This window comes from Nocardiopsis sp. NPDC055551 (assembly GCF_053619415.1).
In genome coordinates, this window is the sequence record NZ_JBSHJJ010000001.1 from 326,754 (window position 1) to 384,424 (window position 57,671).

At 68.9% G+C, this 57,671-nt stretch carries 23 protein-coding genes and 1 pseudogene (1 of these 24 only partly in view); 13 read left to right on the forward strand and 11 right to left on the reverse strand.

What is annotated here, in order from left to right; genetic code table 11:
* From ACWGSK_RS01395 to eccD, 6 genes and pseudogenes are all read right to left on the reverse strand, one after another.
* Nucleotides 1–1,898 (reverse strand): annotated as a pseudogene (locus tag ACWGSK_RS01395) (hypothetical protein); the annotation flags it as partial.
* A 30-nt stretch (nucleotides 1,899–1,928) separates the two neighbouring features.
* Complete coding sequence (locus tag ACWGSK_RS01400) at nucleotides 1,929–3,971, reverse strand: hypothetical protein (protein ID WP_452454930.1); 2,043 nt, start codon at nucleotides 3,969–3,971, stop codon at nucleotides 1,929–1,931.
* Between the two features lie 145 nt (nucleotides 3,972–4,116).
* Nucleotides 4,117–4,413, reverse strand: a complete 297-nt coding sequence (locus ACWGSK_RS01405) for a WXG100 family type VII secretion target (protein ID WP_358507993.1) — start codon at nucleotides 4,411–4,413, stop codon at nucleotides 4,117–4,119.
* 64 nt (nucleotides 4,414–4,477) lie between these two features.
* Nucleotides 4,478–4,801 carry a hypothetical protein gene (locus tag ACWGSK_RS01410; RefSeq protein ID WP_452454931.1) on the reverse strand — a complete coding sequence of 108 codons (324 nt, stop codon included), beginning with the start codon at nucleotides 4,799–4,801 and terminating at the stop codon, nucleotides 4,478–4,480.
* A gap of 27 nt (nucleotides 4,802–4,828) precedes the next feature.
* Nucleotides 4,829–6,277 (reverse strand): type VII secretion protein EccB, encoded by a 1,449-nt coding sequence (gene eccB / locus ACWGSK_RS01415; RefSeq protein ID WP_452454932.1) that lies wholly within the window; start codon nucleotides 6,275–6,277, stop codon nucleotides 4,829–4,831.
* A 1-nt stretch (nucleotide 6,278) separates the two neighbouring features.
* Nucleotides 6,279–7,679 (reverse strand): type VII secretion integral membrane protein EccD, encoded by a 1,401-nt coding sequence (gene eccD, locus ACWGSK_RS01420; RefSeq protein ID WP_452454933.1) that lies wholly within the window; start codon nucleotides 7,677–7,679, stop codon nucleotides 6,279–6,281.
* Nucleotides 7,680–7,903: 224 nt separating this feature from the next.
* Between eccD and eccCa the strand changes: the two genes are divergently transcribed.
* On the forward strand, nucleotides 7,904–11,878 hold the full coding sequence (gene eccCa / locus ACWGSK_RS01425; RefSeq protein ID WP_452454934.1) for a type VII secretion protein EccCa: 3,975 nt from the start codon (nucleotides 7,904–7,906) through the stop codon (nucleotides 11,876–11,878).
* Between the two features lie 78 nt (nucleotides 11,879–11,956).
* Here the strand turns inward: eccCa and ACWGSK_RS01430 are convergent, their stop codons facing one another.
* The 3 genes from ACWGSK_RS01430 to ACWGSK_RS01440 form a co-directional block, all read right to left on the reverse strand.
* The gene (locus ACWGSK_RS01430) at nucleotides 11,957–13,210 is read right to left on the reverse strand and encodes a S8 family serine peptidase (protein ID WP_358508001.1); all 1,254 of its coding nucleotides are present in this window, start codon (nucleotides 13,208–13,210) and stop codon (nucleotides 11,957–11,959) included.
* A gap of 63 nt (nucleotides 13,211–13,273) precedes the next feature.
* Nucleotides 13,274–14,062, reverse strand: coding sequence for a hypothetical protein (locus ACWGSK_RS01435; protein WP_452454935.1), 789 nt, complete (start codon nucleotides 14,060–14,062; stop codon nucleotides 13,274–13,276).
* Nucleotides 14,063–14,157: 95 nt separating this feature from the next.
* Entirely contained in the window at nucleotides 14,158–37,815 is a 23,658-nt protein-coding gene (locus tag ACWGSK_RS01440) for an ADP-ribosyltransferase (protein ID WP_452454936.1), read from the reverse strand.
* Nucleotides 37,816–38,381: 566 nt separating this feature from the next.
* On the opposite strand from ACWGSK_RS01440, the gene ACWGSK_RS01445 reads away from it, so the two are divergent.
* Genes ACWGSK_RS01445 through ACWGSK_RS01500 form a run of 12 tightly spaced genes read left to right on the forward strand, consistent with a single transcriptional unit; the run spans nucleotide 38,382 to nucleotide 48,418 of the window.
* Nucleotides 38,382–38,885: a hypothetical protein gene (locus ACWGSK_RS01445; RefSeq protein WP_452454937.1), complete on the forward strand. Its 504-nt coding sequence runs from the start codon at nucleotides 38,382–38,384 to the stop codon at nucleotides 38,883–38,885.
* A complete protein-coding gene (locus ACWGSK_RS01450; RefSeq protein WP_452454938.1) occupies nucleotides 38,879–39,751 on the forward strand; it encodes a hypothetical protein in 873 nt (290 codons plus the stop codon). Before ACWGSK_RS01445 ends, ACWGSK_RS01450 begins: the two co-directional genes overlap by 7 nt.
* Before the next feature lie 40 nt (nucleotides 39,752–39,791).
* Nucleotides 39,792–40,466: an SAF domain-containing protein gene (locus ACWGSK_RS01455; RefSeq protein ID WP_452454939.1), complete on the forward strand. Its 675-nt coding sequence runs from the start codon at nucleotides 39,792–39,794 to the stop codon at nucleotides 40,464–40,466.
* Nucleotides 40,466–41,212 (forward strand): hypothetical protein, encoded by a 747-nt coding sequence (locus ACWGSK_RS01460; protein ID WP_452454940.1) that lies wholly within the window; start codon nucleotides 40,466–40,468, stop codon nucleotides 41,210–41,212. The genes ACWGSK_RS01455 and ACWGSK_RS01460 overlap by 1 nt, the downstream gene beginning before the upstream one ends.
* Nucleotides 41,209–42,567, forward strand: a complete 1,359-nt coding sequence (locus ACWGSK_RS01465) for a CpaF family protein (protein ID WP_304073174.1) — start codon at nucleotides 41,209–41,211, stop codon at nucleotides 42,565–42,567. The genes ACWGSK_RS01460 and ACWGSK_RS01465 overlap by 4 nt, the downstream gene beginning before the upstream one ends.
* Nucleotides 42,555–43,412 (forward strand): type II secretion system F family protein, encoded by an 858-nt coding sequence (locus ACWGSK_RS01470; protein WP_452454941.1) that lies wholly within the window; start codon nucleotides 42,555–42,557, stop codon nucleotides 43,410–43,412. The genes ACWGSK_RS01465 and ACWGSK_RS01470 overlap by 13 nt, the downstream gene beginning before the upstream one ends.
* Complete coding sequence (locus tag ACWGSK_RS01475) at nucleotides 43,409–44,302, forward strand: type II secretion system F family protein (RefSeq protein WP_358508014.1); 894 nt, start codon at nucleotides 43,409–43,411, stop codon at nucleotides 44,300–44,302. The genes ACWGSK_RS01470 and ACWGSK_RS01475 overlap by 4 nt, the downstream gene beginning before the upstream one ends.
* Before the next feature lie 22 nt (nucleotides 44,303–44,324).
* Nucleotides 44,325–44,501, forward strand: a complete 177-nt coding sequence (locus ACWGSK_RS01480; protein ID WP_358508015.1) for a hypothetical protein — start codon at nucleotides 44,325–44,327, stop codon at nucleotides 44,499–44,501.
* Between the two features lie 9 nt (nucleotides 44,502–44,510).
* On the forward strand, nucleotides 44,511–44,870 hold the full coding sequence (locus ACWGSK_RS01485) for a TadE/TadG family type IV pilus assembly protein (protein ID WP_452454942.1): 360 nt from the start codon (nucleotides 44,511–44,513) through the stop codon (nucleotides 44,868–44,870).
* Nucleotides 44,867–45,277 (forward strand): TadE family protein, encoded by a 411-nt coding sequence (locus tag ACWGSK_RS01490; RefSeq protein ID WP_452454943.1) that lies wholly within the window; start codon nucleotides 44,867–44,869, stop codon nucleotides 45,275–45,277. The genes ACWGSK_RS01485 and ACWGSK_RS01490 overlap by 4 nt, the downstream gene beginning before the upstream one ends.
* Nucleotides 45,274–45,684: a TadE/TadG family type IV pilus assembly protein gene (locus tag ACWGSK_RS01495; protein ID WP_358508019.1), complete on the forward strand. Its 411-nt coding sequence runs from the start codon at nucleotides 45,274–45,276 to the stop codon at nucleotides 45,682–45,684. Before ACWGSK_RS01490 ends, ACWGSK_RS01495 begins: the two co-directional genes overlap by 4 nt.
* 16 nt (nucleotides 45,685–45,700) lie before the next feature.
* Nucleotides 45,701–48,418, forward strand: a complete 2,718-nt coding sequence (locus ACWGSK_RS01500) for an OmpA family protein (RefSeq protein ID WP_452454944.1) — start codon at nucleotides 45,701–45,703, stop codon at nucleotides 48,416–48,418.
* A gap of 83 nt (nucleotides 48,419–48,501) precedes the next feature.
* Here the strand turns inward: ACWGSK_RS01500 and ACWGSK_RS01505 are convergent, their stop codons facing one another.
* The gene (locus ACWGSK_RS01505) at nucleotides 48,502–48,852 is read right to left on the reverse strand and encodes a hypothetical protein (protein ID WP_452454945.1); all 351 of its coding nucleotides are present in this window, start codon (nucleotides 48,850–48,852) and stop codon (nucleotides 48,502–48,504) included.
* A gap of 132 nt (nucleotides 48,853–48,984) precedes the next feature.
* Nucleotides 48,985–57,671, reverse strand: the 3' portion of a protein-coding gene (locus ACWGSK_RS01510) for a WXG100-like domain-containing protein (protein ID WP_452454946.1). It continues 3,046 nt past the right edge of the window; only the last 8,687 of its 11,733 coding nucleotides appear in the window; its start codon lies beyond the right edge, outside the window; its stop codon occupies nucleotides 48,985–48,987.

Consider the following 57,671-nt stretch of genomic DNA (forward strand, 5'->3'; position numbering starts at 1 on the left):
GGGTCGAAGTTGAGTGGTAGGCCGGTGTCGGGGTTGAAGGGTTGGCCGGTGTCCGGGTCTACCGGGAAGGGTCGGCCGGTGTCGGGGTTGATCGGCAGCCCCGATTCCGGGTCCAGGTCCAATCGGGTCCCGCCGCCGTCGGGCGGGGTCGGTAGTCCGGTGAGGGGGTCGATGGGGGAGACCTGCCCGGTGACGGGGTCGAAGTTGAGTGGTAGGCCGGTGTCGGGGTTGAAGGGTTGGCCGGTGTCCGGGTCTACCGGGAAGGGTCGGCCGGTGTCGGGGTTGATCGGCAACCCGGATTCCGGATCCAGGTCCAGCGAGCTCGGTGCCGGGAAGTTGGTCGGTAGCCCCGGATCACCGTTCTGCTGCCTGCGGTCACTCGTGGAGCCACCCGGTCCGGAAACCCCGAGTGGGGGAACAATCCCGCCGCCGCCGGGGAAGTTGGTGTCGAGTGGTGGGTCGAAGCCGCCGCCCGGTGAGGTGAACCCGTTGACAGGCGAACCCGCCCCCATCCCCCCGCTGCCGGGGCCGTTGAGGTCGAGGGGACCGGTGCCTCCAGGCCCTCCCGCACCATCGGCCGACCAGTCGGCATCAGACAGTCCGTCAGCACCGGGGAACGTGTTGCCGAGGTCGGGGCCGCCACCTTCGTATCCCGGGGGAGGAGCGGACTCTCCGTTCCAACCGCCACCAGCGCCATTGTCAAGGCCCGGGTAATTGTTGGGCAGGGGAGGCGCGTTTCCCGAAGGAGGTGGTTCGTAATTTCCACCGCCGCCGCTACCACCGCCACCGGGGTTTCCCAGGATGTCATTCCAGTCCCAGTCTCCGCCGCCTATTCCGGGTGGCCCTTCCCCGTTCTCTCCATTCAGGCCATTCAGGTATTTCTTCCAAAAATCGTCATCGCCGTTGCCGGATTTGTTATCCTCATTTGTGGTGTCGTTGCTCAGGTTTCCGGAAATGGGATCGTCGATAGGGGTCAGGCTGGTGAACGTGGTACTGTACGCCGACTCCATGTACTTGAAAAGATCGTTCGCAGCATCGATGACTCCACTATAGCGGTCCTTCCACATGTTCTGGATTTCACTGTTGATGAATTGGTTCGTGGGGCCGTCTCCTGGTATTCCATATACTTCCTCTTGATCGTCTGTGCCGCGGCGCCATCGAATTTCGAACTGATCACGAGCTTCAAGCCAGCGCTCCGTCCCTGCTGAGGTATTAAAATACCAGTGGTTCATCACCGACTGGACCGAATTCTTCGAATCAGAGGTTACGTCGTTGATTTGCTTGTTAAGGGCAAGGGCTTTTGGGTAAAGGTCATTCAGGCCTTTTTGGAAATTATTCCAATAGTCGGAGGTCTGGTTTGCGAGGTCGTTCAGTCTTGTCGCGAAACCGTAGAGGATGTTCGCATATACGCCGGCGGCCGAACCCCTGAACGGCCCATCGGGGACATCGATTTCCTGGTATGCGTTGAAAAAACCGGTACCATCTGAGTTATGTGCGTGCTCCTCAAGAGCCTTGGCCAGGAGGTTTAGGTTTGAGAGTGCGAAGTACATCGTTTTAAACGAGAATCGGTCAGACCCGAGTCCTTCAGTTCTCAAGGACAGGACGCCGGCTGTTTTGACGAGTGCGTCATTGAACTTCTTCTCTTGTTCCTCCCAATTTTCTGTGGCCATCTGGTAGCCCGCGTAATCCCAATCCCCATAAATGCTATCTACTGGGTATCTCCACCAGCGATTCAAGTTTTTGAATCCCATTCCACCAGGTCCGGTGGTCCGGGAAAAATGATAACGCCCATGGGTCATCCATGGGTTTTCAGTGACCGAACTCATGGGTGGGACTTCGGGGAAATCTCCCCCTTCCTCCGAGTCAGCGAAAAGGTTCATGATCTCATGGAGTTCCATAGGTTTTCTCTCGGGTAGAAATCAGATTATTTAATCAGTTTTGTTTTCCCCATTCGGAGATCCGTAGTTGTCGTACCCGCCTGGGCTGGACGAGCCGGCGCCATTTCCGGTCAGGAGAGATGCGATGTCCTGGGCGGAGAACACCTGGTCCTCTTCGAGGTTGTCGAATTCGTGGATATTCGCCTTGATACGCCTGTCGATCCGATTTACTTCTTGGCGCATTCCAGTGAGGATTTCATGCATTTTCGTCATGGAGGTGTTGATCTCATTGGCCAGCCGTGTTGCTATCGGAAGGTCTGGTCCTTTTCCGAGTCTCACTGATTCGAGGTTGCTATTATCTCCATCGGAGCTGGAATAAACAGCAAACTTCGGTATCTGCTCTTGAAGTGTTGTGTAGAGCGGTTCGAGATATTTTGTTTGAAAGGCGTTCAGTTCTGCCGCATTGATGCCGGTGCCGTCTTCTGCGTTCCCAGATTTCCCTCCGGGTTCACTGTCGGAATCCCCGTCACCGCCGCTCGTGTCCTCACTGCCGTCCTCGTCCTCGTCCTCGTCCTTGTCTTCGTCTTCGTCTTCGTCTTCGTCCTCGTCCTCGTCCCCGTCTTGGTCTTCTGTCTCGTTCTGGTCGGGGGTTGGGATGTCGGCTTGGGGTTCTTCGGCACTGGCGCCGGCGCTGTCGCTGTTTTCGTTCTGGTTGTCGGTGCCGTTCTGGCCGGGGGCCAGGATTTCGGCTTGGGGCTCTTCGTCCTGGGCTTCGCCGTTGGTGGCGGTGTCGGGTTCGTCGGTGTCCCCGTCTTGGTCTTCTGTCTCGTTCTGGTCGCCGTATCCCCCTCCGGGGACCCCGGTGCCGCTCGGTACGCCTCCGGGTACGCCTCCCGTTCCGGCTCCGGATCCGTCGCCGGCGTGGTGACCGGGCTGCTCGCCCGAGTTCTCCTCGCCCTGCGGAAGCCCCTGCCCGGCCCCGTCGTCGTGGGCACCGTCACGGTCCTCGGGGTTTCCCTCATCACCGCCTCCCTCGTCCTCCGAGTGGTGCCGGCCCGGGTTATGCCCCGCTTCCTCCCCAGGGGAGTGCTCATCGGTGTCATCTTTGTCGACGGGAGGCTCGATGGTCACCAGGCCGGTCTCGGGGTCGACCGAGACGGAGCCCTCCGAGGGATCGACGCTGATCTCGCCGGTCTCACCGTCCATGACGATGCTCAAGTCGCCGATGTCCACGGTGATGTCCGTGGACTCGCCCTCGATCGGGGTCACCTCGAGGGTGCCGTTCTCGGGGTCGATCACCATGGTCATGCCGCCGGCGTCGACGGTGATCGGGGCGGTGTCCTCGGAGAGGGGGACGTTCTCGTCCGAGGGTTCGATCCGGACCTGGCCGTTCTCGGGGCCGACCGTGATCCGCAGATCCTCGGCGAGGATGACGGTCTCGCCCGTCTCGGAGTCGACGGTGACCACCGGGCCGGTGGCGTCACCGGTGGCATCGGCCTCCTCGCCCGGTACGGTCTCCACAGCCGGGACGCTCTCCGTCATCGGCGTGAACTCGGAGGTAAGGGCCTCCGCCAGGGGTGTGCCCTCCGTGGACGAGAAGTCCTCGGCGAGGTCCGACGGATCGGGTTCCTGGACGGAGACGACGTGCACCGGGTTCTCCTGCGGCTCGGTCACCTCCCCCTCCGGGATGGTCGCGCTGGAGGCGGACACACCCTCGGAGACCGGGGCGAGCTTGGAGATCACCATCGGCTGGAGCGCTTCGCCCTCCACGGCCTGACCCGTCCACAGGGGGGCGGCCTCGTCGGTGGCGCCCAGGACCACGTCCCCGTCGCGCCGGCCGACCTCGGATGGCGAATCCGGGTCGATGACCACCCGCTGGTCTGTGGTGTCGACCTCCAGGGAACCGGAGGGGTTGCCCATCACCAGCAGGCCGTTCGCCAGGTTCAGGCTCAGGGGTGCGCTCGCCCCGGGCAGGGCCGAGTTCTCCTGGGAAGTCAGTGTGGTGAGGAGTCCCGCCTGCTCCTCTTCACCACCGGCCGGGGCATCCCGCTGACCGGAGAGGGCGGAACGAAAGTCGTACTGCGATCCGGACACGTCTCTGTCTCCTTGCCGCCCGTGCGGTGGGCGTCATCCGAACGTGGGGAGGTGGGGGCCGGACCCGTGGTCGGACGGGTCCGGCCCCGTTAGGACGGGCTCGACGGGGGAGGGGTGCGCACGCGTCGGCCCGGCGCGGACCGGCTCAGAGGAGGGCGGACCAGTTCATGGCCTCGCGGCGGTCCGTGCCCGAGTAGTTGTTCCGGATCTCGTTCAGTGCGGTCTGCGCCTTGCCCAGCAGAGTCCGCATGTCCGCGACGTTGAGGCGCCAGGAGGAGACCTTGGTCTGGTAGTTCTCCTTCATCTCACCGGACATGTCGGCCAGGAGCGTCTGCATCTTCTGGTCGAGTTCCTCGATCTGTCGGGCCACCGCTTCGGTCTGCTGGGAGAGGCGGCTGGTCGCCTCGTCCACCTGGCCGTAGCTGACGTCGAATCCTTGCATGTGCTCTACCTCGTCTCGGAAGTGCTGCTCAGGGGTCTTCGTGCGGGGACATCGGGTGCGGTCGTCAGCCCGACTGGTTGGGGTTGAGGTCGTCCATCCACCGGGAACCGGTGACGATCGCGGTGTCCTCGGCCTGGTGCATGGCCTGCACGGTGCCGCCGTAGGTCCCGATCATCTGGTTCATGTCGTTGGTGATCAGCCGGAGTTCCTCCAGCCAGCCCACCAGTGCTTCGCTGTAGCGGTTCGAGGCGGCTCCGTGCCAGGAGGCCCGGAGTCCGTCGCGCAGGTCGTCGACGTTCGTGTAGATGTTGTTGCACTGTGTGTGGGCCTCAGTCATCGCCTCCTGGGCGAGTCGGTTGGCCTCATCGGTATTACGTGTTCTGGACATCTGCTTCATCTCCACTGTTGTCGTTGACTAGGGACAGGCTTGGCCCCCGGCCCGAGGAGAGGCCGCCAAAGGCAACGGGGCGGACTCCTGGCTCAACAGCGGTCCTGTGGGCAGGACTCGCAGTAGGGACATCGGTAGCGGGACGGCCTCGGCGGCCGTGTATCCGAGGGCGCCGAGCGCGGCGTCGTCCGCCACGGGGTACTTGGCGGCCGCGTCGGTCACGACGAAGAAGGTCGGGGAGGTCTCCGTGCCCCCCACGGGCACGGCCCTGACGGCCCCGCCCACACCGGAGGGGATTCCCACCAGGTCGGGGGTGGGGCAACCGGGGGCGACGAAGGGACGGTCCTGGACGGGCCAGGCCTGGATCCCCTTGGGGTCGTCGACGGTCAGGAGCGATGCCCCGTCCTCTTCCCAACGCATACAGGGCACCGCGGACCCCAGGTCCAATGCGGTCGGTGGAGCGGTGGGGAGTCCGTTCGCGTTCTCCGGTGAGGAGGCTCCGGATGCGAGGGCCCGATGTGCCTCGGAGGCGCTGAGAGGGACGGCCTCAGGCGACGTGTCGCCGTAAGCGGCACCGGAGACATCGGGATCCGCGAGGAGGAGCAACGCCTCCGTCAGGCTGAGGGGGACCAGGCCTTCACGTGTCAGGAGGTAGTGCTGATCCTCCTGGCCCGGGGTGGAGACCGCGAACACCTGGCCGACACGGTGGTCGGCGTCTATCGAACCCGGTCCGGGTTCCCCGGCCCCGGCCACGGGCGGCGCCTCAACGTCGGGGCCTTCTGGAATCGTGCCGAGAAACGCGTTGGAGACCGTCAGGACGGAGTTGGTGCCGTAGCCGAGCGCCTGGAATCCGCCGGACTCCTCCTCCACCCGCAGCCGTTGCCCGCCCCACAACAGGTACACCGCGCCGTCCGGATCGGACACCAGGATGCCCTGGTCGGCTTCGGGGGATCGGGGCGGTGACGCGTCTCCGGCGACCAGGGCGGTTCGACCGCGCGGAGTCTCCTGGCCCTCGACCGGTGGTAGGGCGCAGTACCGCCACACGGCGGGGGCGCCCTCCTCCGGCAGGGCGTCGGGGGCACCGGGGATGCCCACGGGTCCGTCCACCGGAGTGCCCTCCAAGGACGCCTGCTTCACCAGACTGGTCTTGGCTCCGTCGCCCACGATCAGACGCGCCGAGGCCAGGTTGTCGACCGGACGCAGCGTGCCCTCCGAGTACAGGTAGGTGGCGCCACCGTCCTTGTCGATGACGATTGCACCCTCCTGCCGCCACGCGGTGGCTCCGCCGGGCATGATGAGGCCGAAGACGAGGAATCCGATACAGAGTAGGGCCCCCAGGCCCAGGCCGACATAGGTGCCGCCGCGGGTACGGCGCATGGGGGCGTCCACCGCGTCGGGGTCGCCCTCCAACATCGCCGTCCCCAGGCGCCCGACGGTGAAGTTGTAGGCCATCACCCGGTCACGACGCGACTGCATGTCAGCCCCCGATTCCGCGCAGGAGTCCGTAGACCTCGTACAGGGCGAGGATCAGGGGAATGATCGCGACGCACAGGATCCCCTGGATGATCTCCGCGGCTCGACCCCAGTGGGGGACCGCCCGTCTTCCCGGTAGTGACCAGGAGACCACCGCCAACAGGGTCGTGGCCGTGAACAGGCCGACCACCGCGAGTAGTCGTGGCACCGGGTCCGCGCTCCAGGCCAGGTCCACCACGAAGACCATGAGACCGAGCCACGGTGGGACGGTCATGAGGATTCGTTGCCGGGCGCCGGCCAGGCCGCGGGTCTGGAGCAGCATGACCAGGCACATGATCACGGCGAGGGTTCTGGGCGCCCAGCCCGGTCCCATCGCCAGCACCGTCAGGCAGACGGCGAGTACGACGCCGGTGGACGCGTACAGCGACGTCTGGAAGCGGTCGGCGAGCGCGGTCCGGTCCAGAATCCTTCGAGCGGGGAAGGGGTCGATGTCCTCTTGTAGCTGTTCCGGGTTGGCGGGCAGGGCGGGCATGCGCAGGCCGGAGAGGCGGAACGCGAGTTGGGGGGCGTAGGTGCCGACGAAGAGGGCGATGGTGCCGACCAGCGCCGCGGCCTGGAGGGAGGAGGTGCCGGGAAGGAACATCAGGGTGAGTCCCGCGATGATCCCGAGCGCCTCCACGACGAAGAGACCGGTGAAGAAGGGGACCGCCCCCGCGACGGCCGCGACCCCCAGCACACTGGCACCCGCCGCCGTCAGGGAGGCGGTGAGGATGATCGCGCCGAGAAGCAGGGTTCCCGATTCGCCGGTGGGAACACAGGCACCCGCGAGTCCCATGGCGAGCGTCGCCATGCCGGCCAGCCCCTTGGCGGCGGTGAGGTCGCTCATGGCCCTGGAGGCCGCCCATGCGGAGGCCAGGATGAGGAGTGAGGAGCCCGCGGCGCTGATCGCGGTGAACAGGTCCCGCCCCGAGCCGGCCATGACGATCAGGCCGGTGAACAGCACCACCAGTCCCAGCACCTGGAGGAGGCCCCTGAGGTGGTTCGGCTCCCACCGGTCGGGACGCTCGGAGATGCCGTTGGCGACCCCGTCGACGATGTCGTCGAAGTGCACCGGGGGCAACTGGTCGCGCCGGGGACGCAGGTACAGCGTCTCACCGTGGCAGAGACCGAGGGACGACAGCGTCTCGTCTTCTTCCAGCGGCTCGTCGCCCAGTTGCTGGAGCACCCATCCATCGTGTTCCAGCCCTGCCTCGTCGAGGTCCTCCCCGTCGTCGCCCTCGGCGTAAAGGACCAGGGTGGGGATAATTTCGGACAGGGGAACCTCGACCGGTGCCGCTATCTCGAAGGAAAGTTCAGGGGCGCGGATCAGGAGGCGACAGGGGTCGCCGACAGACGAATCGTTCACCGAGAGCCGATCGACGGGGGCTTAGCGTTACGGAGATTAACACCTTTCGGGTGTCCTTTGACGTTGTGTTGGGTTAAATCTCCGTATTAGTGTTTTTGGTTGGTAACGGTAGCTTCTATGGGCGACTCACGCTCATGAGCGTGTGACCTCCCGGCTCCCTGCTCGTAACCCGAACTCCCTATCCTCTGGGCCGACATCCGGCCCTTCGAAGGAGATCCCCGGCTTTGAGTACCATCCGCGTGCGCAGACCGCTCCGACGGCCCGGTCCCGATCTCCCAACCGGGGAGATCTCCCTCCAGGAACCTCCGGAGCTGACGGCCCAGCAGTCGAGCATGTCCTCGGTGTTCATGTACCTGCCCATGGCGCTGACCTCGATGGCGATGCTCATGATGATCATGCGCCCCGGCGGAATGGGCGGCACGGTCATGCCCTTCATCGCCGGCGGGATGATGCTGGTCGGAGCCGTCGCGATGCTCGGCGGACAGTACCTGCGTGCCATGCTCGAACGCAGGACCAAGCTCAACGACGACCGCCGTGACTACCTGCGCTACCTGCGTCAGATGCGCGTTCGCCTACGCGGTGTGGTCACCGAACAACGGGACGCCATGCTCTGGCGGGCTCCCCACCCCGACGCGCTGTGGTCCATCGTGCGTACCTCGCGTCTGTGGGAGAGGCGCGCCGACGACGAGGATTTCGGCGAGGTCCGGGTCGCGGTCGGTGCGCAGGCACTGTCCATGAAGATCTCCCCGGTCTCGTCCAAACCGGTGGAGGACCTCGAACCCCTCAGCGCGCACGCACTGCGCCGTTTCATCCGCGCCTACGGAACGGTGGACGACCAACCGGTCCAGGTGTACCTGCGCGGATACGCGCGGGTGACAATGCGCGGGGACGTCTCCGCCTCGCGCGGGCTCACACGGGCCGTGGTGGGTCAGCTCACGGTCTTCCACTCTCCGGACGACCTCAGGGTCGTCGTCTGTGCCTCCGCCGGATCGATGCCTCACTGGTCGTGGACCAAGTGGTTGCCGCACGCCCAGCATCCGACGGCACGGGACGGTGCGGGGGCACTGCGCCTGCTCTTCACCGACGCCGTCGACCTGGAACAGGCCCTCAACGAGGACCTCATGAACCGTCCGCGCTTCGACCCCTCGGCCTCACCGGGCGGGGAAGAACCCTTCACCGTGATCATCGTGGACGGGGGCGCCATCCCGCCCGGGTCGCGCCTTCTCGGGGGTGGATACCGCAACACGGTCGTCATCGACGTCGACGACCCGATGCCGCCCGAGGACGATCCCCACACCCTGGCGCTGCGCGTCGATCCCGAGGAACTCGTGATGCTGGGCAACGACCACTCCGGACGTGACACGGAGGAGACCCTGGGGCGGCCGGACACCCTCAGCGCGGTCCGCGCGTCCGCCCTGGCACGGCTACTGGCCCCCTACCGTGCCGGCGGTGTCACCACCGAGGTGACCGAACCGCTGACGACGGACTTCGAGCTGACCACGCTGCTGGGCATCCGTGACCTGCCGGCGCACGACCCGGAGCGGATGTGGGGGGAGCTGCACCCGAAGAACCGGTTGCGGGTACCGATCGGCATGACTTCGGACAGCGCCCCCCTGGAACTGGACTTGAAGGAGTCGGCGCTGGGCGGCATGGGCCCGCACGGCATGCTCATCGGCGCGACCGGATCGGGCAAGAGCGAGCTGCTCCGCACCCTGGTACTGGGCCTGGCCCTGACACACACCCCCGACACCCTCAACTTCATCCTCGTGGACTTCAAGGGTGGCGCGACCTTCATCGGTCTGGACGAGCTCCGGCACACCTCGGCGCTGATCACCAACCTCGCCGACGAGGCCATCCTGGTGGAGCGTATGCAGGACGCCTTGCACGGTGAGCTGGTGCGCCGCCAGGAGCGCCTACGCGCGGCGGGCGGCTACAGCTCGGTGCACGAATACGAGAAGGCGCGGGAGTCGGATCCGTCGATGGAACCGCTGCCGACCCTGTTCGTCGTGGTCGACGAGTTCAGTGAGCTGTTGGCCGCGCACCGGGACTTCATGGACCTGTTCGTGATGATCGGCCGACTGGGACGGAGCCTGGGGGTCCACCTGCTGTTGGCGTCACAGCGGCTGGACGAGGGGCGGATGCACCAGTTGGAGAGCCACCTGTCCTACCGGATCGCCCTTCGGACCTTCTCCGCGATCGAGAGCCGGGGGGTCCTGGGGGTGCCCGACGCGCACCGCCTGCCCTCGGCACCGGGAAACGGGTTCCTGAAGACCGACACCGAGACCCTGACACGCTTCAAGGCCGCCTATGTGTCCGGCCCCTATCGGGTGAGTCGGCGCGCGGTCAGTACCGGTCACGGTGTCGGTCTGGGGACGGTCCTGTTCACCGATTCCCCGGTCGCCGTGCCCAAGGAGGTCTCGGAGGTCCGGCCCGTGGAGGAGGAGGTCGAGGAGACCGGTTCCCTGCTGGACCTGGCTCTGGAACGACTGACCGGCCACGGGCCAGCGGCCCGGGAGGTGTGGCTGCCGCCCCTGGAGACCCCCCCGCTCCTGGACGAACTGCACGCGACGATCGGAAACGACATCCCCGAGAGCGGGGTTCGTTGGAACAAACGGGGCTCGCTGAAGGTCGCCGCGGGTGTGGTCGACCGTCCCTTCGAACACCTTCGGTCGCCGATGACGGCCGACCTCTCGGGCAGTGGCGGGCACGTCGGTGTGGCGGGCGGCCCGCAGAGCGGCAAGAGCACGCTCCTGGCCTCGCTCATCCTCGGACTCGCGCTGGTCAACACACCGGCCCAGGTCCAGTTCTACGCGATCGACTGCGGCGGTGGTCTGCTCCAGGCGCTCAAGGACCTGCCCCACATGGGCAGTGTGGCGGCCCGCACCGATGAGCGTCGCATCTTCCGCACCATCCTGGAGATGCACGAGATCCTCGACCACCGGGAGGCGTTCTTCGCCGACAACGGGATCGACTCCATGGCGACCTATCGTGCGCGCAGGGCCGCCGGTGAATTCGCCGAGGAGCGGTATGGGGACGTCTTCCTCGTGATCGACGGCTGGGGCACCATCCGCCAGGACAACATGGATCTGGTGGCGCCCATCGTGCAGCTCGTCCAACGTGGCCTCAACTACGGCCTGCACGTGATGGTCGCCTCGCCCCGCTGGGCGGACTTCAACACCGGTGTCCGTGATCTCCTGGGTACCCGTTTCGAACTCCGTCTGGGCGACCCCGTCGATTCCCTCGTCCACATGAGGGCGGCACAGACCGTTCCCAAGATCCCCGGACGCGGCATCACCGACGACAAACACCACTTCCTCGGCGCGCTCCCGCGTGCGGACGGGGTACCGGACTCGGTGACCGCGTCCGCGGGCATGGCCGAGATCGTCGAACGCGCCAAGGGAGCCTGGGACGGTCCCGTGGTGCCTCCGGTACGCACCCTTCCCGCGAGGCTACGCGCGCACGAGCTCCCCGATTCCGATCTCGACGGCACCGGTGGTGTGCTCCGGGTACCCCTGGGGCTGGAGAGCCGTCGGATGCAGCCTTTCTGGCACGACTTCGGGGCCACACCCCACCTGCTCGTGATCGGCGACACCGAGTCCGGCAAGACCAACCTCGTCCGGCACATCACCAACGCCATCCGCAGGCACTACGGTCCCTCGGAGGCGAGGGTCGTCCTGGGTGATCAGCGCCGTCAGCTCTACGACGCCGTACCCAAGGAGATGCAACTCGGATACGGGGTCTCCGCCGACAGCGTCCGCGAGATGATGCAGGCCGCCGCGCAGGCCATGGACGTTCGGGTTCCGGGTCCCGACATCACGCCGGACCGCATCCGTTCGCGAGACTGGTGGAACGGGCCGGAACTGTTCGTGATCGTCGACGACCTCGAACTGGTGGCCGGAAGTGGGCCGAGCCCGATGTCCCCCCTGTTGCCGCTGATCGCGCAGGGGGCCGAGATCGGGATGCACGTCATCGTGGTCCACGCGGCCGGCGGGTTCGGCCGTGCGGCCGGTGACCCCTTCATCCGGTCGTTGATCGACCTCAACACACCCAGCATCATGCTCTCCACCCCGCCTTCGGAGGGCATGCTGTTCGGTTCCGTCCGAGCCCGCCGCATGCAGCCCGGACGGGCCCTGTGGATCTCCCGACGAGACCCGGTCGAGGTGCAGTTGGCGATCGCCGAGGAGCGGGAGGACTCCTGAGCACGTCGCGAAGGTGAATCGTGTCCGGCGGGCCGCTCCGATCGGAGCGGCCCGCCGCACGTTCGGCCCCGCTGCCGTTCAGTCCCGCAAGGGGTCGGGTGGGGGGCCGATGGGGACCGGTTCGCCTTGTGCCGTGGGTCGCCACGAACGGGCGCGACCGTTGCGCACCACCGCGGCGCCCAGACCGCACACCACGATCAGCAGCGCGAACCCGCCCGCGACCAGGGAGGTGGGCAGTGCCTCCAACGTCCCCTGGGGTGAGGGGTCCGGGACGAAGACGTCGCCCGCCACCGTGACGGATTCCTCGGCGGGGTGGGACAGCAGGGCGCCCACGGGGTCCACCCGCCCGCTCCCGTGCACGGGGTCATCGTCCCCGCCCGGAGACGGATAGGCCGTGGCGAGCAACCGGTCCCGTAGCTCCTCGGTGCCCAGGTCCGGAAAACGCTCGGTGAGCAGTGCGGCGGTCCCGGCCACGAAGGCGGCCGCCACCCCGGCTCCGCTTCCCGTGACGTGTCCGCCGCCGACCCCGGGGGCCACGGCCCGGTCACCCGGCGCCAGGAGGTCGACCCGGGAGGGCGTACCGTCCGGGAGCGGCAGGGGAGACTCGATCGACGGCGGGCCCTCGGGTGTGTGGCCCGCCACGGCGAGCACCGAGGTGTGCTGGGCGGGGTGTCCGGGGACGGGGCCGCGCGAGGTGTTCACGGTCGCCGGTGCCACCACCAACGATCCGTCCTCGGTCGCGGCCTCCACCGCCTGGTCCAGCTCCGTCGAGCCCGACCACGCCGACGTGGCCACGAGGATGACGGACGCGCCCGAGTCCGCCGCCGTGGCCACCCCCGAGGCGATCTCCCCGGCCGTGGCCACCCCCGTAGCCGGCGACCCGGTCGGGACGAATCGCAGGGTCGCTTCGGGGGCCACGCCCACGGCTCCGTTCCCCTCGAACGAACGACCGCCGACGATACCCGCCACGAAGGTTCCGTAGCCGAGACAGTCCGCCGTCTCACCCTGGTCCACGGCGTCCTCCAGAGCGGGGCCGGTGGCGTCGAGTTCGGGGGCCAGTACCGCGATCGTGACACCCGCCCCCGTACTCAGCCGATGCGCTTCGTCCAGGCCCAACGAGCTGTGGGTCCAGGGGAGCTGATCGACGGTGTCGGTGCTCTCGGGACCGCATGGTTGCTGTTCCCCCTTGAACTCGTGGACCTGTGGAAGCGTCGGTGGTTCCTCGGAGGTGTCGGCTCCGGCCACGGCGGGGAAGGCGAACTGCCCCAAGAGGAACAGCGAGGCGACGGTGGCGCGGCCCACGCGCGCGGGTCTGGCCGAGGTGTCTGTCAACAGACTCTCCTGTCGTGCCGAGGGGAGTGCGTCCGTGGGCCCCGACGACCAGGGGCCCGAGCTTCATCTACGTGCGATGTCGCGGAGTTGCGCCAGGCTCTCGGCTCGGGACTCGATGGCGGCGGCGTCCACCCTGCCACCGTGGCGGTCGTCCACCGTGCCCACGGAGGACCGTAGGGCCTCCAAAGGTGTCAGTCCCTCGCCGCGCAGGCGTACGTGTTCCATGATCCACCAACCGCGGGCGACATTGACCTCGACGTCGGGCGGGAGCAGGGGCTGGAAGTCGCCGGCGTCGTCGGCTTCCGAGGCCCAAAGGTAGCCGATGAGCGTGTCACCCTTGGTGACGGGGACGTAGAGCACCGGCCCGTCGGTGGCAGGGGCGTAGGACCTACCGACCAGGACCGGGGCGAGCGCCTCGTCGCTCCAGCGGTCGAACACCGGTGGCCCCGGGACACCGGGCTCCTCGTCGCCTCGTCCCTGACGCCCCGCGAAGAGCTCACGCGATAGCGCGCCGGTGTTCTCGGCCTCCCAGGTGGAGGATCCGGCGGGGATCGCACCCGCCTCTTGGTCCGCGGGTGCGCCGATCCAGTCGAGTACCGCCTGCTCGGGGGAGATCCCGTTACGCGCGGCCTCGCGCAGCCTCGTCTCCCAGACCTCTGTGGCCCGCGCCGTGGCGACGGCGCTTCCCGGTACGGCGATGAAGCCGGCGGCATGCTCCTGTGGAGCGTGGGCGAACCACAGGTACCCGATCACCGTATCCTCCGCGACGACGGGCCGGGCGGTGATCGGGCCCTGTGAATCCGTGCGGTATTCGCCTTCCGCGCCGTTCATGGCGTTCATGATGGAACTCATTTCAGATCACTCTCGCTGGTCACTTCAGTGTGGAGGACGGGGGCTCGGAAGGCCTTCCCCGGAGGTTCCGATCACGTCGGACGAAACGTCCTGTCTCATGACGTCGAGGAGGTCGCGGGCCCCGGTCCGGGAGGAAGCAGGATCTCCGCCTCGATGAAGAACCCTGACAAGCCCTGCGAACCGCCCCAGCCCGCACGCAGGACACGGAACGTCGTACCTCTGGGAAGCAGGCTCTCCCGCTCCTCCGTATAGGAGCTCTGCCCCCCGATCCAGAGACCGTGACCGCCCTTGGGCAGGGCGAAGCGGATCACATGGTCGAACGGGGAGGACTGTGACTTGACCGGTTGATCGCCCAACGTCACCGACATGAACCCGGGATCCGTGTAGACGGCGCCGATCAGCTGATAGGGGTTCTTCGCCTCGTAGCCGGGCATGAACGCCAGATCGTACAGGCCCCGGCTCACCTCGACGCCTTCGGGCAGGGGACGCTCGACGGCCCTGTCGAGCAGGGCCAAGAGCTCCCGTGCCCTGGTCGATGTGGGGTAGACACCGCCGTTGGACGTGGCGATGTGCCCCGCGATGCCCGCGTGTTCCTTCCAAAAGTCCAGTTCCGCCTGGGGATCGTCCGAACGAAGGACGGCGTCGATCAGTCCGGCCGCCATGAGGTCGCGCACACCGGAGTCGTCGAGCTCCCTCAACCTCTCCAGGTCGGGCCAAACGAGCTCATTGGCCTGGTAGAGCTTCCATCCGCGCGCCCAGACCGGATGGGTGAGCGCGTCCTGGGCGGATTCATCGCGCCACCCGTCCAACCTCCACTGGACGGCGGCGTCACCGTCGGACGCCTCACGGGCGAGCCGGGTGAGCCATGGGTGTTCGACATAGGTGTCCACACTGGCGCGGAGCTCCTCGGAGAGCGTGCTGTAGGCGTGGGGGTTGTTGAGCGGATCCTGGAGCCACCGGCCGTAGGCGTCGAGCTCCTCGGGGGAGCGGAAGCGTCGGATCCCGTCGTCGTCGACGCGCCCCCGGCCATCGTCCGTCGGAACGGGTGTGTTCCCCGCGGGTGCGTCCGAACCGTCGACGGAGGGACGCTGGGAGTGTCCGGGCTCGTCGGCGTCGTCGGCGTCGTCGGCCGGGGACTCAGGGGAAACCGACACGGGGATCCCCGGTTGGTGGGTCTCGGCGAAGGCGGGGAGAGGCGGGCGATGCCCGAGGGCGCCGGGTACGGCTCCGCTCACGGACTCCGGCAGCGACAGGACGTCGGCGTAGATCACGAGCCCGCCGTGCGGTGTCGGCTGGAGGTGTGTGATGCGGTAGGTGGTGCCGCGGGCGAGGGTGAGTTCGCGTTGTTCGGGGTCGTGGCTGCGTGAACCGATCCAGAGTCCGTGTGCTCCTTGGGGCACGTTGAGGCGGAGCAGGTAGGGGAAGGGGGCGGCGTTGGTCTTGAAGGGGAAGTCGCCCAGGGTGGTGGACATGTAGCCGGGTTCGGTGTGCACGCTCCCGACCAGGTGATGGAGGTTCGTGCTGCCGAGGGCGTCGAGGAGGTGGTCGATGGTGTGCATGCCGCGGGCGGCGGAGACGCCTTCGGGCAGGGGACGGTCGACGGCGCCGTCGAGGAGGCCGAAGAGTTCCAGGGTGCGGTCGACGTCGGGGTAGGCGCCGTTGTCGTGTCGGGCGATGACGCCCGCGTATCCGGCGTTGTGGTACCAGTGCCGGAGTTCGGCGGCGGGGTCGCGGGCGGTGAGGATGTGGTCGATGAGGCCGACCGTGCGCCCGGGGAGAACACCCGAAGATCCGATGATCTCCCGAAGACGGTCGAGTGTGGGCCAGGTGAGGTCGTTGGCCTCGTACAGGTCCCAGCCGTGGGCCGTCTGAGGGAGGTCCCGGGCTTCCTGTTCGCTCGTCAGCCGAACCGAGCGCAGCTGGTCCGCCATAGTCTCCCGTGTGAGGGGGCGTGCACGGGCGAGGCGGGTGAGCCAGGCGCTCCTGGTGTAGACGTCGACCATCTTCTGCTGGTCGTGGGTGAGGGTGTCGAAGGCGTGGGGGTTGTTGACCGGGTCCTGGAGCCACCGGTCGTAGGCGTCGATCTCCTCGTAGGAGCGGAAACGCCGGATACCTCCGCCGTCGACCTCTCCCCTGCTCACGGATGAGGGAACACCCTCGTGATCGGAACCGGGCGCGGCGGCGGGCGGGAGCTCGTCATCGGGGGCGGTGAAGGACGGGCTCCGTTGGAATAGGACCTCCGCTTCGAGGACGACCACGGTGTTCTCCTCACGGATCGCGGTGACGCGATAGCCGGTACCGCGGGGGAGAACGATCTCGCGGTTCTCGGGGTCCGGGCTCCCTTCGCCTGCCCAGAGACCCCGGGACCCCTCTGGCAGTGCCAATCTGAGGACGTACCCGAACGGCTCCGGCCGCGACCTCATGGTGGGTGTCCCGCCGAGTGAGGCCGACATGTACCCCTGCTCTGTGTGGACGGTCCCCACCAGGGACGAGGCGTCGTCGTCTCGCAGGTCCTGGAAACGGGACAGGTCGTACATGCCCAAGGAGACCTCGACCGCCTCGGGCAATGGGCGATCGACGGCGGAGTCCAGACGGGACAGAAGTTCCCTCATCCGCCCGGCGTCGGGGTAGACCCAGTCGTTGGCCCGGGCGACCTTGCCCGCCAGGCCTGACTTGTCACGCCAGTACTCGAGCTCCTCTCGCAGGGACTCCGTTCGGAAGATGTTGTGGACCAGTCCGATGTCGCGTTCCGGGACGGTCCCGGATTCGACGATCTCTCCGAGCCTTCGGATGGACGGCCAGGCCAGATTGTTGAGCTCGAAGATCACCCACCCCCGGGGCCCCATTGTTCCCAGCTCGACCGCTTCCTGGAGGGTTCGGAAACGCCACTGGTCCAGCTCTCGCTGGATGTTCTCCTCCGAGAGGGGGGACAGGCGGGAGATGTGGGAGAGCCATCCCTCCTCCGTGTAGGCGCGGACCATCGTCTGGAGTTCCGGGTCGAGACGGCTGTAGGCGGACAGGCTGTTCTGCTCCAGCCAGCCACCGTAGAGGTCGACCTCGGTGAGGGTGCCGAGCCTGCGAACACCATCGTCGTCCACGTGTCCCGTACCAGCGGGTGGGGGGACCGTGGTGTCGGTGTCGTGGGTGGTGGGGTGGTCCAGGAGGGTGTCTTCGGGTTCGGAGGGTAGGGGGTCGTAGGTGCTGTGGGTGTCGGAGTCGTCGCTGGTGTCGTGGGTGGTGGAGTGGTCGAGGAGGGTGTCTTCGGGTTCGGAGGGTAGGGGGTCGTAGGTGCTGTGGGTGTCGGAGTCGTCGCTGTGGCTCAGCCCGAGTGCCTCGTTGAAGGCGTCCTCGTCCGTGGCGGTCAGCGCGACGTGGTGCCCCTCCATCGGGGGCTCGCCCGTGTCCGGGTCGGTGTTCTCGTGTTCGACCATGGACGGGAACACGAGAAGGTCCTCGGAGCCCGGCTGTCCTGGTGCGTCCGTTGAACGCGGCTCCGGAGCGTTGCCGTCGTCGGACGACGCGTCCCCGGGTACGGGTGTTCCGGTGGGAGGGAGCGGCGAGGCGTCGGGCGCGTCCGAGGGGTCGTTTCGCGTTCCGGAGTCCACTTCGGTGTCCGTTCGCGGCGCGACCACGACCTCTGCCTCGATGTGGAGGCCGGAAACCCCGTACGAGCCGCCCCAACCCGCGCGGGTGATGCGGTAGGTGACCCCGCGGGCGAGGATGAGTTCGCGTTCTTCGGGGTGCTGACTCCTCTCACCGATCCAGAGACCGCGGGCTCCCTGCGGCAGGACCAGGTGAATGGCGTGTGCGAACCTGCCTCCGTGACCATGGGCCAACCTGTTGCCCAACGAGGTGGACATGAAACCCGGTTCGCTATGGACGGTTCCGATCAGGGAGTAGGGGTTGTCGTCCCGGAACTCGGCAAGGAACGTGAGGTCCTCCAGCCCCCGGACCACTTCGACCGATTCGGGCAGAGGCCGGTCGACGGCGTCGTCGAGTCGCCGCAGGAGGTCGCCGACCGAATCCGAGGTCGGGAAGACCCCGTTGTTGGACTGGGCGATGACACCGGCGTCGCCCGCGTTCTGGTACCAGTGGTCCAGCTCCGCCTGTGGGTCGTCGGCGGCGAGAATGTACCTGACGAACCCCTCGGAACGCTCCGGGACACGGCCCGCGGAGATGAGCTCCCGTAGACGGTCGAGCGTGGGCCAGGTGAGGTCGTTGATCTCGTACAGTTCCCAGCCACGGTATTCCATCGGTGCCTGAGGGATCTGAGACCCGGTGTCCTGCCTCACCACATCGAGCTGCTGCGCGATCTGCGCTTGCGACAGGTTCTCCCGAACGACCGGGTTGAGCCAGCCGTGGGTCGTGTAGCCGAGGACACTCCTCTGTTGCTCTTCGTCCAGGGCGTCGAAGGCGTGGGGGTTGTTGGCCGGGTCGTGCAGCCAGCGCCCGTAGGCACCGAGTTCCTCGGGCGAACGGAATCGACGTACACCGTGGTCGTCGACGTATCCTCTCCCGTCTCCGGGTGGGGTGGTGACGATAGCCGTCCCGTCACCCTCCCCCGTACCGGCCCGGTCCGTCCTGGGGGCGGGCCCGTCCTCCGGGACGAGGGGCACCGCCACCGGAGAGCGGGTACCGGAATCGGTGCTGATCCGGGCAGGTGCGGAAAGCACGACCTCGGCCGACAGCAGGAGCCCGTCGGCGGTACTCTCGGCCGCGGTGACACGGTAGGACATCCCTCGGGCAAGGATGATCTCGTGATCGTGGGGACGTGCACTCCCCTCACCGAGCCAGAGGCCGTGGGCCCCCGCGGGCAGGACCAGGCGAACGGTCGCCGCACGGCGACCTTCCATGCCCACCGGGTTCGGGTTCATGGAGACGGTCGTGTACCCCTCCGCCGCCTGGACCGTGCCCACCAGGGTCGAGGGATCGGCCGCGTCGTATCCGTGGAGTCGCTGGAGTGCGTGGGGGTCTCGTATGACCCACGTCGTCTCGATCGCCTCGGGGAACGGATGATGGCCCACGGCCCGGTCAAAGGTGCGCAGCAGCTCCTGGACGCCTTCGGCGGAGGGGTAGACCCCGCCGTTGGCCGCCGCGATCTTCCCGGCAAAGCCCGAGCCGTGGTACAGCGTGTCCAGTAGGCCCTGGGGCGACACCGAGCCGAGGATCGTGGTGATGAAGCGAGTCCTGGCGGAGTCACGCTCCCCTGTCGCGTCCAGGATCTCCCAGAGGCGGTCGAGCGTGGGCCAGGAGAGGTCGTTGGCCTCGTAGAGCTCCCAGCCGCTGGTCCGACGGTAGTCGATGGTCGAAGGCGTGTCGGTGCGGCTCCTTTCGCGCATGTCGTCGAGCCGGTCCTGGACGGTGTCCGGGGAGATCCGGGCGAAGTCGGCCAGCCAGGGCGTTTCGATGAACGCCTCGGCGACGCCGCGTTGATCGTCCGGAAGCGCGTCGAGGGTCGCAAGGCCGTGCTCCGGGCGCGTGGCCTGGTGCGCGTACCAGGCCGCCTCGTTGGAGGTACGGAATCTCCGGACGCCGTCCTCGTGGACGCGCCCGCTGGAGAAGAGATCGGTGCGCGGCTCGGGCCGCAGGATCACGTCCGCTGTGATCTGGAGCGTGTGCGCTCCCGAACCCGGATCGATTCTCGTCCGTACACCGGTGATGCGGTAGGTGGTGCCTCGGGCGAGGGTGAGTTCGCGTTGTTCGGGGTCGTGGCTGCGTGAACCGATCCAGAGTCCGTGTGCTCCTTGGGGCACGTTGAGGCGGAGCAGGTAGGGGAAGGGTGCGGCGTTGCTCTTGAAAGGGTCGTCGCCCAGGGTGGTGGACATGTAGCCGGGTTCGGTGTGCACGCTCCCGACAAGGTGACGGGGGTCCGCGCTACCGAGAGCGTCGAGGAGGTGGTCGATGGTGTACATGCCACGGGCGGCGGAGACGCCTTCGGGCAGGGGACGGTCGACGGCGTCATCGAGGAGGCCGAAGAGCTCCAGGGCGCGATCGACGTCGGGGTAGGCACCGTTGTCGCGTCGGGCGATGACGCCCGCGTATCCGGCGTTGTGGTACCAGTACCTGAGCTCGGCGGCGGGGTCGCGGGCGGTGAGGATGTGGCCGATGAGGCCCAGGGTGCGCTCGGGCTGCTGTGCGCCCGAGGCCTGGATCTCACGGAGGCGGTCGAGTGTGGGCCAGGTGAGGTCGTTGGCCTCGTACAGGTTCCAGCCGTGGGCGGTCCGTGCGGTGTCGGGGTCGTCGGCCTCCGCCCGAGACTCGTCGCGCCAATCCTTGAGCCGTTCCACGATGGTCTGGGGGACGAAGGGCTGTATGCGGGCCAGCCGGGTGATCCAGGCGCTCCTGGTGTAGGAGTCGACCATCGACCTCTGGTCTTGGGGGAGGGTGTCGAAGGCGTGGGGGTTGTTGACCGGGTCCTGGAGCCACCGGTCGTAGGCGTCGATCTCCTCCGGTGCGCGAAATACCCGGAAACCGCTGTCGTCTACGTGCCCCATGCTCTGCTCCGGGGGCGACGAGACCTCGGGGGAGGTCTCCGGGGGTGACGGGACCTCGACGGAGGTCTCCGGGGGAGTGCCCGGCGCAGCCGTTTCGTCTACGGCCGGTCCTTCGGAGATGGCCGGGATCGATACGATCTCGGCCGTGAATTCCGGTCCGTCGTCCGTGACGCGGACATCCGTGATGCGATAGGCGGTGCCACGGGGAAGAACGATCATGTGCGGGGTGGGCCGGCCGCCGTTGGCACCGACCCACAGACCTTGACCACCCTCGGGCAGGTCCAGGCGCACGACGGCGCCGCTGCCCTGGCCCGGGCCGACGAAGGGCGATCCCCCCAAGGACACACGGAGGTATCCCTGTTCCCTCCGCTCCGTGCCGAGCAAGGACTTGAAGTCGTACCCGCCGAGTAGGAACAGGTCCACGTCGATGTCCATGACGAAGGAGACCTCGACCGCCTCGGGCAACGGTCGGGAGACGGCACCGTCCATGGCCCGGATGAGTTCGAGGACCCTTTCGGCCGTGGGATAGACACCGCCGTTGGCCTTGGCGATGCGCCCGGCTCCGTCCGCGTTGTCGTACCAGTGATCCAGTCTCAGCTGTGGATCGGACGAGCTGAAGATGTCTGTGGCGAGCACCTCGAGGGCCGGGGACAGGGCGTCCGCGGAGTAGAGCTCCCGTACCCGGGCGAGGGTGGGCCACGAGAGACCGTTCTCCTCGTAGAGCACCCATCCGTTGAGGCCGCCGGAGTACTCGGAGGCGCGGATACCGGCCTGCCGCTGGGAGTCGAGCTCGCCCTGAAGAGCCGTCGGATCCGAGGTGCCGAAACGGGCGAGCCGATCGAGCCGGTCGGTTCCGGTATGTGCGGTGACGACCTCGCGCAAGTGTTCGGGGAGCGCGCCGTAGGTGTGGGGGTTGGTGTCCGGGTCGGTGAGGTGTTCGGCGTACGCGTCGAGTTCCTCCCGGGTGCGGAACCTTCGGACACCGTCGTCGACCGTGTGGCCTTCGTTTCCCGGGGCCTCGCTCACGTCCGTGTGATCGGAGGCCGGGACCGGGCCGGTTCCGCTCTCGGTTCGGACGGGGGCGGAAGGAACCGTGAAGTCGTCGTGTTCGTCCCAGCGTTCGAGCAGGGGGCGATCGTCGTACGCGGGATCGGTCGCCTCGGCGTCGTCGTTCCCGGTGATGTCCAGTCCGAGGGCCGCCGCGAACGCGTCCTCGTCACGGCCGCTGAGGCCGGGTTCCCCGGCGTCGGTGGCGGTCGGTCCCGAGCCCGTCTCGTCCGTCTCCATGAGGAGCACGTCGATGTCGTTCGAGAGGTCCGTGTTGGTGCTGATCCGAGGCGGTAGCACGACCTCGGCCTCGATGAAGAAGCCGGGCAGGTCCTGGGAACCGCCCCAGCCCGCGCGTGTGACGCGGTAGGTGGTCCCTCGGGGGAGGAGGAGCTCGCGCTCTTGGGAGAAGACGCTCCTGTCGCCGATCCACAGGCCGTGGGCGCCCCTGGGGAGCGTCAGGCGGATGACGTGCGCGTACTCGTTGTCGGTGTCATCGGGTAGCACGCCCCCCAACGAAGTGGACATGAAACCCGACTCGGTGTGGACGGTACCCACGAGCGAATAGGGGTCGTTCGGGTCGAACCCGTCGAGGTGGTCCAGATCCTCCAGACCACGGACCACCTCGACCGCCGTGGGCAGCGGGCGGTCGATGGCGCTGTCGAGGATGCGGACCTGCCGCAGGACGAGCTCCGGTGTCGGATAGACGTCGCCGCTGGATCGGGCCATGTTCCCGGCCGCACCACTACGCTTGTACCAGTACTCCAGTTCGGATTCGGGGTCATCGGCCCCGAGGATGGACCGCATGAGTCTTCTCGCGCGGTCGAGGGTGCGCGCGTCGGCTTCGAGTTCGCCCAGCCTCTGGAGCGTGGGCCAGGTGAGGTCGTTGGCCTCGTAAAGATCCCAGCCCTGGTTGTCCATCGGCTCGGTCTCGACATCCTGGCGGGTGCTCTCCCGCATCGAATCCAAGTGCCGCGCGATCTGCCCGGGTGCCATGCCCTCCCGGACCACCCAGTTGACCCACCCGTCCAGGGTGTAGCCGTACACCCCGTCCTGCCGCGCCTGGTCCAGGGTGTCGTGGGCGTTGGGGTTGTTGACCGGGTCGTGCAGCCACTGTCCGTAGGCCTCGATCTCCGAGTCCGAGCGAAGCCGTCTGACCCCGTGGTCGTCGACGAACCCCGTGCCGTCCCCGGAGGGCTCCGCCGGTGCGGGTGGATCCTGCCGCGAAGAGTGACCCGTGGGCACCGTGTCCGCTCCGGCCGGGAGCGGGCTCGCGGCGACTTCGGTGCCGGGTTCGGGACGTGCCTGCGGCGGAACGATCACCTCCGCGGTGATCACAAGACGGGTGTTCGTCGAGTGTGCGGCCGTGACGCGGTAGGGGGTTCCGGGCGGCAGAACGAATTCCTGGTTCGCCGGGAACAGGCCCAAGGAACCGACCCAGAGACCACGGGTCCCCGGGGGGAGCGTGAGACGGATGGCCACCGGCAGGGAACGGCTCCTTTGGATCGGGTCCGGGTTCAGTGCGACGGCGGTGTACCCGGAGGTGGCCTGTTCCGTGCCGATCAGGGTGGTGGGGTCGTTCGGATCGAATCCCACCATGGAGTGGAGCACGGAGGGGTCGTCGAGGAGCCAGGTGGTCTCGACCGCGTCGGGGAGCGGGTGGTCGAGGAAGGTGTCGTAGGTGTCCAGGAGTTCCCGGAGCCGTTCCGCCGTGGGATACACCCCGCCGTTGGCCTCGGCCAGGGCGCCGGCCTCACCCGCGTTCTGGTACATCCGTGCGAGTGCGGCCCGAGGATCGCGGTCGTTGAGGATGAAGTGGATGAGTCGGGCGCGGCCGGGGTTGCGTTCTCGTTCCACGGGGAACAGCTCGCCCAACCGTTCGAGGGTGGGCCAGGTGAGGTTGTTGGCCTCGTACAGGTCCCACCCGATGCCGCTCCGTGGGTCGGTGGGGGCGAGACCGAATACCCGGCTCCTGCCGCGCACGGCGTCCAGCCACGCCCGAGAGGTGTTCGGATCCGCCGCGACGGGAGTGGACGCGGCGGGGAACTTGCTGAGCGCGCGGGCCAGGGACCGTTCGGCGGGTGCGAGTGCGTTGAGGGCGTGCGGATTGTGCGTGGTGTTGTGCAGTCTGTGCCCATACCACATCGCCTCGAAGGGATTGCCGAACCGCCGGACACCATCGGATCCGACCTGCCCCGAGGAGAAGGTGTCCGGACGCGGTGACACTGTCGGAACCACCTCCGCGCGCAACTCGAACCGCTGCGTTCCCGTCGCCGGGTCGTCCACCCGCCGAACCTCGGTGATGCGGTAGTCGGTGCCGCGGGCGAGGGTGAGTTCGCGTTGTTCGGGGTCGTGGCTGCGCGAGCCGATCCAGAGTCCGTGGGCCCCTTCGGGGACGTCGAGGCGCAGCAGGAAGGGGAAGGGGTCGGCATCGGTCTTGAAGGGGTCGTCGCCCAGGCTGGTCGACATGTAGCCGGGTTCGGTGTGGACGGTACCCACGAGATCGCGGGGATCCCCGCTGCCTGCCTCCCGCAAGAGGTGGTCGATGGAGTTCAGGCCCCGGCTCACTTGCACGCCTTCGGGCAAGGGGCGATCGACGGCGCCGTCGAGGAGGCCGAAGAGTTCGCGGACACGCTCCACGTGGGGATAGGCGCCGTTGTCGTGTCCGGCGATGACGCCCGCGTATCCGGCGTTGTGGTACCAGTGCCCGAGCTCGGCGGCGGGATCGCGGGCGGTGAGGATGTAGTCGATGAGGCCCCGGGTGCGCGCCGGCAGTGAGGCGGGGGAGGCCTGGATTTCGCGGAGGCGTTCGAGGGTGGGCCAGGTGAGGTTGTTGACCTCGTACAGGTCCCAGCCGTGGGCGGTCGGTGCGGTGTCGGGGTCGGCCGCCTCCGCCCGGGATCGGTTGCGCCAATCCGTGAGCTGCCGAAGGACGTTCTGCGGAACGAAGGGCTGTACGCGGGCCATGCGGGTGATCCAGGCGGTCCTGGTGTAGGTGTCGACCATCTCCCTCTGATCCCGAGGAAGGGTGTCGAAGGCGTGCGGATTGTTGTCCGGGTCCTGGAGCCAATGGTCGTAGGAGTCCAACTGCTCGTCGGAATCGAACCTGCGGACGCCGTCCTCTCCGACGACGCCGACGTCGTCGTGGTCGATGTCCATCGTGTCGGCGTCGGAGCCGTCGTCGACGTTCATGCCGTCGTCGTCGGAGTCCGTGCCGTCCAGCCCGAGGGCCGCCGCGAGGGCGTCCTCCTCGCCCCTCGCCAGACCGGGCTCCCCGGCCTCCGTCGCGGGGGCGTCGTCATCCGTTTCCATCATGAACACGTGGACGTCGTTCGAGTCGGCAGGCGGTTCGGACCGGCCGTCTTCGTCGTTCTCTGGACGCACCGGGGGATCGTCCGACGCACCGGTCTCCGGGGACACCGGAGCCGGCTGACGGGATGGGCCGGCCCCCGGATCGGGAACCCCGCCGTGGTCCGTGTCCTCGGCGGAGACCGTGGGAGGCGTGTTCAGGGCGGACCGGAACGCCTCTACCAATGGCGATGTTTTGGGTCGCAGCCCCAGGGACCGCTCCATCTGCTCGGTGAGCGGTGCGTTGTGTGTGGTAGGGGGCTCGGGATCGGGGCGGGTGAGCGCGGCGAAGTGGGCGTGGGTGGCCGCGGCGGCGGTGGTCCAGGCGTCGACGGCGGTGTTGTAGTTCCTGAGGGCCCTCTGATAGATGGCGTTCTGGCTGTCGTAGGCGGTGCCGCCGGCGTGGCGGAGGGTGCCGAGGGCGGCCTGGAGGTCTGCCTGGGTGGCGTTCGTGGGGTTGGCGGTGTGGGCGGTGAGGGCGGTGTTGAGGGTGGCCCGGGCCTCGGGCGTGGGGTTGAGGGCGCCGAGGTCGAAGCCGGTGAAAGCGGTGTCGAGGGCCGCCTGGGTGGCGTTCGTGGGGTTGGTGGCGTGGGCGGTGAGGGCGGTGTTGAGGGTGGCCCGGGCCTCGGGCGTGGGATCGAGGGCGTCGATGAGGGCGTCGAGTGAGGCCCTGGTGCCGCTTGTGGGTGCGGCGTGGTGGGCGTTGTAAGCCTTGATATAGGTATCGGCGAGGACGGGGAGTTTGGCGCGTTCGTCGATGTAGGTGGCTTCGGCGTCGGACATGGTCGTGGCGGCGTCGAGTTCCGCGGTGATGGGGGTGTCCGCGCTGTGTGCTTGCTCGGGGGTGATGATGCCCAACCGGATGGCGTCGCTCTGGGAGATCCAGGCGCTGACCTTGTTGGTGTGGTCGGTGGTGAATTGTTGGGGGAGGTCACCGAAGGGGGTTTTGTTCGTGGTGCGGCTGCCGATGGTCCAGGTGGTGTCGAATTCGACGAGGTAGGCGGTGCCGAGCCGTTGGCGCGTCATGTCGGGGGGCGCGCCGGTGACGAGGCTGTGGGCGGCGGGTGAGCTGCTGGTGTTGTTCTGGACGGTGGCGTCGCCGGAGCCGGTGAGGATGGCACTGCGGTCGGGGTTGTCGGAGTCGACGGTGTCGCTGCCGGTGGGACGGAAGGCCACGGTCGCGGTGGTACCGCCACTTTGCGAGTGGCCGTGGGAGACGGCTTGTCCTTCGGTTTCCTTGTAGGCGAGTCGGCTGCTGGGACGGGCGGTGAGGATGCGGGAGCCGGTGAAGTCGGGGGTGGCGGCGACGCGCCACTGGGTGCGGCCGATGCGGAGGATGTCGGTGCCTTCGGGGTGGCCGAGGGTGTTGGAGAAGAGGCCTTTGAGCGCGTCGGGGTTGAGGGTGTTGTCGATGGGGGTGTAGCGGTCGTCGAGCTTGAGGCGCTCGGCGATGTGGCGGCGTGCTTCGTGGGTGTCCCGGGCGTGGTGGTCGCGAAGTTCGTTGAGTTGTTCGGGTGTGGGGTCCTCACGACCGCCCGGGGCGGTGCGTGGTTTCCATCCGAGAGAGTGGGCGATCGTGTGGATGGCGGCGTCGCGGACGTCGGGGCCATAGACCGCGGTGGGCATGATGATGGCGTCCCGGGAGGCGGGGGGAAAGCCGTCGAGTGCTCGGGTGGCGGTGGTGACGGCGTCGGCGAGGCTGTCGCCGCCCCGGGGGGTGACGATGGGTGGTGTGGGTGCGGTGTCCAGGGGGGTGGCGGGCGTGGATGTGGGGGCGCCGAACTCCAACGACGAAGCGAGATGGAACGTCTGCACGGGACCGCTGTCGGCGTGTGCGTCCACCGGGTCCTTGCCCGCCGTCTCCAACGACAGGGTGAGGGACGTGTCGTGAGTGATCCTGGCGAAGGGGCCGGACGACTCCATGACGATGCTGCGGGACTGTTTCTCCGTGTAGGAGACGTTCTCCGAGTCCGAACGGGCGGTTCCGACGCCCGCCGCGGGTGAGAGGAGGTAGGGGTGGCTGTCCGGTAGTTCACCAGGGCCGCCCTCCGGGTCGCCGTAGGGCGCGGGCTGCCACGGGGGCACGGTCACCGCGGAGGAATGGTCCTTGCCCCGCGAGTGGATCTTCGTCGTCTTCGCCTGCCAGGAGTGGCTCTCGACGGTGAAGACGGAAGAGGTGACGTAGTCGACCCGAGGGTTGGTCTTGGACAGCTCCACCAGAACCCGAGCGGGCTTTGACCGGGGGAAGAACCTCCGGAAGGTTCCTCGTGAGGGAACCACCTTGACCGAGACGGGGGGGATCATCCCGGTCGTGTTTCCCAGGCGCTGGGTCAGGGAGGCGAGGAGCCTCTCCTTGCCTCCGCGGGTCAGCTTGAGCCCTTGGTCGCGGAGCCGCTCCTCCAATCGGCGGACCGCCGCCGTCGGATCCGCCGGCCGACGCTGCTCTCCGGCGCCGTCGAAGCCGGTGCGGACGCGGATGTTGGCGGGCGGTGTCGGGTTGCGCTGGGTGGCGGGCTCCAGGGTGCCGTCGTCGGCCTGGGCGACGGCGTCGTCGATGATGCCGCCCTGTTCGGCGTCGCGGGCGGTGATGAAGCCCGAGGCGAGGTCGTTGAACCAGGCCTTCCAGCCGACGTATTTGTGGGACCACCAACCGGGGAAGTTGAGTCCGCGGTGTTTCTTGAACTCCCATGCCTGGGAGATGCTGCCCCCCATACGGAAGGTGTAGACCGTCGCCGGGTTGGTCAGCAGGAAGAGCCCCGAGGTCGAGGAGACTCCGGAGTCGAGGGTCTCCCCGCGGCGGAAGAAGTTCCAGTTGTGGGACGGCCCGCCCATGGGGGTGGGGCCCATGGCCGCGGACCGGTCGGCGCCGGATGCGGCTCCGTCCTCCTGCAGGGTGTTGCTGGTACCGCCCACGAAACCGGTGCCGCTGAGGCCGGCGGTGTAGGTCTTCGTCTTCGCGGCCCCCGCGGAGGAGGAACTCTCTCCCGTGACCGCCACCTGTGCTTCGATCGCGTGCATCCCGACGATCCGCTCAGGTCGCGCGATGGTGGCCCCGGCGGCGCGCATGTCGTTGGGAGACCGCCACGTACCGCCCATCTCGACCCGGCCCCGGTGTCCCGAGGGCGAGAAGGTGGCGGGGTCGGAGGCCAGGGAGACGGGGGAGAGGAAGTTGGTGAAGAAGTGTCTCCCGCCGATGGTGTCCAGGAACCCTCGGAGCTTGTGCTTGCGACCGTCCAACACCGGGCGCCGGTCGGTGAAGGTGTCGAAGGTCTTCTGGAGCACACCGTTGGCGGAGGCGGCGGCGTCGTCGCCCAACACGGTGAGGCCGACCTTGTCGATGGTGGCACCGTTGTCGATGGCCGCCCGTGCCCGGCGCTCGTGCACGTCCCCCGGTTCCGGAGCGGCCAGGTCCTCGGGGCGGGGGTCGATGATCGCTCGGCTCTCCTCCGCTGGGAGGAGCTCGGGAGGAGACGGTTCGTCCGCGCCTCTCCTCAGAGGGACCTCGGTCGTTTTCTTGGGGGTGATCAGGGAGTACCGGGCCTCGACAGGGCTCTCGAACAGGTTGACGTGGTTATCCGTGCGACCGGACAGGACCTGGGTGTCGTCGTAGAGACGGGCGGTGAAGCCGACCGTCCCCTCCCATCGGTCCGAGTCCCCCGGGAAGACGAACCGGTTGTTCGATTTGTAGGAGACACCGTGGGTCGCGCTACTGCGGTTGATCCTGCTCCACCTGAGGGAGGCCATGACGCCGCCCAGGAGCCGAGCCAGGCCGTGTGCGTCCGCTTCCGCCGAGCGCATCATGCCGGAGCCGAAGGACAGGGAGAGGGCGTGCGAGGAGCCCGTCCCCGATTCCGATCCCAGGGTCGTGCTCCCGCCCATGCGCACCCCGGTCTCGGCCGTGGTCGTCCCCTGGTGCGTCAAAGCGGAGAAATCGGCCTTCAGGGCCAGGGTCAGGACGTCAGGGCGCACGAGCCTCCTGTCCCGTGCCATGAGGGTGGGGTCGACGAGCGCGGATTCCCTGAGCTGGATGCGCAGACCGTCGGCGGAGGCGAGTCTGTCGCGGTTGTCGCCGTTCATGGCGTCGCGTACCGCGTTACGCACGTCGAGCGTGTTCTGGTGGGCGATGTTGTAGGAACGGCGGAGCCCCCAGCGCTCACGGAAGGACCGCTTGAAGAACGAGGTGTTCTCCTGCCCCGGCTTGAGCGCGTAGAGGCTTCGCTTACGGGACAGTTCGGGCAGGACCAGGCCTGGGTGCTCGCGGGCGATGCCCTCCAGGATGCGGTCGGTGAGCGTCTCCAACACACCGCGATCGTCGTCGGTGGTCGTCGAGGGGGTCTCCGATCCTTCGGCGGCTCGTTCTCCCTCGGGTGGGGGAACCCGGGTGAGCGAGTGGTGGTGGGTGCCGGAGAAATCCACGACGCGTTCGCCGCGCAGATGTGTGAAGGGCGGGACCCGGTCCGCTTCGGCCCCGGAGGGGGCGTCCTCGCCGGTGGCGGCGCGCTGGAGGTTCGTCGCGCTCTCCACCTGCAGGAGTTCCACGGTACGCACGTCGAACGTGTGGGCCACTTGCTCTTCCTGGAGCTCCACCGACACGGTGCGTTCGACATCGAAGGCGGTGAACTTCTCGGTGCTCGTCCCATGGTGCGCGAGGGACCGGTGGTCTCCGGAAGCAGAGACGGTTTGGGACTGTGCGGACAACGTCCGACCCCAGGTGTACTCCACGTGGGGCATGTTGAGGCGGATCGATCCGCCGGTGGGCAGGGGGACGACGATCCCCAACCCCCCTCCCACGGACGCTGTGACGTTGCTGTTGCGGCTCAGTCCGAGAGCGGTGCTCTCCTCGACGGTGTGATTCAGGAACGTCTCGCCGAACGAAGGCGTGTGTTCCTTGGCGGTGAACTTGTTCGGGGTCGAGGACAACTTCAGCATCATGTCGCCCAGGACGGGGTGCGTCACCTCGACGGTCATGGGGCCCGTGTCGAGGTGGGCGAGATACTCCTGGATGGAGTCGTTGTCGAAGAACTTCCGGATCGTCGCCTGCCACTCGCGGATCTTCGCCCGGGTGCTCTCCTTCGTCAGATTCACCATGACATCGCCCATGGCCTCGCGATGCGGGGCGTAGGAGTCGGAGACGAGGTAGTCGGCGATCCAGGAACCCAGATCGCTGTGCGGACTCGCGCCGTCCCCGCGCGGAGTGACCGAGGCGACGGAAATCGGGAGGCCGCCGATCGGCCCGTCGGGCAGGCGCGCGGGGGTGCCGCCTTCAGCGCCCTGCCCGGGACGGGTGGCGGTCAGGTCGATGCTCGCGGGGACGTCGTCCGGTCGTGCGGCGACCTCGCCCGGAAGGACCAAGGCCATGCCGTTCACGATGACACCGCTCTGGAATCCGTCGTCCCGGTTACCGGTGGGAGCCGGCGCGGGTGCGGTCTCGTCCCTTTGAGCTGCGGCGGGCGGGGAAGTGGTCCCCGCGCTCTCAGCGGGGGCCGAAGGGCTCCCGTCCTCGGAGGGGGCTTCGGGGGGAGGGGTGACCTTCACACGTACGCGCAGGTCGTTGAGGTAGACCTCGGGAGGGCCGAAGGCCATGTACTCCAGAGTGGAGCTCACCGCCACGTTACCGCCGGCCGTGCCGCTTCTCCGTCCCCCCGTGTAACCACCTCCGAGCGTCAACCACGGCCCGGCGGCGAAGCCGCCGGTAACGTCCCCCAGCAGCATCGGGCTCGCCGTGAAGCGGGCGCTGACCCCGCGGCGCGGGTCGTGGGACGAGGCGCCGCCCCTCTTGGTGGCGTGGGTGCGCTCCTCCTCGGTCCCTTCCAAGGGAGCCCCCGACTCACGGGAGAGGGCGAGGTGCCGGAAACCGTCCTGCGTGGCCGACTCCAGGGCCACCTGGATCGTCCAGGAACGGGTGTCGCTCCCCGTTTCGTCGGTGACGGTCACCGCGAAACCTTCGGAGGAGAAGAAGACGGCCATCCCCTGCGTGCGGGCGACGCTGTCGATCTGAGACGCTACGTCAGAGTGCAGCGACGTCGGCATGTCGGGCGCCTGAGCGGTGATCAGATACTCGACGACCTCGGGTACGCGTTCGGTGTAGAGCCGATCCGGGGCGATGAGCCGTGACCGGACCAGGTAGTCCAGGTCGTACGTCTTGGCGGACTCGTCCCGGGGGAGCGTGCCCGGGTACTCACGGGGATGCCGCGCCTGGTCGTGCGCTTCTTGGGCGTCGCGCCGCGCTCGGGCGGCCTCTTCCTCCGCCCGAAGAACCGCCTGCCCGGTCTGGTCGAGGACACGTTCGATGTGTTCCATGCGCTGTTCCTGGCCGGAAACCCGGCGTTCGAGTGCGCTTTGGACCGTTGCGTGTGCCTGAACCGCGGCGTTCGCCACGACCTGACGGCCCCGAGCGCCGTCGGCGATCCGCTGGATCGTACGCGCGTCTTCTTGGGCCGCGAAGAGGTCGTCGGTGTAGTTTTCGCGGAACCTCGCGAAACTGTGGCCGTCGTACCTGTCACGGGCCTCTCGGGCCACTTCTTCGGCCCGGTCCGCCGCGGCGGAGGCCGCGTGCCGGGCGGTGTCGGCAACGGCGGGGTCGTCCGTGACACGGGTCCTGACGAGTTCCGAATTCGCGTTTTGAGCGGCCGTTTCGGCACTCTCGTGGTTCCCGGCCACCTCGGTGTACAGGTCGCCGACCGCCTCAGCGGTGTAGTCCAGTGAACGAGTGTGTCTGTTGAGAGCTTCGATGGGGAGGGAGAGCGCCTCCTGGGCGGCACGCTCGGCCCTATTCACCGCCGCTTCGGCGTCGACCTCGGCGGCGGACCTGTCCTCCGGGTCGAGGCTGGGAGGCGTCACCTGGTTCGAATCCAGACGGTTCCGTGCGGGAGAACCGTCGGACGACAGCTTCGCCATCCGCTCGGCCTCCGTCAGCGCTCGCCGGACGCGTTCGATCGCCTCGCGGATGGTCTTGGCCTGGGGGATGGCATCTCGGTTGCTACGGGCGGTGGCGGCCTGTTCGAAAGCCTGGACCACATGGTCGACGGTGTCGTTGTGGCGACCATCCGCGACGGCCGTCTCGGTGAGTGCGCGGGCGTGGGCGGCATCGACGGCGGCGGTCTCCGCGTTGACCCGTGCCGTCTCCACGGCTTCGACGGCGTTCGTGGCGTTCGTATGAGCGGTGGCCGCTGTCGCCAGGGCCCGTTCGACGCCGTCGGACGTCGCTTTGTCAACGGCGGCCACGAGGGATTCCTGTCGGGTGACGGCCTCGCGCGCGGCCTTTTGCGCACTCCGCAGCTCGCGGTTCGCCCCATCCGACGCCGTACGCGCCTCTTCGGTGTGCCTCCGCGCCTGCTCACCGGCGGTCCTGGTCGCACCGGTGATCGTCTTGGTGACTTGGGCGGCCACCTGGGTCGCGCGGTCGGCTTCGTTGCGTGCGGTGGCGGCGGCCGTGACGTTCGCATCGGCGGCGTTCCGGTCTTGGGCCATGCTGGTGATCCCGGCCAGGTCCTGCGGCAGCGAAGTGGGCGCCCTACGGATAGCGTTCCGCGCGCCTGTGGCCGCGCCCGCGCTCAGTCTCGCCGCCTCGTTCGCGGCGGTGGCGATGTCCGAGGCCAGGCCGGCCGTGATGTCGATGGCCTCCGGTACGGTGCCGGCTATCGCGGAGGCCCGGGTCACGAGACCACCGAATGAGCTCCCGACCTGTTCGAGGCGGTCGAACGCCGCGGCGCGGGTGGTGGCCTCCGTTCTTCGGATGTCGGGGGTCAAGCCGGCGATGTCCGTGGCCAGTCGCTGCGCCGTGAGCCGGATCTCCTCCAGGGTGGGCGCGGCGTCGCCGATCGTGGTGTCGCCTTCCGTGGCGGTTCCTTCGGCCCCGTTGTTCTCACCGCTTCCGCCGGCCGTGTTGTCTCCTCCGACCTCAGCGGTCTCACCGGTCCCACCGCTCCCCTCGGTCAGCCCCATACCGTGCGCGAGGACGTCGGGGTCGGAGAGCGACGTGGCGCCGGCGTCCGGAGCCTGCACGCTTCCCTCCACTCGGGTCACCGCCATGACGGTCACCCCATCGGAGGATTCGGTGGCCGTGTGGGGGACGGGGTCGGGCCCGGGAGGGATGATCCGGGCGTGGAGGAGGTGCCCTCGGCCCCAGGGTTCGGTGGAGGTGATCTGGTAGGTGGTGCCACGGGCGAGGATGAGCTCGCGTTCGTGGGGATGCAGGCTTCGGTCGCCCACCCACAGGCCTTGGGTGCCCTGCGGGAGGGTGAATCGGATGAGGTCGGTGGGGGACCCTCCGGCCGCGCCGGGGCGGTCGCCCAGGGACAGGGACATGTAGCCGGGGTCGGTGTAGGTGTTGCCGACCAGGGAGGCGGGATCGCGGGTACCGCCGGGGCCCAGGTGTTCGAAGCCGTACACGCCCCGCACCGCTTCGACCCCTTCGGGCAGAGGGTGCCGGGTGGCCTGGTCCAAGCGTTCGATGATGTCCAGGACGTCTTGTGCGTCGGGGTAGTAGCCGTTCCCCCTCTTGTCGGGGAGTGTTTCGGCGATCCGGCCGGCGCTGCCCGCGCGGGCGCGAAGGCCGTCCATGGCCGCGGAGGGGTAGGGGGAGTCGAGGACTTCCCTGACGACCCTTGCCTGTTCGGGGGTGAGCACTCCGGCGTCGAGTCGGGGACTCAGGACCCGAAGGTCCGGCCAGCGGCCGTTGCCGATTTCGTAGAGTCGCCATCCGGGGTGGTTTTGGCTCTCCTGGCGTCGCCGGTCGAGTTCGGCCTGCACGGTTTCTTCGTTCAGTGGCCGTAGCCGGGAGAATTCGGCGATCCAGCTTTCGGCGGTGTAGGCCTGGATGTACCTGCGAGTTCGGGTGGGGAGGGCGTCGTGGGTGTTGGAGTTGAAGGCCGGGTCGTGGAGGCGATCGCCGTATTCGATGAGACCGACTTCGCCGGGGAAGCGGCGGATTCCGGTGGAGTCCTCACCCGGGCCCTCCGCGTCCTCGGTGTCCTGGGTCATGACGTTGACGGTCAGTTCGGGGCCGGGTTCTTCCGCGAGGGCGTTCTCACGGTTCGGCGTACTCGACGCGGTGGTGTCCTCGTTTTCGGTGCTCGCGGTCTCCTCAGACGCGTTCGTCGTGTCCACGGACTCCGTTGACGGTGTGGCGCCAACGGTGGCCGACGTGTCCCTCGAAGTGCCCGAGGGCGGGTTCCGGTCGGCCGGGTCCCGCATGGCGTTGACGACGTAGTCCGTGTTGAGTCGGCCTCCGGGGAGCCAGAGCCGGGCCCGGATCGGGTCGTCCCGGTCATGGAGGTTGCGGCCGATCCCGCGGACCAGACCAACGGCGTCGTCGAGCCGGCGGGACGGCAGGTCCTCCCCGCTCAGGGGCACCTTGCGGTTGGACGGGTCCGAGAGCACGTACATCATGGCCAACGCGAGTTGTCGCGCCTGGCGGTCGGAGGGGTTCTCCGCGGATCCGTCGTCCGCCCGGTGGACCAGCAATCGCTGGACTTCGGCCCCCAGGGCCCACGCCCGGCGGGTGTCCCCGGCCATGAGGGATCGGGTGATCTGGGGAAGACGGTCGAGGGCCTCTGCCGCCCGTGCTCCGGGACGCGAGGTCGGAGCCGAGGCCTGTGCGTCGGCGGTCCGGGAGGGGCTCGGCCCCGCGTGCGCCGCGCTGTCGACGCTTTGCGTGGGGACGGGGTCTTCTCCGGTGAGGTCCACGCTCGGGCTCGTCGTGGTGGCCGGTGTGTTCTCGCCCGAGGGCGGCGGGACCTGAGCGACGCGGCGGACCTCACCCGTGTCGAGTCGGCCGCCGGGCAGCCAGAGCCGGGCCCGGACCGGTTCGTCCCGGTCTCGGAGGTTGCGGTCGATCCCGCGGATGAGTGCGCCGGCGTCCTCGGCCTTCTCCGCGGAGAAGGCCCGCTGGTCGACGGGGACCCGCCGGTCCGTCGGGTCGGAGAGGGTGAACACCAGCCCCAGGGCGAGGTGCCGGGCCCTCTGGACGGAGGGATTCTGCGGGGCGCCGTCGGTGGGTCGGGGGGAGAGCAGGCGCTGGATGTCGGCCCCGACGGCCCGCGCCTGTGCGAGGTCTCCGTCGTCGAGGTGTCGGGTGAGCCGGTCCAGATGGTCGAGGGCCTCCTCGGCACGCGCCATCGCCGGAGGGAGGGGGGTGGTGTCCCCGTTCGCCGGGGGTGGGACGTCCGGGCCGACGTCGAGCACGGGGAACACGGTCGTTCGATTCGCGGCGAACGCGTCGGGGGTACCGAGCGGGTCCGTGGACTTTCCGGGCACGTACCCGGACTCGGCGCCGTCCTTCCCCGTGTCCGGAGCCTTCGTGTCGGAGACATCGGTGGTGACACTCATGGTGTCGGAGACCTCGTCGTCGAACACGGACGAGACGTCCGAGACCTCGTCGTCGGTGTCGTACGAGGAGTCGTGGTCCGCTCCGGTGGGGTTGAGCAGAGCGTCGAACGAGAAGGAGGTCGCGCTCACGTCGGCTTCGGTGTTCGGCACATCGGTCTCGTGTACCGGCCGTGGCGCGGGTCCGGGTTCGGGCGCGGTCTCCGCCGGCCTGTCGGCTCCACCGGGTGAGGGCCGGGCGGAGGAGCCGTCGGCGGAGGCCGTCCCGCTCTCCGTGCGCACATCCGCCGGGGTCCGGCCGTGGGACGGAACCGGACCCTCGTCGGAGACGGGAACGTCGTCTGGGGTGGGGCCGCTCTCGGTCGCGGGTGGAGTGCGGCCGTCCACCGACGGCTCCTGCCGGGTCTGTGTCGATCCTTGAGGATCGGAGGCGGATCGCCGCCCCTGTTCCCCGGTGCTGCGCTCGGGGCGGCCACCGTCCGGCGCGGGGCCGGGAGCGCCGCGGTCCGCCGCGACGGGTCCGGACGCGACCGGCGGAGCCGACGCGGCCACCGGTGTCTGCGAGGTCCGCCCGTCCGTCGATCCCGTCGATTCGGGGAAGGCGTCGTCTGGGTGGGGACGCTCCTGCGTCTCGCTCAAGGGCGCGGGTCCCGTGTTCGGTCGGGAGGCACCCGTGTCGTCGGACACGGGAGGGTCCGTCGCCCGGGCCTCGGACGCTTCGGGGCGGGTGTCAGGCCGCTCGACGGTCGGCTCGGGTGCGTTCTCGCCGGTGGCGGCGTCGACGTCCCTGGACACGGTGTCGTCCCCGTCCTGCGACGCGGGGTCCCGCGTGTCCGTGGGTCGAGCATGCGAAGCGGCCTCGGGGTCGAGGGCCGGAGCGGAGCGGTCGTCGGTCTCAGGAGGGGCGGGGGTGTCCGTCGATGGATCGGACGAGGGGTTCGTCCGTTCCTCCGAGCCGGAGGAGGGGGCGGTCGGGGGAACTTCCCGGTTCGCGGAACCCGCGTCCGCCTCGGGGGTCGGCTCTGGTTCCGGGGGAGGGGGCAGGTCAGGGGCGAGGATGGTGCCGTCCGGGCCCTTGAGGGCGTCGATCCCGACCAACGTGGAGTCGGTGGTGATCTGCTGGCCCGGGTTCATGATGGCACCCGAGGTGGCGGACCAGGGGGTCACGGTGAACCCCTGGCCGTTGGCCGCGTTACCCAGCCCCTCACCGAGGGTGCCCTCCACGGCCCCGCTTCCCGCCCCGATACCGAGCTGTTTCAAGTACTGCAGGAAACCGCCCGTGCTCTGCCGGAGCGAACCGAACAGGTTCTGCGGCACGTCGACCAGGTGGTCGCGCAGGTGCGCCGGCAGCCGGTCGCCGAGTGTCTTGGAGAGTTGGGAACCCAGATCCGGGTCGCTCCAGGAGCGGGCCAGCGTATTCGCGTAGTCGTCACCCAACCGCCTTGCCTGGTCGGCCCCCATGCTCCCACCGAACGTCCGCTGGAACAGGTCCGCCATGTCGTCGCGGAACGCCGTCCGAGAGGCGGTGTTGTCCCACGCACGGGCGCCGGGGGGCGAGTTGGGGTGGAACGGGACCAGCATCTCGTCCTGCCGGCGGGCGAAGACGTCGGCGAGGTCGTTGTTGAGCGTGCCGGGCCCCGGACTCGGCACGGGTGAGGGGTCGGGCTCGGGGCGCGGTGTCGGGGGTGCGTCCGGGTCGACCTTGGGCGGAGGGACGGGGTCGAGCGGGAGGTCGTTCTTGATCGGAGCGGGGACCGGGTCGGGTACGGGAGCACCCTTGATCGGAGTGGGCAGGGGATCCGGCAGCGCGCGCAGGTCGTCGATGTTCCTGACGAAGACCTCGGTGAAGCCGTTCTTGAAGTACGCTCCGAGGCCTCCGGAGATCCCCGCCGAGATGAGGCCCTCGATCACGGCCCCCACGTGCGCCTCGCGTTGGAGGTCCTTGTCGAACTCGTCCCGCTCGCCGTTGGCGATCTGGACGCGCTGGATCAACTCGCCGAAGCTCGCGAAGACGTGGCTGACGATCTGGTGGCTGGGTACGGTGAACGCCAACCATGCGAGGAGCCGTCTGATCGCCAGACTCCGGATCGCCTTGAAGACGGGGATCCATGACAAGGACGCGCCGAAGGTGAACTTGGCCGTCGCGATGGCCCAGGCGATCTCGGCGATGAGCTGGGCAAGCTGCACCCAGACCATCGACACCATGTAGTCGACGTTGGCCGCCGCCTTGCGCAGTTCCCCCGAGAGCATCCGGCTGGTGCTCGCGGCCTTGCCGATGTAGTCCTTGTCCCCGCTGGTGAAGGCGGCCAGGGATCGGTCGTAGTGGTCGGAGGCCGCGCCGCCGAAGTTGCGCCTTACCCGGGACCGGGTCGTGTCCATGACGTCGACGAGCTCGCCGGTCAGCTGGCCGGAGAGACGGTCGTAGACCTCCGATACCGCACGCATGCTCGCGGGGCTGGCGCGCGGCAGGTCGATGCCCAGGATGACCTTGACGGCGTTGTGCGCCGACTTGCTCATGTCGCGAGGGTCGAAATTCATACCCGACTCCCCCTGACGCCACGTGACTCTGAAGCGACGGTAACGGTAGCACCACGGGAAGGTGAGGTAGGGGCGGGGTCTCACGGGCCTCCCGTTCTCGTCTCGTCACATGAGCATGACGTCGCGGAGGGTTCGCGCGTGGCGCGGTGAAGGGGGCGGCGTGTTCGGTGTCACTCTCCGATGCGCGGACCGTCGCTCGGAGTACCGCCGTCCGAAGGAGCGGCGCGGACCGCGGTGCGCGTGTGATTTCTTGTGCCGAAGCCCCGATGATGTGGGGTTATGTCTGCCGGATGGCATGTTTCGGAACCGATCGGACCGGATGATGGAGGTCGCCCTCTCCACGCCGTGGCAGGTTTCGGCTCCCCATGACATCCGTTTTGTTGCGTGTTTTTCACCTGCTGGAGGGTTGTTGGGTTTCGCGTGGGCCGTCTAGGCTCACGGCTGACACAAGCAACAAAACACACGGAAAACCACATTCTGTCTGTTTCGCCGCTTCCGCTCCTGTTCCACGGGCGGAGCTCGCCCCCGCCCCGGCACGCGGAGTACATGGAAGGGACCAGGCCGCAATGACTTCCGGCTTTCCCCGTGCGACGGTCTTCTCCGCCGTTCTCCTCCTCTGCCTCACCGGTTGCGCGAACGGCGCCCCGGAGACTGATGAAGCCCCCGACGCCGCACCCTCCGCCGCCGCCTCCTCCTCCGGAGACGAGGAGGTGGCCCTGGCCGCCTACACCGGGATGTGGGACGCCGTGGTGGCGGCCTCCCACGGGGACGAGGAGGCCTCGCGCGCCCTCGACGACCACGCCGTCGGAAGCGCGCGCGAACTCATGCGCACGGCACTGGCCGAGGCGGCCGCCGGCGGCGAGACCGAGGGGGAACCCGCCTTGGACCCCACCATCGAGGTCGAGGGTCCCGAACGCGCGGTGGTCGACGACTGCGTCGACGACTCCGCCTGGAGAACCGGCGGGACCGGGGGAACGGCGGGACCACGACGCGTGGACGCCACGCTCATTCATGACGGACTCGCCTGGCGCGTGTCCGAACTGCGCATCTGGGAGGCCGGATCATGTTGAGACCACTACCCCCCGCTGCGGCCACGGCCGCCGCTGTACTGACGTTCGCCATCCTGAACGCCGCGTCACCCGCCCACGCCGACGACGGTTCCTTCCTCGGCAGTGTCGAGTGCGGGAGCTCCGGCGGCAACGGCTGCCAGATCCGGTTCCGGTGGCTGCTGGAGCACGGCGGGGCCCCTGGCACACCCGGATCCGACGGGTCCGGCGGCGCCGACGCCGGCACCGGAGCGAGCGAATACGACCACGTCGATTGGGACGCCATCGACTGGGACGACATCGGTGTCGACTGGGAGAACGACATCGACTGGGACGCCATGGACTGGGACGCCATCTTCGCCCAGGCGGAGGAGGGCGAGGAGGGCACCGACCCCATGTCCACGCTGGAGGAGGCCATGGCCTCCTTCGAACTCCCCGAACCGACGATCGCCACCTCCCCGGGCACCGACTCCCTGATCCTGGTCAACGCCCCGCTGTGGCTGTGGGTCGAGCCCGAGGGATGGGACGCCGAATCCGTCTCCGCCGAACTCGGCTCCCAGTCTCTGACCGTGACGGCGGCCCCCGTGCGCACCGTCTGGACCATGGGCGACGGCACCACCGTGGAGTGTGAGGGCCCCGGCACGCCGTTCGACGCGTCGACACACGACGCCGACTCCGAGTCCCCGGACTGCGGGCACGTCTACACCTCCGCATCCGACACCTCCGACGCGACGGGTGAGGCCACCCGAACGGTCACCGTCCACGTGCTCTGGGACACCGAGTGGAGCCTCTCCGACGGTGACAGCGGCGCCCTGGACGGGCTCGTCAGCACCTCCGAGGTCGACCTCACCGTCCGTGAGTCCCACGGACTGGTCACGGACACCCAGTGACCACGGACACCTGGTAACACCGAGAAGAACTGAGACAGACGTGGTCGAGACGACGACGGCCCCGCCCCTCCGGGCGGGGCGCCCCGCACAACAACCCCCCACCGTACGGCTCTCCGGTGGAGGCCCCAAGCGTTGGCGCTGGCTGGTCCTGGCGCTGACCCTGACGACGGCGGGCGCGCTCAGCGGGGTCATCGCCCTGGAACGCCTCGACGACCGGACCGGGGTCGTGGTCGCCGACGGCGACCTGTCCGCCGGTCACGTCCTCACCATCTCCGACCTGCGCGTCTCCGAGATGACCATCTCCTCCGACATCTCCTTCGTGGACGCCGGACGGATGGAGGAGATCGTCGGACAGACCCTCACCCTGCCCGTGGTCGAAGGCGGTGTCGTCCCCGAGGCCGGGCTCGGAAGCGACGCGGAGTTCCCCGAGGCCGACCGGGCCCTGGTCGGCGCCACCCTCCAACCAGGACGCTTCCCCGCCTCCCTGGGCGCGGGCGCCAACGTCTCCGTGATCGTCGGCGGCGGCGAGGAGACCGAGGAGGGCGCCCCCCAGGCCTACCTCGCCCTGGTACGCACCCTCACCCCCGACCCCGGGGTCGAGGGAGCCGTCAACGCCGAGCTGTTGGTCTCCTCCACCGACGCCGCGCGCATCGCCGACGCGGCGGCGGCCGGTCGGATCAGCCTCGTCCAGGTCCACCCGCGCGGAGGGCAATGATGACCCGCACGGTCGCCCTCTTCTCCCTGGGCGGATCTCCGGGCGTGACCAGCGTGGGCATGGCCCTGGCCGGGGTCTGGCCGGGGGAGGAGCCCGGGGTCCTCATGGAGGCCGACCCCGCCGGTGGAGCGCTCTCCGTCTGGCGGCGCGTGCCCACCGAACCCGGACTCACCAGTCTCGCCGCCGCCCTACGCCGAGGCAGCGCCGACCTGGCGGAGCACACCCAGACCCTGCCCGGCGGCCTGCGGGTCTGCCCGGCGCCGGTGACCGGCGAACCGGCCGAGGGCGCGGTGCGTCTGCTGGGCCGCCAACCGTTGTCGTTCTCCACCATGGCCGCGCCGGTCGTCGTCCTGGACCTGGGGCGCCTGACCACCTCCTCCCCGGCCCACGCCCTCGCGGCGCGGGCCGACCACACCGTGCTCGTTGTCTCCGAAGGGCTCACCGAACTGCGTCGCGCCCGCGAGCACGTGCTCTCCCCGACCTTTCCCGTCCGCGACCTGCGCGTGGTCGTCTCGGGTGGCAGGGGCGGCGTGGGCGAGATCGCGGACGTCCTCGGCCCGGTCGTGTGGGGACGCGTTCCCGCCGATGACCGCTCCGCCCGGTTCCTACGGGGCGAGGGCGACCTCGCTCGGCCCCGGCGTCGCCCCCTGTTCAAGGCGGTCGGTGCCCTGGCGACGGAACTCGACGCCACCGAACCGGAGCGGACGCCGCCGTCCGTGCCGCGGGCACCGGAGGTGACGGTATGAGCCACCCCGACGACATCGGCGTGTCCGACCTCGACCGCTTCCTCGACCCGGAGGCCGGCCGGAACGAGGCCCGATGGGTCGCCTACGTGTCCGCCGAGACCGCCAGGCGCATCACCGACGAGACACGCGGCGAGGACCCCGACACCCCGGCCGAGCACCGCGCCCGAGCCGACCGGATCATCGCCAACATCCTCGACGAGGAGGCCCGCGCGGCCCTGGCCCGGGGCCGCGCACTGCTGGCCCCCGAGACCGAGTCGGCCATCGCCGCCGCCTCGCTCGCCCAGGTCACCGGGGTGGGACCCCTCCAACCCCTGCTCGACGACCCCGAGATCGAGAACATCAACATCAACGGTGTGGACGCCTGGGTGCGCCTCGCCGACGGCACCCGACGCCTGCACGCGAACCTGTTCGACGACGTCGAGGACGTCGTGGTCCTGGTCCGCCGACTGGCCGCCGAGTCCGCCAGCGGCGAACGTCGCTTCGACCCGGGCGCGCCCATCCTCGACCTCCAACTTCCGGGCGGCGAACGCCTCAACGCGGTCATGGCGGTCTCCCGCCAGCCGTCGGTGTCGATCCGCCGGCACCGGCACACACATTCGTCGCTGCGCCGACTGGAGAAACTCGGCACCCTCGACCCGGCACTGGTCTCCCTGTTCCGGGCCGCCGTCGCCGCGCGCCGCAACATGGTCGTCACCGGAGGCACCGGCGCGGGCAAGACGACACTGCTGCGCGCCCTCGCCTCGGAGATCGAGCCGACCGAACGCCTGGTCACCATCGAGGACGTCTTCGAACTGGGCCTGGACAAGGACCGCGAGGCCCACCCGGACTGCGTGGCGTTGCAGTCCCGTCCCGCCAACATCGAGGGCGTCGGCGAGATCACCATCGCCGACCTGGTCCGCACCGCGCTGCGCATGTCACCCGACCGCGTCATCGTCGGGGAGACCCGAGGCAGCGAGACCGTCCCCCTGCTCAACGCCATGAGCCAGGGCAACGACGGCAGCCTCACCACGCTGCACGCGGCCGGCTCCGCGGGCGCCTTCACCAAGCTGGGCGCCTACGCCGCCCAGTCCGCCGAACGTCTGCCATTGGAGGCCACCGCCTCCCTGGTGGCGTCGGCGGTGCACCTGGTCGTGCACGTGTCGGCCCTGCCCACCGGCGAGCGCAGGGTCACCAGCGTCCGCGAGGTCGTGGGCGCGGAGGGGCAGAACGTGGTCTCCAACGAGATCTACCGCTACTCCTCGCGCCAGGGCCGCCTGGACGCCGCCCCGCCCAGCCCCGACACCCTCGACGTGCTCGTGGACCACGGCTTCGACCCCCAGACCCTGCTCGCGCGGACGGCGGGGTGGGGCCGGTGAACACGCTCCTGCTCGCCACCGCCGGCGGCGTCGTCGGCCTCGGTGTGTTCCTGCTGTGCTTCTGGGCGGCTCCACTCCTGGCCGAGCGTGCCCGTGACCGCAGACCCCTTCGGCTCCCGCGCCCGGGCAAGGTCGTCTTCGCGGTCGCCGCCGGGGTGGGCGCCTGGTTCCTCACCGGCTGGCCCGTGGCCGGGGTGCTGGCCGCCGCCGGGCTCTGGTGGGCCCCGCGACTCTTCGGTGGCGACGCCGAACACAAGGAACAGGTCGAAGGGGTCGAGGCGGTCGCCGCCTGGACCGAGATGCTCCGCGACCTCATGGCCGGCTCCTCGGGCCTGCACCAGGCGATCGCGGCCACCGCGCCCATCGCCCCCGAACCACTGCGCGAGGCCGTCCACCGGCTCGCCGACGACATGCGCGGCGGCCGTGAACCCCAGGAGGCGCTGCACGTCTTCGCCGAGACCGTGGACAACCCCACCGGTGACCTGGTCGCCTCGGCCCTGTCCATGTCGGCCACCCGCCACGCCACCGACCTGGGCGTCCTGCTCGGAGCGCTGGCCGAGTCCGCCCGCGACCAGGCGGCGATGCTGGTCAAGGTGTCCGCGAGCCGGGCGCGGCTGCGCACCTCATCGCGCATCATCATGGGCGCCACGCTCGGGATGGGGGCGTTCCTGCTCCTGTTCAACCCCGAGTACCTCGCGCCGTTCGACGGGTTCCTCGGCCAGACGGTACTGGCGGGCATCGGTGCCCTGTGGGCCACCGCCGTGGTGTGGATGACGCGGATGTCCCGCTTCTCCCTCGGCCCGCGCGTCCTCGCCCCCGACCCGGCCAAGGAGGCCGCCCTGTGAACCCCGTGACCGCGGCGGCCCTGGCGGGCGCCGCACTGGGCCTGGCGCTGTGGGCGCTGGCGGCGGCCCGCTGGGCCCGGCCGAGCCTGGCCGAACGTCTGAGCGACCCCGAACCGACCCCCGTGGAAAGACCACGTCGACACGAGGACGGGTTCCTCTCCCGAATCGGTCGAGTGGGCGTCCCCCTGCTGCGGGCGGCGGGACTCCCCGGCCCCCGGGCCGTACGGAATCTGCGCGTGTGCGACCGGGCTGCGGGCGGCTACCTCGCGGAGAAGGTGTCCGGGGTCGTGGTGGGCCTGGTCTTCCCCCCGCTGGTCGGCATGCTCCTGGCCTCCTTCGGCGTACTGCCCCCGACCTTCGTCTCCCTGCTGTCGTGGGCCGGCTTCCTCGTGCTCATGTGGTTCGCCCCGGACCTGTCCCTCAACGACGAGGCGACCAAGCGCCGAGAGGAGATGCGCCGCACCCTGTCGGGCTTCGCCGACCTGGTGGTGGTCTCCCTCGCCGGGGGCGCCGGGGTCAGCGGAGCCCTCACCGACGCCTCCGCGCACGGCGGGGGATGGGCGATGACCGCCATTCGCGACGCACTACGGGAAGCGTCCCTCACCCGGACCCCGGCCTGGCGGATCCTGCGCGACCTCGGGGAACGGTACGACACCCCCGAGTTCGCCGAACTGTCGGCGAGCCTGCACCTGGCCGGCGCCGACGGCGCCCGGGTGCGCGGCTCCCTGGCGGCCAAGGCCAAGACCCTGCGCGTGCAGTTCCTCGCCGAGATGGAGGCCACCGCCCAGTCCGCGACCGAACGGATGAGCCTGCCCGTCGTCCTGCTGTTCACCGGGTTCCTGGTCCTGCTGGGATACCCGGCCATGAGCCTCATCCTCTTCCAAACCTGACCCGCTCACCTGGAGAAGCACCATGCAAGACCTGTACGTCCGCATCCTCGCCGCGCTGACCCCGCCCAAGGACGACGGTGGCTACTCGACCGAGACCGTCATCATCACCGCGGTGCTCGTCGGTATCGCCCTCGCCGCGGTCGCTGCCATCGGCAAGGTCGCCACCGAGCAGATCGCCCTCATCGGCGGCGGCGAGTAGGAGCCACCGTTGCGTCAGTACGAAGACGACCGAGGCAGCGCCGAGCTGGCGATCGCCGCCCCCGCGCTCCTGCTCCTGGTGATGCTGGTCGTCCAGGCCGCCCTGTGGACGCACGGCGAACACGTCGCGGCCGACCTCGCGCGGCGCACCGCCGAACAGGCGCGCACCGTGGAAGGGGCCGCGACGGCGGCCCCGGCCGCCGGAACGGTCCTACGGGACGTCGACGTCTCCGTCGATCGCGGCACAGAGGAGGTCAGAGTCACCGTGACCGGTACCGTCCCCAGCCTCGTACCGGGGGCGACCTGGTCTGTGGAACACGTGTCGGTCGCCCCTGTCGAACGCTTCGTCCCCGGAGGTACCACACCGTGAGGAACCGTGACCGGGGCTCCGCGTCGGTGGAACTCGCCATCGTCACACCCGCCCTGCTGCTCTTCGCGATGCTGATGATCTTCGCCGGGCGCACCGTCGACGCGGGCACCACCGTCGACGAGGTCGCCCACGCCGCCGCCCGAGCGGCCTCCCTGGAACGCACCCCCGGGGAGGCCTCGGCGGCGGCGACCACCATCGCATCCGCGACGCTTCGGGAACAGGGGTTGGCCTGCTCCGACCACGCGACCAACGTCGACCACGGTGGTCTCGCCGCCGGTGGGGCTGTCTCGGTGACCGTGACCTGCACGGTGAGCTTCTCCGACCTGCTCGGGGTCGCCTTCCCCGGCAGCCGCAGCATCGAGGGCGACGCCACCGTCGCTATCGACACCTTCCGGGGGACCCCATGAACACCGCCACGACGCGGGACGACCGCGGCCAGGTGAGCGCCTTCGTCGTGATCATGGCGCTCGCCTTCCTCCTGTGCCTCGGACTCGTCTACGAAGGCGGGGAACTGCTCCAGACCCGCCGCCAGACCGCGACGCTGGCCCAGGAGGCAGCCCGCGTGGGCGCCCAACAACTCGATTGGGAGACCTACCGAGAGGGCGCCGAGGAGGTACCGCTGGACGCCGCCGCGGCGGCCTCGGCGGCCCAGGCCTTCCTCGGCTCCGCCGGAGCCGACGGCACCGTCAACGTCAGCGGCGACACCGTGACCGTGACCTGCGCCTTGCCCTACTCGTTCAGTCTGCTCCCCGCCGGCTCGACCACCGTCGAGACCACGGCCACCGCACGCCCCCACACGCAGTCCACCCCTTGACCCTCGTGAGGCGGAGATGCATCCATTGAGCCGGCTCTGCGCGGTCGCGTTCGCGCTCGCCTTCCTGATCGGCCTTCCCTACGTACTGCTCTGGCACGTGACCTGGCCCGAGCCGCCCGCCTCCTGGGAGGTGGCCCTGGCGCACCTGCGCGGATGGCGGACCCCACCGGGTGTGCTCACCGCCGCGCTGATCACGGCCCTGTGGGCGCTGTGGGGACTGTTCGCGCTGGCGATCATGGCCGAGGCCGTGGCGCGGCTGCGCGGCGTCACCCTGCGCCTGCGCCCGCTCGGCCCACTCCAGGCGATCGCCGCCACGGCCGTCGCGGCCACCGCGGTCACCCCCGCCGTCGCGTTCGCCGACACCGTCGCCCCGGCGGAGCAGAGCGAGGACGAGGACGAGGCACCCGAGGCCGCCCAGGACGACGCCGAACAGGCGCCCGTCGAACGGACCCGCACCGTCAGCGGGTTCGAACTGGGGTCCGCGGAGCTGACCGAACGGATGCGCCAGGACCTGGCGCCCACCGTCGAGATGCTCGGAGACCACTGGGACCCGAACGTTCCCGTCCGGATCACCGGTCACACCGACCCCAGTGGCGACGCCGAACGCAACCAGGAACTGTCCGAGGAACGGGCCCGGGCGCTCGCCGAGCACCTGACGGAGTCCCTGGGCGAGAACGCCCCCGACACCGAGGTCACCGGAAAGGGGTCCGACCAGGAGATCGAGGGACCGGCGCAGACCCAACGTCGAGTCGAGATCGCCTACACCCTGGCACCGACCCCGCCCCCGGCCCCGGCACCCGAATCGCAGGGACAGGGCCAGGCCGCGCAGACAGCGGAGGAAGAGGGCGATCGGCCCGTCGTCACCATGGACAACACCTCCGCCGTCACCGATGAGGACGGACCCCGAGTCGTCGTCGTGGAGATCCCGGACGGCGGCATCGCCGCGACCGTGGCCTTCGCCGGTCTGGCCGGGGGCTACCTGCTGGGCAAGCGGGGCTCCTTCGTCCCGAGGATGGCGCTCAGCCTGCCCCGGCCGCGGCTGCGCGCCGGCCGCCCGCGTCGCCTGGCGCTTCCGGCCCCGCCCGAGCGCCCCGAGCCCACCGACGAGATCCACGAGCGCGTGACCCTGGAACTGGACCACGTCCCCGGCCTGGGCCTCATCGGCAAGGGCGCCGACGCAGCGGTCCGCCGCCTCATCGTCAACGCCCTGGACCCGACCGAACCCCTCGCCGTGCGCGTCCTGATCACCGAGCCCGAGGCGACCCGGTTGCTCGGCGAGGCCGGCCGGGACCTGCTGCGCGATCGGCCGTGCGAGCCGGTCACCATGGTGCCCACGATGGAGGACGCGTTGGCGTTCCTTGCCTCGGAGCTGCACGCCATGGACGCGCGGGAGCGGGCACCCCTCGCCCTGATCGCCTCCCCCGACCCCCGCCACGAGCACGCTCTGTCCGGATTGTTGCTGCACGGACAGCACCGTGGCGTCACCGCGGTCATCCTGGGCAGCTGGCCACTGGGCGGCAACTGCGTGGTCGACGCCGACGGGCTGATCTCACAGACCAGCCAGCCGCTCTCCACCCTGTTCCACTGTTCCTGGGCGGGATCGACCTCGGAGAAGGTCCGCGAGGCCGTCGTCACCTACCACGAGGCGGACCACGCGCTCTCGGAGCGGACGGAACGACCGTCCTCACGCCGTGACACCGAGACGTGGGAGGCGGAACGTGGCCGTCCGGTGCTCGTCGCCGAGGACTGGGCCGATGACGACGCGTTCACACCGGTCGGTGGCAACGCCGCTTGGGAGCGGCTCACCCGCGCCTGGGACGAGGACCCCGATTCGTTCGCCGCCGATGACGACGCCGACGCCGCTGAGGAAGCCGTCGAGTTCGATCGTGACGTCGAGGACGGGCAGCGGACCGCTCCCGATGACGGTGCCGCCATCGGTGCCGCCTTCGGTGCCCTCCAGGACGGGGAGGTCGGCGCCCACAGGGTGGCCACGGTCGACGACCACGACGACTCCTGGTGGGACGAGACCCCGGTGTCCGCGGCCGCCGAGACCGAGCAGACGGGGAAGGCCGAGCAGACAGGGAAGGCCGAGGAGCGGGACGCAGAGGAACACGGCGACCCGGACCAACCCGAGAACCCGCGGACCCTCGCACCGGAACGGGACACCGACGCCACCTCCGTGCCCGACACCGAGGGTGGGGATCAGACCGTCGTCCCCACCACGGAGGACCCCTTCGCCGCCCTGACCGGGGACGCTCCCGAACGCGAGGTCGCCAAGGTCGAGCCCCTCACCGAAGACCCGCCCGGTCCCACCGGCGAAGCCACCCGTGCGGACGCGGGAATCGCCGATCACGTGGCCGTTCCGACCAAGGACTCCACCCGTTGGGAGGAGGCGCCCACCCCGAAGGCCCGGGAGGACAAGGAGGTCCGCTTCGAGCGCGTACCCGGACGCAAGGCCGGACGGGTCCGTGTCGTCCGGGTGGATCGGCCGACGTCTCCGGAACCGGTGGAGCGTTCGGCCCGCGGACCCGTGCGTCCCCGCGCGACCCGGCAACCCCTTCAGGACACCGGTGGGGCCCGGCCGGCCTCGCAGCAGGCCCGCGTCACCGTCGCCGCACCGGCCCTGCCCGGACATGTGGCCGATGACCAGACCGCGCTCTCCGACCGCCCCCAACCGGCCAAACCGCGCAAGGCGGGCCGAGGGAGAACGTCGCGGCCTCGAACGGAGGACTGAGTACGGGCCACCGGATCCCGCCCGATGACGTGAGTGGTCCCCGCACCCGCGTGGGACCACTCACGTGACTCGTTCGTGCCGCGTCAGCGTCGGCCACCGCCGGAACCCGTGGAGACGTCCAGGTCGTTGCTCACGTCGATGGCGCCCTCCTCGGAGACCTGGTAGTTACGGGCCGAGCGCAGCACCTGGTCGGCGGTGCGGTCGAAGGCGATGACCAGCGTCTCACCGAGCTTGTCCAGCATCTCCACCTGGGGCAGCAGGTTCTTTTCGAGCGAGTCCGCGATCTCGTCGCCGGGCTCCCAGATCGTGCTCACGTCGCCACGGTCCGAGGCGAGGTAGGAGAACGCCTGCCGGATGATCTCCCCCGGTTCGCGCAGGGCCTCTCCGGCTCGGGCCATCTCCTCCGGGTGCACTGTCAGGTTGTCGTTCGCCATCATCGTCCCCTGCCGTGTGTGGGGCCGTCCCCGCGGGGGTCGGCACGTCCGTGCTTCCCCCACGTTCTAGCGGCGGGCGGTGAAGGGAACGTGTGGGCCCGTTGACGGCCGGATGTACACGAGGGACACTCGTCAGCCGTTCGGGGGGACGTTCAGGGCGCCGTGGAACTCGGCGTTCAGCTCCTCCTGCCGGGATGGCCGATCCTCGCCGGTCGTTTCGGGTTCCTCGGCGGTGGCGTCGGGGGCGGTCGTCGTGGCCGATTCGGGGGGCGCGCCGACCGGATCGTCAACGGGGGCGGACTCCGTCTCGGTCTCGGTGACGGTGGGGGCACCGACGGGGGCGTTTTGTGGAGGGATGACCCGGGCGTACAGTGCGTATCCCCGAAGGCCCCACCGTTCAACGGAGATGATCCGGTAGGTGGTGCCGCGGGCGAGGATGATCTCACGTTCGGTGGGATACAGACTGTGTTCGCCGACCCACATGCCTTCGGTGCCTTCGGGGAGGTCGAAGTAGATGACGTCGGTGGGCTGCCCACCGATCGCGCCAGGACGGTTCCCCAGGGAGACGGGCATGAAGCCGTGCTCGGTGTGGACACTGCCGATCAGGACGTTGGGGTCGTCGTTGGCGTCGGGGCGCAGGTGTTCGAAGCCGTAGACACCTCGTACCGCTTCCACGCCTTCGGGTAGCGGATGGCGGGTGACCTGATCCAAACGTTCGATGATGTCCAGGACGTCCTGGGCGTCTGGGAAGGTCGGGGTCTTTCGCCTGTCGAGGTTGGCCTCGGCGATGCGCCCGGCGCTGCCCGCCCGCCCGCGCAGTTGGTCCATGGCCATCTCGGGGTCGGGGGAGTCGAGGACGTCCCTGACGACCGATTCCTGTTCAGGGGTGAGTCGTCCGGATTCGAGATGGGCCCGCAGGGTCCGCAGGTCCGGCCATCGGCCCAGGCCGACCTCGTAGAGCTGCCATCCGGGGTGGGCACGGCTGGCCTGACGGTGGCGGTCCAATTCGGCCTGAACGGTCTCTTCGTTCAGTGGTCGCAGTCGGGAGAACTCGGCGATCCAACCATCGGCGGTGAAGTTCTGGATGTATCTCTGGGTGCGGGGTTTGTGCGTGTCGTAGGCGTTGGGGTTGAAGTCGCGGTCGTGGAGGTGGTTCTGATAGGCGGCCAGGTCCGCGTGGCCGGGGAAACGAAGGATCCCGTTGGAGTCTCGTTGCCCGAGATCATGGGTGGGAGCGGGCGGCGTCGCCGCCTCGTGCGTGGCCGGCTCTCGGGCTTGTTCACCGGATGCCTCTGGTGTGGGGGTGTTCCGGGCCGGGTCGGTTCCTCGGACGGGGGCGCCGTCGTCGACGTCGTCGTTGACGGATGTGGCCCTTGGGGCCGGTGCGCTGACGGGTGTTTCACGCGTCAGGGGGTCATCCCTCCCCGGGGCGGAGGTGGTCGGCGGGGCGCTGTTGTCGAGGTCGTCGTTGGGGGAGGGTTCCCTCGGTGCGGGTGCGGGTGCGGGTGCGGGTGCGGGTGCGGGTGCGGGTGTGCTGGTGGGTTCTGTGGTGGGGGTGTTTCGTGCCGGGTTGGTTTGTTGGGTGGGGGTTGGTGGTGTGGGTCGGGGGTCCGCGTCGTAGAGGTCGTCGTCCGGGGGAAGGGTGGGTTCGATGCGTGTGGTCTGTTGGTGGTTCGTAGTGGGGTCGTTGGGGATGCGGTGGTCGTTGTCGCGGGGGATCGCCGTGTTGGTGGGCGCGTTGTCGGTCGTGGTTCGCGTTTCGGTGTTCTCCACCGCCGGTCCGGATGCGAGTGTGGGTGTGTTGCGGGGTGTTTCCGTGTTGGTGGTGCCCGTCGGAGGGGTCGTCCTCGTCACCGGTGCGGGTTGAGACGCCCGCAGGGCGTGCAACGCGTCGACCAGGTTCTGCATCGCGGTGGTCCGTTGGTCCTCCGTCCGATGGACGGCGTCCAAAAGCTCTTCGTAACGAGCTTGGTACCCATCGTCGACGGCCCCGGCCTCATGGGCCCGGCCGACGTGTGAGAAGAGTTCCCCTCGCGCCTTGAAGTAGGCCGCGTCCGCATCGGTGAATCGCTTCTCCGCGGTCGCGTAACCCTCGATCTCCGGTGACTCGGTCCTCAGCCCCCAGTCCCGAGCCTGGTCGGCGTCGACCCAGCGCAGGATCGAGGCGTCTGCGTGCCCTCCTCGGGTGTTCGTTCCATTCTTGCTCTCCGCCCAAATCGCCCACACGGCCGGGACACGAACGAGGAACATGCGTTTGGTCCCCGGACCGTCGGCCACCGCCCCGTGTCGTTGGCTGCTGGAGTTTCCACCACGAGCACCCCTCAAACCGGCGGACTCGGACTCCAGGGTCTCGCGTATACGGTCCGACGGCCGTCCGCTCTCCGTCACCTGACCGCTGAGACCGGCGTTCTTCGCCGTCTGTTCCACCGTGCCCTGTGATTGCCGCCCACCCTCCTGGTCCGAGTCACGGGCCCGGCTCTCGTTGCTCACCCCTTCGATCCTGGCCGACCCGGTGTCGATCAGGGTCCGCACCTTGACCACGGATTCCTTGAACTCGGCCAGCACGGTGGGTTCGTGCGTCGCGTCGGGTGTCTTCGCCTGAAGGAGTAGTTCGTCCTTGCGGGCGGTGATCCCGTTCGCTCGCTCGATGTCCGTGATCTTGCCATCCAGGTACCGGGTGGCGGACGCGACGTTGCCGGCCTCGGTATCGGCGCGTTCGTTCGGTTTCGTCCATCCATCGAGCAGCGCGGCGTTGACCACGGCGGCGTCGAGAAGCAACTTCGCCTCGCCCTGGATCGCGACGGGGACCGCGTCGAGGCCGCCATCACCATCCTGGAATCCGGTCCCGTACCGGCCTCTGTGGGTCCTCGACCAGGCGTCGACCTCGAAGCGTTCCCTGATCGGTACGTACCGCGGCCCGGTCGAGCCGGCCTGCCCCGTGGTTCCCGCCTCCAGGTAGGGCAGAGGATAGATGCTCTCTTGCCGGGCGTTCTCGCTCTGAACCGTGTACTCCCGGTCACCGAAGGACAACGTCATGGTCACGTCGGTCGGTGTGGTGACCACCGCGTAGGGGGAGAACAGCACACGTTCCTGCGTCAGTTCGCGCGCGGTGCCCTGTGAGTCCGTCTGCTCGGTGCGCGACTGTTGCCGGAACCCGGGGGTGCCGCCCGCACTGATGGCTCCGGTGTCCCGCCCGGTCGCCGGGTCGTGCTCGTTCCCGATCGGTGCGAGCAGACCGAACGCCCCACCGGTGCCATGACCCCGGATCTTGATGTTGGTCTGGGTGTTACCGGACGTCTCGATGTTGCGGTCCACGTACTCGATCAGCCCGCCGAGATGGTCGACGTTCGACGGAGCGCGATGGACGTCGAAGTCGAGCGTCGCTGTGCGGGAATGGTTGCGGACCCGTGGCCCGATGCGTTTCACCCGCACCTCTAGCCCCGTTCGGTTCCCGTCGACGTGCCTGTTCAACGCCTTGATGACGTCCTCGCGGGAGTTGACGGTCAACTCCCACCCGTCCGCCCGCAGCTGCCGATTCAGGTCGGCGAGCATGGAATCGACCTGGAGGGGGCGTGAGTCCACCCCCTTGCCCAGCAGGTCCGGCTTGGTGGTGAGCGCGGTCGGTGGCGCGGTGGGAGGCGGCTGCGTACCGAACTGGAACGTTCCGTCGTCTCGCCAGGTGATGGCGTCATGGACGAGCCCCTGCGCGAACACCCAAAGCGCGGGCACCATCACCTTCTGGGCGTCCCGAACAGGCATGTACCAACCCGTGTGCTGATTCTCCCCCGGGGACCGTGGAAAGGTGACGATGAAGTCGAAGTCCTGCTTGTGCTCGGTCGTCTGGAGGATCACACCGCCCGTGATGAACTCGAAGGAGGCACCGGTGAACTTGACCTCCCGGCGATTCCGGTACGAGACCGAGGACGACTCACCCTCCGAGTGCCCGTGGGGGGTGTACCGCATCTCCAGCCCGGGTTGGAGCATCGGACGGTCGGCTCCACGCTGGGCCTGATCGGGTGTCTCGGCCGTTCCCTGGAAGTTGAAGACGCCCCGGGTCGTGATCGAGAGCGTCGTCATGTTCTCGTGGGAGTGCCCTGATCCGAAGGAGATCTCCCGAACCTGGTTGACCTCCAACGTGGCGAAATCGCGCAACGTGGCCGACGTGACCTGGGTGGGAACGTACCAGGTCACGGTGGTCGGCCGGGTGCGCTGCAAGGCGAGGCCGTCGTCGAGTTGGGTACGGAAGCGGTCACCCGTCCCACTCAGGATGTCGGGGGAGGCCGCCAGTGTCTGTGAGGAGACGTGGGTGGCGATGATGGCCGTGCTACCGTCCCGCGAGTCGACCGACCGCGAGAACGACCAGTCGTCGCGGGTCAGGGCTTCGTAGGTGAGGGACCCCACGGTGATGACGTTTCCGTCACGCTGGAAGAGGGCGGGGTTGAAGGCCTGGACCGTGCCGAACGTGTTCATCAGCGATTCTGACCGTGGGGTGCGCTGGATGGCCAGGGGTTCCGGTGCGTCATCGTCTCGCTGAGTGGTCGAGGCCGTGGAGTCGTCGTCCTCGCCGCGCCGGCCGTCCCCCTCCCGCCGCTCCGTGGTGGTGCCGGTGGTGTTCTCCGTGCCGGGCCTGGTCGTGGTCCTGGCGGTACCCTCCGTGGTGGGTGGGGCCGTGTTCTCACCGGTCGTTCGTTGTGGGTTCCGGCTCTCGGTGCGCGGCGTCGTCCCCGTGGGCTCGGCCTCCTCCGGCACCGTCTCCAATCCGTTCGGGGTGGAGCGGAAGACACGTGTGGACACCTGGTCGGTGTTCACGAAGCCCGCGGGTCCCTGCCTGAAGAGGTTGTACGCATTGGCCGGGGGGAGGGTTCGGGGCCTGGTCACATCCTCGGTCGGCTGGTTGTCGAGCGGGACACGAGCCCCCACCCGGGGCGCGTGCAACTCCAGCCGGGCCCTGGGAGCCGTGTTCCGCGCACCGAAGATCTCGCGCCCCATGCCCATGTCGGTCACCGCCTCTGCCCGGGAGGAACGTGGGACCAGACCGTCCTTGGGACCGATCCACGCCGTGAACTCAGCGTTCGCGAAGAGACGGCGACTACCGCTCTTGTCCTTGACGTTGGTCTCGGTGGCCGAGGAGATCCCGTGTTCGCTCCGCTTCGCGTCACGGAAATCAGAGGCCATCCGGAAGGTCGGACCACCCGATTGGGAAGGGTGACCGAAGCTGTCGAGCCCCTGGTTGACACTGCGCACATTGACGCCGACCCTCGCCTCATTGGTGAGCGAGGTGAACTTGCCCGCGTTGCGGTTCAGACTCGACGACGAACCGGTGGTGGTACCCGTGTGCGAGTTGTCGAGGGGCGCAGCCTCCGAATAGTTGTCGATCTTGACGCGGGGCCAGACGGAAATGTGGTCGGGGACGAACAGACGGCGTTCCCTGAACTCGTTGAGCCAGGGGAACTTCTTGGTCTCGACCAGCTTGACCTCCATCTGCCCCGACAACCAGGCGTCCGGGTCGGCCCGGAAGGACGCGGCGTTCACCTTGTCCAGAAAGATCTCGGTGTTCTTTTGGGCCTGGCTCTTGTTGCGCCGGTGACGCCAACCCGCGTGGGAGGTCCGGGGTTCCGGGGTTCCGGGAATGGCCAGGTGCGGCAGGACCAGGCCCGGGTACTCCCGGTCGATCTCGGTGAGGACCCGGTGCGCGTAGTCCCGGAAGAAGGGGCGTGCCGGGGCCCCACCGGGGACCCGGGTCTCGGCACCATCGGGATAGGTCACCTCCCGGACCAAGGCGTCGCCCAGGTGGGTCGGACCATTCCCAGACCCCAGACCACGGTCCAGGAACGGGTCCCCCGTCCGGTCGATCGCGTTCGTCTCCGGCCTGCCCTCGTCGAGCCGGCGGACGTCGTCCGCGGTGATGGCCTCGATCGTGTCGAGGTCGAACAGGGTGGGAGTGGTGTCCCCGTCCATCCAGACGGCGAGCACGCGCCGTGTCCGGTACACGGCCGTGTCCGTGCTGTGGAACAGGTGCGCGTCCCAGGCGTTGTCCGATCGGCCCCTGCCACGGGCCCACACCTTTTGGAAGCGCTCCTGGAAAGCAGGCACCTCCAACCGGATCATGTCACCGGGAAGGCGGGAGATGAGCCCCGCGGAGAACGCCGCCGAGAAGCCCTTGAAGCGGTTGGCGACCAGACCGGCGCCACGGGTGAGACGGTCGGTCAGCTTGAGGTTGAAGTTGTCGGGGACGTGGGGGACGCGCTCCATGGATTCGGGCAGCGACTGCATCGTGATCGTCCGAGACTCGCCCTTGGCGTCGGGCACGCTGATGGTGCGGGGCTCGCTCGTCATGGTGGGCAGCTGGGTCATGACGACGTCGTCGGAGAACACCGACAGCACGCCGAACCGGTTCAGTTCGCGGTGTTGTTCTCGCGACCCGGTCTTGCGCCGGGTCACCACGGCCGGGGTCTCCCTGTTCCCGTGGGTCCGGTGAAGCACCTTGCGGGTCTTCGGAGGCGTGTCGGCGGACTCGTACCCGAGCCGGTCGGCGATCCAGTCGTTCAACGAGGTGGGTGTGGTGTTCGGTTGAGGTGCGTTGTTCTGTGGGGGTCGGGGGGTTTGGGTTTCGGTGGTGGGTGTGGTGTTCGGTTGTGGTGTGTTGTTCTGTGAGGGGCGGGGCGATGGGGATCCGGCGGCGGGTCGACGGATGAGGGATTGGACCGCGATGGGGTGGGAGTTGGCCAGGTAGCCGCCGTTCCGGCGGTTCCGCGTGTTCGTTCCGGTGTTGTTCGCCGCGGTGCCGGTACCGGTGGTGTTGGTTCGCGTTCCGGTGTCGACCGTTCCGGTCCGGGGCCCGGTGCCGGGGTTCTCGGTTCCCGCGTTCGTGGTACCGGTGTTGTTCGTCGCGGTCCCGCCGGTGGTCGGAGCCGTGGGCCTCGGCCACGGGTCCGCGAACGAGATTCGCGGCGGCAGGTCGTACCGTTCTTGTGACCTCAACCCGCCCATCAGAATCAGCCGCACCCCCTGTGGAATGGGAGCCGGCTCCAGAACCCTCCGCCGAGGCGCCGTGGTCCCTGTAGGTGCCGCGGTTCCTGTGGTGCCCTCGGGCGCGGTGGGCGGGGTCGTCGCGGGAGCCGGGTTTCCTGAGACGGCCTGAACGGTCCCATCGTTTCCCTCGGCGGGTCGCCCGACCGGTCCAGGGTTCGGCAGGTTCACCAGTTCGATCCCGTCGACGCCCTCGGTGGCGGTCGTGGCCGATGGTGGGTTTCCCGAGGTCTCCCGCCCTGTCCCGCTGTCCGACCTTGGTGTGCTCGCCACCGGTTCCGGGCCATCCTCGACCAGCCATGTGACCGCCAGGTCGTTGGTGTAGGTCTGCCCCTCGCCGGTCATCTCAGAGCTCAACTGCTGGGTGCGGTTGGTGTCTCCGGATTGCTGTTGGATGGACGAGCCCCCGTAGCCCGTCAGCCTGCCGCCGACCGAGGCGGCCGGGATGACGTCCGGACCGAGGAGGTTGGCGTGGACGCCCACGCCCGGCTGTCGTCCTTTACCGGAGATCCCGGACTCGCCGCTGGAGGTCTGGGTCTGCACGTCGTGCAGACCTTTGAACTTGGCGGTCGGGGCACCTGTTCGGGGCCGCTGGTCCTGGTTCCACGCGTCGTCGGTGCCCAGACGCAGTGTGTAGGTTCTGCCATCGGAGGAGGTCTGGCGGACACCTCCGGGGGAGAAGAAGTCCCGAGGGTCGGTGGCGAGACGGTTTTCGAAGAAGAGACGAACGTCGTCGGGCAGCGTGGAGCCCGAGAACGTGGCGAGGACCGCTTCTGGGTCGACGCGGACGCCGTAGGCCTCGATCCACCGTGACTCGATCAGGTAGTTGAGTTGTAGGTTTCGCGCGCTCACCTCGGTACGGGAAGTGTCCCTCCGGGTGCCAGAGGGGCCCGCGACCGCCGGCGGAACACTGCCCGGACTTCTGCGGGGAGTCCTTACCGGATGAACAGGGGGCCTGGGCACTTCGCGCGTGATCGGGGATGGAGGTTGTTCCGTCTCGGCGTCGAGGTCCTCGACCGCGCGTTCTTTTCCTTTGGACTGTCCGGTCTTGGTTTCGGCCGCGTCGAACTCTTCGGTCCAGGATTCCTCGGCAGGGTCGTTCGGGGGGTCGGGTTCGGGTGTCCTGGTTTCGGGTTCCTTTCCCTTGGGTTCCTTGGTTTGGGTTCTTGGGGTTGGTGGTTGTTCCGTCCGGGGGGTTTTGGGTTCTGTGGCCGGGGGGGTCCTTGGCCGTGATTCCTCGGGTTCGGGTGTTCTGGTCTCGGGCTCCTTCCCCTTGGGACGTTCCACCCGGGATTCCTCGGCTTCGAGTCGAGGCGACTTGCTTCCGGGCTCCCTGGCCTCGGGTCCTTTGGGCGAAGAGTCCTCTGCCTTGGAGGCCTTGGACCCGGTCACCGGCGGGACGCTCGTACCGGGCGTCTCCTCGATCGCGGGATCCGTCGCAGGGAGCGGTTCCTGCACTGGGTCGTCCGAGTTCCGGAGCGGATCGCGGTCGCGGACCGGACTCGATGGACGTGCGGAACCCGTCTCGGATCCACTCTTTCGGTGAGGGGACGCGACCGGTGGGGGAGTACCCACGGCGTGGACGTCGGACGCGGACGATTCGGCGGGTTCATCCGAGCGAGGTGGGGCGCCATCGCCGACCGGTGCCTTCACATCATCGTCGTCCAGGCCCTCTCCCCGATGGGGCACCGGGGTGTCCTCGCCACCGACGACGTCCCCCTCGACGCCATCGGTCGGAGGTTCTTCCTTCCTCTTTCCCCTGGTCTCCGCAGTGGGATCGGGGGTGGCGG

Excerpts from the sequence above, each read along its gene's own strand:
- ACWGSK_RS01405 (WP_358507993.1), bottom strand. The coding sequence starts at position 4,413 with ATGCAAGGATTCGACGTCAGCTACGGCCAGGTGGACGAGGCGACCAGC.
- ACWGSK_RS01410 (WP_452454931.1), bottom strand. The coding sequence starts at position 4,801 with ATGTCCAGAACACGTAATACCGATGAGGCCAACCGACTCGCCCAGGAG.
- eccB (WP_452454932.1), bottom strand. The coding sequence starts at position 6,277 with ATGCAGTCGCGTCGTGACCGGGTGATGGCCTACAACTTCACCGTCGGG.
- ACWGSK_RS01435 (WP_452454935.1), bottom strand. The coding sequence starts at position 14,062 with ATGAGTTCCATCATGAACGCCATGAACGGCGCGGAAGGCGAATACCGC.
- ACWGSK_RS01440 (WP_452454936.1), bottom strand. The coding sequence starts at position 37,815 with ATGAATTTCGACCCTCGCGACATGAGCAAGTCGGCGCACAACGCCGTC.
- ACWGSK_RS01445 (WP_452454937.1), top strand. The coding sequence starts at position 38,382 with ATGACTTCCGGCTTTCCCCGTGCGACGGTCTTCTCCGCCGTTCTCCTC.
- ACWGSK_RS01450 (WP_452454938.1), top strand. The coding sequence starts at position 38,879 with ATGTTGAGACCACTACCCCCCGCTGCGGCCACGGCCGCCGCTGTACTG.
- ACWGSK_RS01460 (WP_452454940.1), top strand. The coding sequence starts at position 40,466 with ATGACCCGCACGGTCGCCCTCTTCTCCCTGGGCGGATCTCCGGGCGTG.
- ACWGSK_RS01465 (WP_304073174.1), top strand. The coding sequence starts at position 41,209 with ATGAGCCACCCCGACGACATCGGCGTGTCCGACCTCGACCGCTTCCTC.
- ACWGSK_RS01480 (WP_358508015.1), top strand. The coding sequence starts at position 44,325 with ATGCAAGACCTGTACGTCCGCATCCTCGCCGCGCTGACCCCGCCCAAG.
- ACWGSK_RS01495 (WP_358508019.1), top strand. The coding sequence starts at position 45,274 with ATGAACACCGCCACGACGCGGGACGACCGCGGCCAGGTGAGCGCCTTC.
- ACWGSK_RS01500 (WP_452454944.1), top strand. The coding sequence starts at position 45,701 with ATGCATCCATTGAGCCGGCTCTGCGCGGTCGCGTTCGCGCTCGCCTTC.
- ACWGSK_RS01505 (WP_452454945.1), bottom strand. The coding sequence starts at position 48,852 with ATGGCGAACGACAACCTGACAGTGCACCCGGAGGAGATGGCCCGAGCC.